The organism is Klebsiella sp. GB_Kp056 (assembly GCF_040064755.1).
In the GTDB taxonomy this organism is placed as follows: domain Bacteria; phylum Pseudomonadota; class Gammaproteobacteria; order Enterobacterales; family Enterobacteriaceae; genus Klebsiella; species Klebsiella quasipneumoniae.
Genome location: NZ_JBEAJA010000060.1, coordinates 1 through 57,671, shown reverse-complemented (window position 1 = coordinate 57,671; position 57,671 = coordinate 1). Strand labels below are relative to the sequence as shown.

Annotated in this window: 48 protein-coding genes; 33 read left to right on the top strand and 15 right to left on the bottom strand. The window is 57.3% G+C overall.

Features of this window, described 5'->3' with window-relative positions; translation table 11 throughout:
• Positions 1–32 precede the first annotated feature (32 nt).
• The 23 genes from leuO to mutT all read left to right on the top strand — a co-directional run bounded on the left by leuO (position 33) and on the right by mutT (position 27,349).
• Entirely contained in the window at positions 33–1,001 is a 969-nt protein-coding gene (gene leuO / locus ABLV52_RS20935; RefSeq protein WP_072140386.1) for a transcriptional regulator LeuO, read from the top strand.
• Between the two features lie 394 nt (positions 1,002–1,395).
• Positions 1,396–3,120 (top strand): acetolactate synthase 3 large subunit, encoded by a 1,725-nt coding sequence (ilvI, locus tag ABLV52_RS20930; protein ID WP_002888534.1) that lies wholly within the window; start codon positions 1,396–1,398, stop codon positions 3,118–3,120.
• A 2-nt stretch (positions 3,121–3,122) separates the two neighbouring features.
• Positions 3,123–3,614: an acetolactate synthase small subunit gene (ilvN, locus tag ABLV52_RS20925; RefSeq protein WP_002888536.1), complete on the top strand. Its 492-nt coding sequence runs from the start codon at positions 3,123–3,125 to the stop codon at positions 3,612–3,614.
• A gap of 180 nt (positions 3,615–3,794) precedes the next feature.
• Entirely contained in the window at positions 3,795–4,799 is a 1,005-nt protein-coding gene (gene cra, locus ABLV52_RS20920) for a catabolite repressor/activator (protein ID WP_004145952.1), read from the top strand.
• A 640-nt stretch (positions 4,800–5,439) separates the two neighbouring features.
• Entirely contained in the window at positions 5,440–5,898 is a 459-nt protein-coding gene (gene mraZ / locus ABLV52_RS20915) for a division/cell wall cluster transcriptional repressor MraZ (RefSeq protein ID WP_004204327.1), read from the top strand.
• A gap of 2 nt (positions 5,899–5,900) precedes the next feature.
• Complete coding sequence (rsmH, locus tag ABLV52_RS20910; RefSeq protein WP_004204328.1) at positions 5,901–6,842, top strand: 16S rRNA (cytosine(1402)-N(4))-methyltransferase RsmH; 942 nt, start codon at positions 5,901–5,903, stop codon at positions 6,840–6,842.
• Positions 6,839–7,204, top strand: a complete 366-nt coding sequence (gene ftsL, locus ABLV52_RS20905) for a cell division protein FtsL (protein WP_002888550.1) — start codon at positions 6,839–6,841, stop codon at positions 7,202–7,204. The genes rsmH and ftsL overlap by 4 nt, the downstream gene beginning before the upstream one ends.
• A 15-nt stretch (positions 7,205–7,219) precedes the next feature.
• Entirely contained in the window at positions 7,220–8,986 is a 1,767-nt protein-coding gene (locus ABLV52_RS20900; protein WP_023291977.1) for a peptidoglycan glycosyltransferase FtsI, read from the top strand.
• Positions 8,973–10,460 carry a UDP-N-acetylmuramoyl-L-alanyl-D-glutamate--2,6-diaminopimelate ligase gene (murE, locus tag ABLV52_RS20895; RefSeq protein ID WP_023291978.1) on the top strand — a complete coding sequence of 496 codons (1,488 nt, stop codon included), beginning with the start codon at positions 8,973–8,975 and terminating at the stop codon, positions 10,458–10,460. Before ABLV52_RS20900 ends, murE begins: the two co-directional genes overlap by 14 nt.
• Positions 10,457–11,815, top strand: a complete 1,359-nt coding sequence (murF, locus tag ABLV52_RS20890) for a UDP-N-acetylmuramoyl-tripeptide--D-alanyl-D-alanine ligase (protein ID WP_348890894.1) — start codon at positions 10,457–10,459, stop codon at positions 11,813–11,815. Before murE ends, murF begins: the two co-directional genes overlap by 4 nt.
• Positions 11,809–12,891 (top strand): phospho-N-acetylmuramoyl-pentapeptide-transferase, encoded by a 1,083-nt coding sequence (gene mraY / locus ABLV52_RS20885; protein ID WP_004204335.1) that lies wholly within the window; start codon positions 11,809–11,811, stop codon positions 12,889–12,891. The genes murF and mraY overlap by 7 nt, the downstream gene beginning before the upstream one ends.
• Before the next feature lie 2 nt (positions 12,892–12,893).
• Positions 12,894–14,210 (top strand): UDP-N-acetylmuramoyl-L-alanine--D-glutamate ligase, encoded by a 1,317-nt coding sequence (gene murD, locus ABLV52_RS20880; RefSeq protein WP_023291980.1) that lies wholly within the window; start codon positions 12,894–12,896, stop codon positions 14,208–14,210.
• A complete protein-coding gene (gene ftsW / locus ABLV52_RS20875) occupies positions 14,210–15,484 on the top strand; it encodes a cell division protein FtsW (protein ID WP_004204337.1) in 1,275 nt (424 codons plus the stop codon). Before murD ends, ftsW begins: the two co-directional genes overlap by 1 nt.
• Entirely contained in the window at positions 15,481–16,551 is a 1,071-nt protein-coding gene (gene murG / locus ABLV52_RS20870; RefSeq protein ID WP_032429099.1) for an undecaprenyldiphospho-muramoylpentapeptide beta-N-acetylglucosaminyltransferase, read from the top strand. Before ftsW ends, murG begins: the two co-directional genes overlap by 4 nt.
• A 47-nt stretch (positions 16,552–16,598) precedes the next feature.
• Complete coding sequence (murC, locus tag ABLV52_RS20865; protein WP_023291982.1) at positions 16,599–18,074, top strand: UDP-N-acetylmuramate--L-alanine ligase; 1,476 nt, start codon at positions 16,599–16,601, stop codon at positions 18,072–18,074.
• Entirely contained in the window at positions 18,067–18,987 is a 921-nt protein-coding gene (locus ABLV52_RS20860; protein WP_085551405.1) for a D-alanine--D-alanine ligase, read from the top strand. The genes murC and ABLV52_RS20860 overlap by 8 nt, the downstream gene beginning before the upstream one ends.
• A 1-nt stretch (position 18,988) precedes the next feature.
• Positions 18,989–19,819, top strand: coding sequence for a cell division protein FtsQ (gene ftsQ, locus ABLV52_RS20855; protein ID WP_004204342.1), 831 nt, complete (start codon positions 18,989–18,991; stop codon positions 19,817–19,819).
• Positions 19,816–21,078: a cell division protein FtsA gene (ftsA, locus tag ABLV52_RS20850; protein WP_004204343.1), complete on the top strand. Its 1,263-nt coding sequence runs from the start codon at positions 19,816–19,818 to the stop codon at positions 21,076–21,078. Before ftsQ ends, ftsA begins: the two co-directional genes overlap by 4 nt.
• Positions 21,079–21,140: 62 nt before the next feature.
• Entirely contained in the window at positions 21,141–22,292 is a 1,152-nt protein-coding gene (gene ftsZ, locus ABLV52_RS20845; RefSeq protein WP_002888628.1) for a cell division protein FtsZ, read from the top strand.
• A gap of 100 nt (positions 22,293–22,392) precedes the next feature.
• Positions 22,393–23,310, top strand: coding sequence for a UDP-3-O-acyl-N-acetylglucosamine deacetylase (gene lpxC, locus ABLV52_RS20840; protein WP_002888632.1), 918 nt, complete (start codon positions 22,393–22,395; stop codon positions 23,308–23,310).
• Positions 23,311–23,633: 323 nt separating this feature from the next.
• Positions 23,634–24,131 (top strand): secA translation cis-regulator SecM, encoded by a 498-nt coding sequence (gene secM / locus ABLV52_RS20835; RefSeq protein ID WP_196531386.1) that lies wholly within the window; start codon positions 23,634–23,636, stop codon positions 24,129–24,131.
• A 62-nt stretch (positions 24,132–24,193) separates the two neighbouring features.
• On the top strand, positions 24,194–26,899 hold the full coding sequence (gene secA, locus ABLV52_RS20830) for a preprotein translocase subunit SecA (RefSeq protein ID WP_023291985.1): 2,706 nt from the start codon (positions 24,194–24,196) through the stop codon (positions 26,897–26,899).
• 57 nt (positions 26,900–26,956) lie between these two features.
• Positions 26,957–27,349 carry an 8-oxo-dGTP diphosphatase MutT gene (gene mutT / locus ABLV52_RS20825; protein ID WP_004204347.1) on the top strand — a complete coding sequence of 131 codons (393 nt, stop codon included), beginning with the start codon at positions 26,957–26,959 and terminating at the stop codon, positions 27,347–27,349.
• 52 nt (positions 27,350–27,401) lie between these two features.
• Here mutT and yacG read toward each other — a convergent pair whose 3' ends face one another.
• Genes yacG through coaE form a run of 3 tightly spaced genes read right to left on the bottom strand, consistent with a single transcriptional unit; the run spans position 27,402 to position 28,969 of the window.
• The gene (gene yacG / locus ABLV52_RS20820; RefSeq protein ID WP_004204348.1) at positions 27,402–27,596 is read right to left on the bottom strand and encodes a DNA gyrase inhibitor YacG; all 195 of its coding nucleotides are present in this window, start codon (positions 27,594–27,596) and stop codon (positions 27,402–27,404) included.
• Between the two features lie 9 nt (positions 27,597–27,605).
• A complete protein-coding gene (gene zapD, locus ABLV52_RS20815) occupies positions 27,606–28,349 on the bottom strand; it encodes a cell division protein ZapD (protein WP_017901182.1) in 744 nt (247 codons plus the stop codon).
• The gene (gene coaE / locus ABLV52_RS20810) at positions 28,349–28,969 is read right to left on the bottom strand and encodes a dephospho-CoA kinase (RefSeq protein ID WP_348890893.1); all 621 of its coding nucleotides are present in this window, start codon (positions 28,967–28,969) and stop codon (positions 28,349–28,351) included. Before coaE ends, zapD begins: the two co-directional genes overlap by 1 nt.
• A gap of 344 nt (positions 28,970–29,313) precedes the next feature.
• Between coaE and ABLV52_RS20805 the strand changes: the two genes are divergently transcribed.
• Positions 29,314–30,357: a GMP reductase gene (locus ABLV52_RS20805; protein ID WP_023291988.1), complete on the top strand. Its 1,044-nt coding sequence runs from the start codon at positions 29,314–29,316 to the stop codon at positions 30,355–30,357.
• Positions 30,358–30,393: 36 nt separating this feature from the next.
• On the opposite strand, the gene hofC is transcribed toward ABLV52_RS20805, so the two are convergent.
• The 4 genes from hofC to nadC all read right to left on the bottom strand — a co-directional run bounded on the left by hofC (position 30,394) and on the right by nadC (position 34,491).
• Positions 30,394–31,599 carry a protein transport protein HofC gene (hofC, locus tag ABLV52_RS20800; protein ID WP_032453844.1) on the bottom strand — a complete coding sequence of 402 codons (1,206 nt, stop codon included), beginning with the start codon at positions 31,597–31,599 and terminating at the stop codon, positions 30,394–30,396.
• The gene (gene gspE, locus ABLV52_RS20795) at positions 31,589–32,974 is read right to left on the bottom strand and encodes a type II secretion system protein GspE (protein ID WP_348890892.1); all 1,386 of its coding nucleotides are present in this window, start codon (positions 32,972–32,974) and stop codon (positions 31,589–31,591) included. The genes hofC and gspE overlap by 11 nt, the downstream gene beginning before the upstream one ends.
• A 10-nt stretch (positions 32,975–32,984) precedes the next feature.
• Positions 32,985–33,416 carry a prepilin peptidase-dependent pilin gene (gene ppdD / locus ABLV52_RS20790; RefSeq protein ID WP_004204358.1) on the bottom strand — a complete coding sequence of 144 codons (432 nt, stop codon included), beginning with the start codon at positions 33,414–33,416 and terminating at the stop codon, positions 32,985–32,987.
• A gap of 181 nt (positions 33,417–33,597) precedes the next feature.
• On the bottom strand, positions 33,598–34,491 hold the full coding sequence (nadC, locus tag ABLV52_RS20785; RefSeq protein ID WP_065804809.1) for a carboxylating nicotinate-nucleotide diphosphorylase: 894 nt from the start codon (positions 34,489–34,491) through the stop codon (positions 33,598–33,600).
• 133 nt (positions 34,492–34,624) lie between these two features.
• On the opposite strand from nadC, the gene ampD reads away from it, so the two are divergent.
• Positions 34,625–35,188: a 1,6-anhydro-N-acetylmuramyl-L-alanine amidase AmpD gene (gene ampD, locus ABLV52_RS20780; protein ID WP_023291992.1), complete on the top strand. Its 564-nt coding sequence runs from the start codon at positions 34,625–34,627 to the stop codon at positions 35,186–35,188.
• On the top strand, positions 35,185–36,039 hold the full coding sequence (gene ampE / locus ABLV52_RS20775) for a beta-lactamase regulator AmpE (RefSeq protein ID WP_023291993.1): 855 nt from the start codon (positions 35,185–35,187) through the stop codon (positions 36,037–36,039). The genes ampD and ampE overlap by 4 nt, the downstream gene beginning before the upstream one ends.
• A gap of 220 nt (positions 36,040–36,259) precedes the next feature.
• Here the strand turns inward: ampE and ABLV52_RS20770 are convergent, their stop codons facing one another.
• The 3 genes from ABLV52_RS20770 to aroP form a co-directional block, all read right to left on the bottom strand.
• Complete coding sequence (locus ABLV52_RS20770) at positions 36,260–37,210, bottom strand: family 43 glycosylhydrolase (RefSeq protein ID WP_105491205.1); 951 nt, start codon at positions 37,208–37,210, stop codon at positions 36,260–36,262.
• Positions 37,210–38,616 (bottom strand): MFS transporter, encoded by a 1,407-nt coding sequence (locus tag ABLV52_RS20765; protein ID WP_017901173.1) that lies wholly within the window; start codon positions 38,614–38,616, stop codon positions 37,210–37,212. The genes ABLV52_RS20770 and ABLV52_RS20765 overlap by 1 nt, the downstream gene beginning before the upstream one ends.
• A 183-nt stretch (positions 38,617–38,799) precedes the next feature.
• Positions 38,800–40,170, bottom strand: coding sequence for an aromatic amino acid transporter AroP (gene aroP / locus ABLV52_RS20760; protein WP_023291995.1), 1,371 nt, complete (start codon positions 40,168–40,170; stop codon positions 38,800–38,802).
• 644 nt (positions 40,171–40,814) lie between these two features.
• Here aroP and pdhR point away from each other — a divergent pair.
• From pdhR to ABLV52_RS20735, 5 genes are all read left to right on the top strand, one after another.
• Positions 40,815–41,594, top strand: coding sequence for a pyruvate dehydrogenase complex transcriptional repressor PdhR (gene pdhR, locus ABLV52_RS20755; RefSeq protein ID WP_002888699.1), 780 nt, complete (start codon positions 40,815–40,817; stop codon positions 41,592–41,594).
• A 137-nt stretch (positions 41,595–41,731) separates the two neighbouring features.
• Positions 41,732–44,395, top strand: a complete 2,664-nt coding sequence (gene aceE / locus ABLV52_RS20750; RefSeq protein WP_023291996.1) for a pyruvate dehydrogenase (acetyl-transferring), homodimeric type — start codon at positions 41,732–41,734, stop codon at positions 44,393–44,395.
• Positions 44,396–44,409: 14 nt separating this feature from the next.
• On the top strand, positions 44,410–46,308 hold the full coding sequence (gene aceF, locus ABLV52_RS20745; protein ID WP_032453848.1) for a pyruvate dehydrogenase complex dihydrolipoyllysine-residue acetyltransferase: 1,899 nt from the start codon (positions 44,410–44,412) through the stop codon (positions 46,306–46,308).
• 206 nt (positions 46,309–46,514) lie between these two features.
• Positions 46,515–47,939, top strand: coding sequence for a dihydrolipoyl dehydrogenase (lpdA, locus tag ABLV52_RS20740; RefSeq protein WP_002888731.1), 1,425 nt, complete (start codon positions 46,515–46,517; stop codon positions 47,937–47,939).
• Positions 47,940–48,103: 164 nt separating this feature from the next.
• Complete coding sequence (locus tag ABLV52_RS20735) at positions 48,104–48,388, top strand: hypothetical protein (protein WP_023291998.1); 285 nt, start codon at positions 48,104–48,106, stop codon at positions 48,386–48,388.
• 44 nt (positions 48,389–48,432) lie between these two features.
• Here the strand turns inward: ABLV52_RS20735 and ABLV52_RS20730 are convergent, their stop codons facing one another.
• On the bottom strand, positions 48,433–49,239 hold the full coding sequence (locus ABLV52_RS20730) for a DUF2950 family protein (RefSeq protein WP_050533880.1): 807 nt from the start codon (positions 49,237–49,239) through the stop codon (positions 48,433–48,435).
• A gap of 11 nt (positions 49,240–49,250) precedes the next feature.
• Positions 49,251–50,885, bottom strand: a complete 1,635-nt coding sequence (locus tag ABLV52_RS20725; protein ID WP_348890891.1) for a DUF3300 domain-containing protein — start codon at positions 50,883–50,885, stop codon at positions 49,251–49,253.
• A 431-nt stretch (positions 50,886–51,316) separates the two neighbouring features.
• Between ABLV52_RS20725 and acnB the strand changes: the two genes are divergently transcribed.
• Together acnB and yacL are read left to right on the top strand one after the other, a co-directional pair.
• The gene (acnB, locus tag ABLV52_RS20720; protein ID WP_121936398.1) at positions 51,317–53,914 is read left to right on the top strand and encodes a bifunctional aconitate hydratase 2/2-methylisocitrate dehydratase; all 2,598 of its coding nucleotides are present in this window, start codon (positions 51,317–51,319) and stop codon (positions 53,912–53,914) included.
• 187 nt (positions 53,915–54,101) lie between these two features.
• Entirely contained in the window at positions 54,102–54,464 is a 363-nt protein-coding gene (yacL, locus tag ABLV52_RS20715) for a protein YacL (protein WP_004204373.1), read from the top strand.
• A gap of 154 nt (positions 54,465–54,618) precedes the next feature.
• Here yacL and speD read toward each other — a convergent pair whose 3' ends face one another.
• The 3 genes from speD to ABLV52_RS20700 form a co-directional block, all read right to left on the bottom strand.
• Positions 54,619–55,413, bottom strand: a complete 795-nt coding sequence (gene speD / locus ABLV52_RS20710) for an adenosylmethionine decarboxylase (RefSeq protein WP_004204375.1) — start codon at positions 55,411–55,413, stop codon at positions 54,619–54,621.
• A 24-nt stretch (positions 55,414–55,437) separates the two neighbouring features.
• Positions 55,438–56,298 (bottom strand): polyamine aminopropyltransferase, encoded by an 861-nt coding sequence (speE, locus tag ABLV52_RS20705; protein WP_004204376.1) that lies wholly within the window; start codon positions 56,296–56,298, stop codon positions 55,438–55,440.
• A 147-nt stretch (positions 56,299–56,445) separates the two neighbouring features.
• Entirely contained in the window at positions 56,446–57,636 is a 1,191-nt protein-coding gene (locus ABLV52_RS20700) for an FKBP-type peptidyl-prolyl cis-trans isomerase N-terminal domain-containing protein (protein WP_348890903.1), read from the bottom strand.
• Between the last annotated feature and the right edge of the window lie 35 nt (positions 57,637–57,671).

Here is a 57,671-nt window from a genome sequence, read left to right as displayed (position 1 = left end):
TAATTATAGCGGTTTAGTAAAGGGAATTCATCGTGACGGCGGAACTAGATATGTTAATTGAAAGTCCAGAATATAAATCAGCCCCCGGACAGGAAGTCGTAAAACCTCAACTACGGATGGTTGATCTCAATCTGCTTACCGTTTTTGATGCGGTTATGCAGGAACAGAATATTACCCGTGCCGCCCATACGCTCGGCATGTCTCAACCGGCGGTGAGCAACGCGGTTTCACGTCTGAAAGTGATGTTTAATGATGAGCTGTTTGTGCGCTATGGCCGCGGTATTCAGCCGACGGCGCGGGCCTATCAGCTGTTTGGCTCAGTGCGTCAGGCGCTGCAGCTGGTACAAAACGAATTGCCAGGCTCCGGTTTTGAACCCTTGAGCAGTGAGCGTGTTTTCAATCTGTGCGTCTGTAGCCCGCTGGATAACATCCTGACGTCGGTGATTTTTAATAAAGTCGCCGAAATCGCGCCCAATATTCATTTAGTCTTTAAATCAGCGCTTAATCAAAATACGGAACATCAGTTACGTTATCAGGAAACGGAATTTGTGATCGGTTATGAAGAGTTTCGTCGTCCTGAGTTTGCCTGTGTACCGCTATTCAAAGATGAAATGGTTCTGGTGGCTAGCCGCAACCATCCGCGTATCTCCGGACCGGTGATGGAGGCTGATATTTATCGCGAGGAGCATGCCGCGGTGGCTCTCGATCGGTATGCCTCATTCAGTCTGCCGTGGTATGACACCGCCGATAAACAAGCGCGCATCGCATATCAAGGTAATGCGATGGTCAGCGTATTAAACGTGGTGTCGCAAACGCAGATGGTGGCCATTGCGCCGCGCTGGCTGGCAAATGAGTTTGCCGATAAGTTAGCGCTGCAAATATTACCTCTGCCGCTGAAGGTGAATAGCCGGACCTGCTATCTCTCCTGGCACGAAGCGGCGGGTCGCGATAAAGGTCATCAGTGGATGGAAGAGCTGCTGGTGGATATTTGTCAGCGCTGAGCCGATGGCAATAAGCATGAAAGGGGCTTCGGCTCCTTTTTTTATATGATTTAATTACAATAATGCAGAATTTTATGCTGTTTACCCTTTCGGTTGCTCTCCGCCCGTTAACAAAAAATGGATCAATTCCTGCTATCGCGCCTTTTCTCCGAGTATTTACTATTCTCTTTTCTTATATCTGAAGCATTCCACCATATTTTCCTCTCTCCGCTTGTTTTTCTTCTTATTCTACTTAGAAAGCATCTCCGGTGGCGAATTGCCTGCCTGCTGGCGAGCAGTTATGGTAGTGGCATGCAGTCCATTCACCTCAGTGCGGAGGGGTACTCCTTCGCATCGTGCGAGCGCGCGGAAATTGAGTTCCGCTGTCGTAAAACAATAAGCCTGGAGGCAAACCATGGAGATGTTGTCAGGAGCCGAGATGGTCGTCCAATCGCTTGTCGATCAGGGCGTCAAGCAAGTATTCGGCTATCCCGGAGGCGCAGTCCTCGATATCTATGATGCGTTACATACCCTTGGCGGTATCGATCATGTGCTGGTTCGCCACGAGCAGGCGGCGGTGCATATGGCGGATGGCCTGGCGCGAGCGACCGGGGAGGTCGGTGTGGTGCTGGTGACCTCAGGGCCTGGGGCGACGAACGCCATCACCGGTATCGCGACGGCCTATATGGACTCTATCCCGCTGGTGATCCTCTCCGGGCAAGTGGCGACATCGCTTATCGGCTACGATGCCTTCCAGGAGTGCGACATGGTGGGGATTTCCCGCCCGGTGGTGAAGCACAGTTTCCTGGTGAAGCAGACCGAAGATATTCCCGGCGTGCTGAAGAAAGCCTTCTGGCTGGCGGCCAGCGGTCGCCCCGGGCCGGTGGTGGTCGATCTGCCGAAGGATATACTCAATCCGGCGAAGAAACTGCCGTACGTCTGGCCAGACGCGGTCAGCATGCGCTCGTATAACCCGACGACCAGCGGTCATAAAGGCCAGATCAAACGCGCCCTGCAGACCCTGGTGGCGGCGAGCAAGCCGGTCGTCTACGTCGGCGGCGGGGCGATCAATGCGCATTGCGAACCTCAGCTGCGCGAGCTGGTGGAAAAGCTGAAGCTGCCGGTGGCCTCCTCCCTGATGGGGCTGGGCGCTTTCCCGGCGACGCACTCGCAGGCGCTGGGGATGCTGGGCATGCACGGCACTTATGAAGCCAACATGACCATGCACCATTCAGACGTGATTTTTGCCGTCGGCGTTCGCTTTGACGATCGGACCACCAATAACCTGGCCAAATACTGTCCGAACGCGACTGTGCTGCATATCGATATCGATCCGACCTCAATCTCGAAAACCGTGCCGGCAGATGTGCCGATCGTCGGCGATGCCCGGCTGGTGCTGGAGCAGATGCTGGAGCTGCTGGAGCAGGAAGAGGCGCAGCAGCCGCTGGACGATATTCGCGACTGGTGGCAGCAGATTGAGCAGTGGCGCGCCCGCCATTGCCTGCGCTACGACGACCAGAGCGACAAGATCAAACCGCAGGCGGTGATAGAAACGATCTGGCGCCTGACTCAGGGCGATGCCTATGTCACTTCCGATGTGGGTCAGCACCAGATGTTCGCCGCCCTCTATTACCCCTTCGACAAGCCGCGGCGCTGGATTAACTCCGGTGGCCTCGGCACCATGGGCTTTGGCCTACCGGCTGCGCTGGGGGTCAAAATGGCTCTGCCGGACGAAATGGTCGTCTGCGTGACCGGTGACGGCAGTATCCAGATGAACATTCAGGAACTCTCTACTGCGCTGCAGTATGAGCTGCCGGTCCTGGTGCTTAACCTTAACAACCGCTATCTGGGGATGGTGAAGCAGTGGCAGGATATGCTCTATTCCGGGCGCCACTCGCAGTCCTATATGGAGTCGCTGCCGGACTTCGTTCGTCTGGCGGAAGCCTATGGCCACGTTGGGATCCGCATCAGCGAGCCGCAGGAGCTGGAGACGAAGCTTGCAGAAGCCCTGGAGCAGGTGCGACAGCGCCGGCTGGTGTTTGTCGATGTCACCGTCGACGGCAGTGAGCATGTGTACCCCATGCAGATCCGCGGCGGCGGCATGGATGAAATGTGGTTGAGCAAAACGGAGAGGACCTGATTATGCGCCGGATATTATCGGTATTACTGGAAAACGAATCGGGCGCATTGTCCCGCGTTATCGGCCTCTTTTCCCAGCGCGGCTATAATATAGAAAGCCTGACTGTCGCCCCGACGGACGATCCGACCCTCTCCAGGATGACCATCCAGACCGTGGGCGATGAAAAAGCGATCGAGCAGATTGAAAAGCAGCTGCACAAACTGGTGGATGTCCTGCGGGTCAGCGAGCTGGGGCAGGGGGCTCATGTCGAACGCGAAATCATGCTGGTGAAGGTCCAGGCCAGCGGTTACGGCCGTGAAGAAGTGAAGCGCAACACCGAAATCTTTCGTGGACAGATTATCGACGTGACGCCTTCTATCTATACCGTTCAACTCGCCGGCACCAGCGATAAGCTCGACGCTTTCCTGGCCTCCCTGCGCGATGTCGCTCGGATCGTGGAAGTGGCTCGCTCCGGCGTGGTCGGCCTGTCTCGCGGTGATAAAATCATGCGCTGAGGATCGGGAACTGATGCAAAAATAGCCCGGCAGCGACTGTCGGGCTTTTTTTTTGCGAAATCAGTAGGAACTGTAAGCGAAAGCGGTTGCTGCGCTAACTATTCTGCGCTTAGATGTTATAAAAAGGGTTCCATACCTGAATAATGGTTATGTTTGGCACTTCTTACCCAAGGGGCAATTGTGAAACTGGATGAAATCGCCCGGCTGGCCGGTGTTTCAAGAACCACCGCGAGCTATGTGATTAATGGCAAAGCGAAGCAGTACCGCGTAAGCGACAAAACGGTCGAAAAAGTGATGGCTGTCGTGCGAGAGCACAACTATCACCCGAATGCGGTCGCTGCTGGCCTGCGTGCAGGACGCACACGCTCTATCGGTCTGGTGATCCCGGATCTGGAGAACACCAGCTATACCCGCATTGCAAATTATCTGGAGCGGCAGGCGCGCCAGCGCGGCTATCAGTTGCTGATTGCCTGCTCGGAGGATCAGCCCGATAACGAAATGCGCTGTATCGAGCATCTGCTACAGCGCCAGGTGGACGCCATCATTGTTTCCACCTCGCTGCCGCCGGAGCACCCTTTTTATCAGCGCTGGGCTAACGATCCGTTTCCGATTGTCGCCCTCGACCGCGCCCTTGACCGCGAGCACTTCACCAGCGTCGTCGGCGCTGACCAGGATGATGCCGAGATGCTCGCCGCCGAGTTGCGGACTTTTCCCGGCGAAACGGTGCTTTATCTGGGCGCGCTGCCGGAACTGTCGGTGAGCTTCCTGCGCGAGCAAGGCTTCCGTAAAGCCTGGCAGGACGATCCGCGTGAGGTGCATTATCTCTATGCCAACAGCTACGAGCGAGAAGCGGCGGCCCAGCTGTTTGAGAAATGGCTTGAAACCCATCCGATGCCGCAGGCGCTGTTCACCACCTCTTTCCCGTTGCTGCAGGGCGTCATGGATGTGACGCTGCGCCGTGAGGGTAAACTGCCTTCCGAGCTGGCGATCGCCACCTTCGGCGATAATGAGCTGCTCGATTTCCTGCAGTGTCCGGTACTGGCCGTGGCCCAGCGCCATCGCGATGTCGCTGAGCGGGTGCTCGAGATCGTCCTCGCCAGCCTCGATGAACCGCGCAAGCCGAAGCCGGGCCTCAGCCGTATTCGTCGTAATCTTTATCGCCGCGGCAGCCTGAATCGCCGTTAAGGGCGCAATATCGTCAGCACCCAGGATTAATCCTGGCAGGCCTGCCAGAGAGCAGGCCGCTGGCGATAAATCAGGCAACTGACGTCCAGAATGCAAAACTGAATATATTTCAGACAAATCCCTAAACTTCTTTACGCGTTATTTTGTTTTATTCGCTGGCAATCGTTTTGCGACTCAAAACGGGACACAAAAAATGATTGTGCCGGCTTTAATTGTATTATTTTGTTACATTCACCAGGTTAATTGCTGAATTAACACCCATTTTGTTAGCCCCAACCTTTCTCTCCTGCCTTATCCCGCGCCTGGTCAGCCCTTCAGCCAGCAACAGGTACTGTTAACGGCCGGCATAATGGCCTAAAATGCCGCTCGCGTCGCAAACTGACACTTTATATTTTCCCGCCGAAGATATTTTGATGTTTATAACTGTTACGAGTTTGTTGGTTATTTTCTTACACGTATTCATAACGTTAATTTGCCTCGCCTGTTGATGATTTTTTCATCAGGGCTAATGTCGGCTGTAAATAATGGGTTTTTGAGCTCCGTTGGCATTCGTGCTGGCTTGACAAGCTTTTCCTCCGCTCCGTAAACTCCTTGTGGTGGGAATTTGTGGGATAAAGTGGCGAAAAGGGGTGAGGCTGGCATGTTCCGTGGAGCAACGTTAGTCAATCTCGACAGCAAAGGCCGCCTGGCCGTGCCAACGCGCTATCGCGATGGGCTGATCGAGGACGCTGCCGGTCAATTGGTATGCACCATTGACATTCATCACCCGTGCCTGCTGCTTTATCCATTGCCTGAATGGGAAGTCATCGAGCAGAAATTGTCGCGTTTATCGAGCATGAATCCCGTTGAGCGGCGCGTACAGCGTTTGCTTCTGGGTCATGCCAGCGAATGTCAGATGGATAATGCCGGTCGCTTGCTGATAGCGCCGGTGTTACGGCAGCATGCCGGGCTGACAAAAGAAGTGATGCTGGTCGGGCAGTTTAATAAATTTGAACTGTGGGACGAAACGACCTGGTATCAACGGGTCAAGGAAGATATCGACGCTGAGCAGTCCGCGACCGGTGAACTGTCGGAGCGCCTGCAGGATTTGTCTTTATAAAAATGATGGAAAATTTTAAACACACTACGGTACTTCTGGATGAAGCCGTCAACGGCCTCAATATTCGTCCAGACGGTATCTATATTGATGGTACCTTTGGTCGCGGCGGTCACTCGCGCCTGATCCTCTCCCAACTGGGAGCGGAAGGACGCTTGCTGGCAATCGATCGCGATCCTCAGGCGATTGCCGTCGCGCAAACCATCGATGATCCCCGCTTTTCCATCGTACATGGTCCATTTTCACAGCTTGCTGAGTACGTCGGCGAGCGCAATCTTACCGGTAAGATCGACGGCATTCTGCTCGATCTTGGCGTCTCTTCCCCGCAGCTTGACGATGCGGAACGCGGCTTTTCCTTTATGCGCGACGGGCCGCTGGATATGCGCATGGATCCGACGCGCGGTCAGTCCGCGGCCGAATGGCTGCAGACCGCTGAAGAAGCGGATATCGCATGGGTGATTAAAACCTTTGGCGAAGAGCGTTTCGGTAAACGGATCGCCCGCGCGATCGTCGAACGTAATCGCATTGCACCGATGACCCGCACCAAAGAGCTGGCGGAGGTCATCGCCGCGGCGATGCCGGTAAAAGATAAGCACAAACATCCCGCGACCCGTACCTTCCAGGCGGTGCGCATTTGGGTAAACAGTGAACTGGAGGAGATAGAGCAGGCGCTAAAAAGCTCGCTCAGCGTGCTGGCCCCGGGCGGGCGGCTGTCGATCATTAGTTTTCATTCGCTGGAAGATCGCATTGTAAAGCGCTTTATGCGTGAGCAAAGCCGCGGTCCGCAGGTTCCGGCGGGAATACCGATGACCGAATCGCAGCTCAAAAAACTGGGCGGCCGTGAGTTACGAGCACTAGGCAAGTTGATGCCGGGCGAAGAAGAGGTGGCAGAGAATCCACGTGCCCGTAGTTCAGTGCTGCGTATCGCAGAGAGGACGAACGCATGATCGGCAGAGTGACAGAGGCCTTAAGCAAAGTTAAAGGGTCGATTGGAAGCAACGAGCGCCATGCTTTGCCTGGCGTGATCGGGGACGACCTTCTGCGGTTTGGGAAACTGCCACTCTGCCTGTTCATTTGCATCATTATTACGGCGATTACCGTGGTCACCACCGCGCACCACACGCGCCTGTTGACCGCGCAGCGTGAACAACTGGTTCTGGAACGCGACGCCCTGGACATTGAGTGGCGCAACCTGATCCTCGAAGAGAACGCGCTCGGCGATCACAGTCGTGTTGAACGGATCGCGACCGAGAAGTTGCAGATGCAACACGTCGATCCATCACAAGAAAATATCGTTGTACAGAAATAAGGATTATTGCGACGGATGAAAGCAGCGCCAAAAACGCCAAAAGCAAAACGTCAGGAAGAACAGGCCAACTTTATCAGTTGGCGTTTTGCGTTGCTGTGCGGCTGCATTCTGCTGGCGCTGACTTTCCTGCTGGGGCGCGTTGCCTGGCTACAGGTGGTCAGCCCGGATATGCTGGTGCGTCAGGGCGATATGCGTTCCCTGCGCGTACAGGAAGTGTCCACCGCGCGCGGGATGATTACCGACCGCTCCGGACGTCCACTGGCGGTCAGCGTGCCGGTGAAAGCTATCTGGGCCGATCCGAAAGAACTCCATGATGCCGGCGGGGTAACCCTGGATACGCGCTGGAAGGCGCTGGCGGATGCCCTCAATATGCCGCTGGATCAGCTGGCGACGCGCATCAATACCAATCCGCGGATGCGTTTCATCTATCTGGCGCGTCAGGTTAACCCTGACATGGCCGACTACATCAAAAAACTGAAGCTGCCGGGCATTCATCTGCGTGAAGAATCCCGTCGTTACTACCCTTCCGGGGAAGTGACCGCTCACCTCATCGGTTTTACCAACGTCGACAGCCAGGGGATTGAAGGGGTCGAAAAAAGCTTTGATAAATGGCTCACCGGCCAGCCGGGCGAGCGTATCGTGCGTAAAGACCGCTATGGCCGGGTAATTGAAGACATCTCTTCCACCGACAGCCAGGCGGCGCACAACCTGGCGCTGAGTATCGACGAGCGTCTGCAGGCGCTGGTCTATCGTGAGCTGAACAACGCCGTGGCCTTTAACAAAGCCGAGTCCGGCAGCGCGGTGTTAGTGGACGTGAACACCGGCGAAGTGCTGGCGATGGCCAACAGCCCGTCCTACAACCCAAACAACTTCGCCGGCACGGCGAAAGACACCATGCGTAACCGTGCCATCACCGACGTCTTCGAACCCGGTTCGACGGTGAAGCCGATGGTGGTGATGACGGCGCTGCAGCGCGGTATCGTCAACGAAAATACCGTGCTCAATACCGTGCCTTATCGAATTAACGGCCACGAAATTAAAGACGTGGCGCGCTACAGCGAATTGACCCTGACCGGGGTGCTACAGAAGTCGAGTAACGTCGGTGTTTCTAAGCTGGCGTTAGCGATGCCGTCCTCAGCGTTAGTAGATACTTACTCACGTTTTGGGCTTGGAAAGGCGACCAATTTGGGGTTGGTCGGAGAACGCAGTGGCTTATATCCTCAAAAACAACGGTGGTCTGACATAGAGAGGGCCACCTTTTCTTTCGGCTACGGGCTAATGGTAACCCCGTTACAGTTAGCGCGAGTCTACGCAACGATTGGCAGCTACGGCATCTATCGCCCGCTGTCGATTACCAAAGTTGATCCACCGGTTCCGGGCGAGCGTGTCTTCCCGGAATCACTCGTTCGTACCGTCGTTCATATGATGGAAAGCGTGGCGCTGCCCGGCGGCGGCGGCGTGAAAGCGGCGATCAAAGGCTATCGCATCGCGATTAAAACCGGTACGGCGAAAAAAGTGGGGCCGGATGGCCGCTATATCAACAAATATATTGCTTACACCGCAGGCGTTGCGCCCGCCAGCCATCCGCGCTTTGCGCTGGTGGTGGTGATCAACGACCCGCAGGCAGGTAAATACTACGGTGGCGCCGTTTCCGCGCCGGTGTTCGGTGCCATCATGGGCGGCGTATTGCGCACCATGAACATCGAGCCGGATGCGCTGGCAACGGGCGAAAAAAGTGAATTTGTAATTAATCAAGGCGAGGGAACAGGTGGCAGATCGTAATTTGCGCGACCTTCTCGCTCCATGGGTGCCAAACGCACCGGAGCGCATTCTGCGAGAGATGACGCTGGACAGCCGGGTGGCGGCTTCCGGCGATCTCTTTATCGCGGTACAGGGTCATCAGGCGGACGGGCGTCGTTATATCCCGCAGGCGATAGCGCAAGGTGTGGCTGCCATTATTGCTGAAGCGCAGGGCGAAGCGAAAGACGGTGAGATCCGTGAAATGCACGGCGTGCCGGTTATCTACCTGAGCCAGCTTAACGAACGTTTATCGGCGCTGGCCGGGCGTTTTTATCATCAGCCGTCGCAGCAGCTGCGTCTGGTGGGCGTGACCGGTACCAACGGCAAAACCACCACCACCCAGCTTCTGGCGCAATGGGCGAAACTGCTCGGCGAAACCAGCGCGGTGATGGGGACCGTCGGCAACGGGCTGCTGGATAAAGTGGTGCCGAGCGAAAACACCACCGGCTCTGCGGTCGATGTTCAGCACGTGCTTTCCGGCCTGGTCGAGCAGGGGGCAACCTTCGGCGCGATGGAAGTCTCTTCCCACGGGCTGGTGCAGCACCGCGTGGCGGCCGTGCAGTTTGCCGCCTCGGTATTTACCAACCTGAGCCGCGACCACCTCGACTACCATGGCGATATGGCGCACTACGAAGCGGCGAAATGGCTGCTGTACTCCACCCACCATTGCGGCCAGGCCATCGTCAACGCTGACGATGAAGTCGGTCGTCGCTGGCTGGCGAAGCTACCGGACGCGGTGGCGGTGTCGATGGAAGATCATATCAATCCGAACTGCCACGGCCGCTGGCTGAAGGCCACCGCGGTCAACTATCACGACAGCGGCGCCACCATCCAGTTTGACTCCAGCTGGGGCAACGGTGAAATCGAAAGTCGCCTGATGGGCGCCTTTAACGTCAGCAACCTGCTGCTGGCGCTGGCCACGCTGCTGGCGCTGGGCTATCCGCTGGCCGATCTGCTGAAAACGGCGGCTCGTTTACAGCCGGTATGCGGCCGTATGGAAGTGTTCAGCGCGCCCGGTAAACCGGCCGTGGTGGTGGATTATGCCCATACGCCTGACGCGCTGGAAAAAGCGCTGCAGGCCGCGCGCCTGCACTGCAGCGGCAAGCTGTGGTGCGTCTTCGGCTGCGGCGGAGACCGCGACAAAGGCAAGCGTCCGCTGATGGGGGCGATTGCTGAAGAGTTCGCCGATATCGTGGTCGTCACTGACGACAACCCGCGTACCGAAGAGCCGCGGGCGATTATCAACGATATTCTGGCCGGCATGCTCGATGCAGGTCATGCAAAAGTGATGGAAGGCCGTGCGGAAGCGGTGACCAACGCCGTGATGCAGGCGCAGGAGAACGACGTGGTGCTGGTGGCGGGTAAAGGCCATGAAGATTACCAGATCGTCGGCAACCGTCGTCTGGATTATTCCGACCGCGTCACCGTCGCGCGTCTGCTGGGAGCGGTAGCATGATTCGCTTTACGTTAAGCCAGCTCGCCGCGATCGCTCATGGCGAACGGCAGGGTAGCGATATCGCTATCGACGAGGTGACCACCGACACCCGTAAAATCACGGCGGGCTGCCTGTTTGTGGCGCTGAAAGGCGAGCGTTTCGACGCCCATGATTTTGCCGAACAGGCGAAAGCGGCAGGCGCCGGCGCGCTGCTGGTGAGCCGTCCGCTACCCTGCGATCTCCCGCAGGTGATCGTGAAAGATACCCGGCAGGCTTTCGGCGAGTTGGCCGCCTGGGTACGTCAGCAGGTGCCGACCCGCGTCGTCGCCCTGACCGGCTCGTCCGGTAAAACCTCGGTCAAAGAGATGACCGCGGCGATCCTCAGCCAGTGCGGCAACACGCTGTATACCGCCGGCAACCTGAACAACGATATCGGCGTGCCGATGACCCTGCTGCGTCTGACCAAAGAACATCAGTACGCGGTGATTGAGCTTGGCGCCAACCACCAGGGCGAAATCGCGTGGACCGTCAGCCTGACGCGTCCGGAAGCGGCGCTGGTCAACAACCTTGCCGCCGCGCACCTTGAAGGTTTCGGCTCGCTGGCGGGCGTGGCGAAGGCGAAGGGCGAAATCTATACCGGTCTGCCGGAAAACGGCATCGCCATTCTCAATGCCGACAACAACGACTGGCTGAACTGGCAGGCGGTGATTGGCGATCGCAAAGTGTGGCGCTTCTCGCCGAACGCGGCCAACAGCGATTTCACCGCGACTAACGTGCAGATCACCAGCCACGGCACCGAATTTACGCTGCAGACCCCAACCGGCAACGTTGACGTACTGCTGCCGCTGCCGGGATGCCACAACATCGCTAACGCGCTGGCGGCGACCTCGCTGGCGATGGCGGTAGGCGCCGATCTGGCGGCGGTGAAAGCCGGTCTGGCGCAGCTGAAGGCCGTTCCGGGACGTCTGTTCCCGATCCGCCTGACCGAGAGCCAGCTGCTGCTGGATGACTCCTATAACGCTAACGTCGGTTCGATGACCGCGGCGGTGCAGGTGCTGTCAGAGATGCCCGGCTTCCGGACGATGGTGGTCGGCGATATGGCGGAGCTTGGCGCGGAAAGCGCGGCTTGCCATCGTGAAGTCGGCGAAGCGGCGAAAGCGGCAGGGCTGGATTGCGTTCTCAGCGTCGGCGCCTTGAGCGCGGATATCAGCCGCGCCAGCGGCGTGGGCGAACATTTTAACGATAAAGCCGCCGTGGTGGCTCGCCTGCGCGAGCTGCTGGCGGAGCATAAGATAATGACCATTTTAGTGAAGGGTTCACGTAGTGCCGCCATGGAAGAGGTAGTACGCGCATTACAGGAGACTGGGACATGTTAGTATGGCTGGCCGAACATTTGGTCAAATATTATTCCGGCTTTAACGTCTTTTCGTATCTGACGTTTCGCGCCATCGTCAGCCTGCTGACCGCGCTGTTCATCTCTCTGTGGATGGGCCCGCGCATGATCGCCCGTCTGCAAAAACTCTCCTTCGGCCAGGTGGTTCGTAACGACGGTCCGGAGTCTCATTTCAGTAAGCGCGGTACCCCGACCATGGGGGGGATCATGATCCTCACCGCGATCACCGTGTCGGTGCTGCTGTGGGCTTACCCGTCCAACCCGTACGTCTGGTGCGTACTGACGGTATTAATCGGCTACGGGATTATCGGCTTCGTTGATGACTACCGTAAAGTCGTGCGCAAAGACACCAAAGGCCTGATCGCCCGCTGGAAGTATTTCTGGATGTCGGTGATTGCCCTTGGGGTAGCCTTTGCCCTGTATCTGGCGGGGAAAGACACGCCGGCGACCGAGCTGGTGGTGCCGTTCTTTAAAGACGTTATGCCGCAGCTGGGGCTGTTCTATATCCTGCTGGCCTACTTCGTGATTGTCGGCACCGGCAATGCGGTTAACCTGACCGACGGTCTCGACGGCCTGGCGATCATGCCCACCGTCTTCGTCGCGGCGGGTTTTGCGCTGGTGGCGTGGGCGACCGGTAACATGAATTTCGCCAACTACCTGCACATCCCCTATCTGCGCCACGCCGGCGAACTGGTGATCGTCTGTACGGCGATCGTCGGCGCGGGGCTGGGCTTTCTGTGGTTTAACACCTATCCGGCGCAGGTCTTTATGGGCGACGTCGGTTCGCTGGCGCTCGGCGGCGCGCTGGGCATTATCGCCGTGCTGCTGCGTCAGGAATTCCTGCTGGTGATTATGGGCGGCGTTTTCGTGGTGGAGACCCTGTCGGTGATCCTGCAGGTCGGCTCCTTTAAGCTGCGCGGTCAGCGTATCTTCCGCATGGCGCCGATCCACCACCACTATGAACTGAAAGGCTGGCCGGAGCCGCGCGTTATCGTGCGCTTCTGGATTATTTCGCTGATGCTGGTGCTGATTGGCCTGGCGACGCTGAAGGTACGTTAATCATGGCAGATTATCAGGGTAAAAAAGTCGTCATTATTGGGCTGGGCATGACCGGCCTGTCATGCGTGGACTTTTTCATGGCGCGCGGCGTAACCCCGCGCGTGATGGACACCCGCGTCGCGCCTCCCGGGCTGGATAAATTGCCTGAATCGGTCGAATGCCATGTCGGCGGCCTCAATGATACCTGGCTGCTGGCGGCGGATCTGATTGTCGCCAGTCCCGGCATCGCGCTGGCTCATCCTTCGTTGAGCGCAGCGGCGGACGCTGGCGTAGAGATCGTTGGCGATATCGAACTGTTCTGCCGCGAAGCGCAGGCGCCGATCATCGCCATTACCGGCTCGAACGGCAAAAGCACCGTCACCACCCTGGTGGGCGAGATGGCGAAAGCGGCCGGGGTTAACGTCGGCGTGGGCGGCAATATCGGCCTGCCGGCGCTGATGCTGCTGGATACCGATCGTGAGCTGTATGTCCTGGAGCTCTCCAGCTTCCAGCTGGAAACCACCTCCAGCCTGCAGGCGGTGGCGGCAACCATCCTCAACGTGACTGAGGACCATATGGACCGCTACCCGCTGGGGCTGCAGCAGTATCGCGCGGCGAAGCTGCGGATTTACGAGAATGCGAAGACCTGCGTGGTCAACGCGGACGATGCGCTCACCATGCCGGTACGCGGCGCGGACGATCGCTGCATCAGCTTTGGCGTCGATGTCGGTGACTACCACCTTAACCGTCAGCAGGGCGAGACCTGGCTGCGTGTTAAAGGTGAGAAAGTCCTCAATGTGAAAGAGATGTCTATCACGGGTCAGCATAACTACAGCAACGCCCTGGCTGCGCTGGCGCTGGCCGATGCCGCGGGCCTGCCGCGTGCCAGCAGCCTGAAGGCGCTGACCACCTTTACCGGCCTGGCGCATCGCTTCCAGCTGGTGCTGGATCACAACGGCGTGCGCTGGATTAACGACTCGAAGGCAACCAACGTCGGCAGTACCGAGGCGGCGCTGAACGGCCTGCAGCTTGATGGCACGCTGTATCTGCTGCTGGGCGGCGACGGCAAGTCCGCTGATTTCACCCCGCTGAAGCGCTACCTTGGCGGCGATCGTATCCGCCTGTACTGCTTTGGTCGCGATGGCGCCGAGCTCGCCGAGCTGCGTCCTGAGGTGGCGGTACAAACTGAAACCATGGAACAGGCGATGCGTCAGATTGCGCCCCTGGTGAAAGCGGGCGACATGGTTCTCCTGTCGCCGGCCTGCGCCAGCCTGGATCAGTTTAAGAACTTTGAACAACGGGGCGAGATGTTTGCCCGCCTGGCGAAGGAGTTAGGTTGATGCGTTTCTCTCTCCCACGCCTGAGAATGCCGCAACTGAGCTTGCCTCGGTTGAGACTGCCGCGACTGCCGGGGATGTTTATCTTCGCCTGGCTGTTCGCCGCGCTGAAAGGCTGGGTGATGGGCTCGCGCCCAAAAGATAACGACAGTCTGGTGATGTATGACCGGATGCTGCTGTGGCTGACCTTCGGCCTGGCGGCGATCGGCTTTATTATGGTGACCTCGGCGTCAATGCCGGTGGGGCAGCGTCTGGCGAACGATCCTTTCCTCTTCGCCAAGCGTGACGGCCTGTACATTGTGCTGGCCTTTGTCCTCGCGCTGGTGACGCTGCGACTGCCGATGGATTTCTGGCAGCGCCACAGTACCGCGATGCTGATCGCCTCGATCGTCATGCTGCTGATCGTGCTGGTGGTGGGTAGCTCGGTAAACGGTGCATCGCGCTGGATCGCCCTCGGTCCGCTGCGCATTCAGCCGGCGGAGTTCACCAAGCTGTCGCTGTTCTGCTACATCGCCAACTATCTGGTGCGTAAAGCTGACGAAGTGCGCAACAACCTGCGCGGCTTCTTAAAACCGATGGGCGTGATTTTCGTGCTGGCGATCCTGCTGCTGGCGCAGCCTGACCTCGGTACGGTGGTGGTGCTGTTCGTCACCACGCTGGCGATGCTGTTCCTCGCCGGCGCCAAGCTGTGGCAGTTCATCGCCATTATCGGCATGGGCATCTCGGCGGTGGTCCTGTTGATCCTCGCCGAACCGTACCGTATTCGCCGCGTGACCTCCTTCTGGAACCCGTGGGAAGACCCGTTCGGCAGCGGCTACCAGCTGACCCAGTCGCTGATGGCCTTTGGCCGCGGCGAGATGTGGGGGCAGGGACTCGGAAACTCGGTGCAAAAACTGGAGTATTTGCCGGAAGCGCACACTGACTTTATCTTCGCCATCATCGGCGAAGAACTCGGTTATATCGGTGTGGTACTGGCGCTTTTAATGGTATTCTTCGTCGCTTTCCGCGCCATGTCGATTGGCCGAAAAGCGCTGGAGATCGATCATCGCTTCTCCGGCTTCCTCGCCTGTGCGATTGGTATCTGGTTTAGCTTCCAGGCGTTAGTTAACGTCGGGGCGGCGGCGGGGATGCTGCCGACGAAAGGTCTGACGCTGCCGCTGATCAGTTATGGTGGTTCCAGTCTGCTGATTATGTCGACGGCCATCATGTTGTTGTTGCGAATTGATTATGAAACGCGTCTGGAAAAAGCCCAGGCGTTTACACGGGGTGTTCGATGAGCGGTCAGGAAAAGCGGTTGATGGTGATGGCGGGCGGTACCGGCGGGCATGTGTTCCCGGGACTGGCGGTCGCGCACCATCTAATGGACCAGGGCTGGCAGGTTCGCTGGCTGGGTACCGCCGATCGTATGGAAGCGGATTTAGTGCCGAAAAACGGCATCGAGATTGATTTTATCCGTATCTCCGGCCTGCGTGGCAAAGGGATTAAAGCACAGCTGCTGGCGCCGGTGCGGATCTTCAACGCCTGGCGTCAGGCGCGGGCGATCATGAAGCGTTTCCAGCCGGACGTGGTGCTGGGCATGGGCGGCTATGTGTCCGGGCCTGGCGGTCTGGCGGCGTGGTCGCTGGGGATCCCGGTGGTCCTCCACGAGCAAAACGGCATTGCCGGCCTGACCAACAAGTGGCTGGCGAAGATTGCGAAGAAAGTGATGCAGGCGTTTCCCGGCGCCTTTCCGCATGCGGACGTGGTCGGGAATCCGGTGCGCACCGATGTGCTGGCGCTGCCGCTGCCGGGGCAGCGTCTGGTGGGCCGTCAGGGGCCGATTCGCGTACTGGTGGTCGGTGGCTCTCAGGGCGCGCGCGTCCTGAACCAGACCATGCCGCAGGTGGCGGCGAAGCTCGGCGATACGGTGACCATCTGGCATCAGAGCGGTAAAGGCGGCCAGCAAACCGTGCAGCAGGCCTATGCCGCCGCGGGGCAGCCGCAGCATAAAGTGACGGAATTTATTGATGATATGGCCGCGGCGTATGCCTGGGCAGATGTCGTGGTTTGCCGTTCCGGCGCGCTGACGGTTAGCGAAATCGCGGCCGCGGGCTTACCGGCGCTGTTTGTACCGTTCCAGCACAAAGATCGTCAGCAGTACTGGAATGCGCTGCCGCTGGAGAAAGCCGGCGCGGCGAAAATTCTCGAACAGCCGGCGTTCACGGTAGAGGCGGTAGCCTCTACTCTGGCGAGCTGGGATCGGGAAACCTTGCTGGATATGGCGGAACGAGCGCGTGGCGCTTCGATTCCGGACGCTACCGAGCGGGTAGCAGAAGAGGTCAGCGCCGTAGCTTTGGCGCGCTAATTGCGGTGATTTTCACCGCCCGAATACAGAAGTTGATGGCGTAAAGAATGAATACACAAGATTTGGCAAAACTGCGTTCCATAGTGCCCGAGATGCGTCGCGTCCGGCACATTCACTTTGTCGGCATCGGCGGTGCCGGTATGGGCGGTATTGCCGAAGTGTTGGCTAATGAAGGTTACCAGATCAGCGGCTCCGACCTGGCGCCGAATCCGGTGACCCAGCAGCTGTCGCAGCTTGGCGCCACCATTTATTTCAACCATCGCCCGGAAAACGTGCGCGATGCCAGCGTTGTGGTCGTTTCCAGCGCGATTTCTGCGGATAACCCGGAAATCGTCGCCGCGCACGAAGCGCGTATCCCGGTGATCCGTCGTGCGGAAATGCTGGCGGAGCTGATGCGCTTCCGTCACGGGATCGCGATTGCCGGAACTCACGGCAAAACCACTACCACCGCGATGGTGTCCAGTATTTACGCCGAAGCCGGGCTGGATCCGACCTTCGTCAACGGCGGGCTGGTGAAAGCGGCGGGCGTGCATGCCCGTCTCGGCCATAGCCGTTACCTGATTGCGGAAGCGGATGAGAGCGATGCGTCGTTCCTGCATCTGCAGCCGATGGTCGCGATTGTGACCAACATCGAAGCCGACCATATGGATACCTACCATGGCGACTTCGAAAATCTGAAGCAGACCTTTATTAATTTCCTGCACAACCTGCCGTTCTACGGACGCGCGGTAATGTGCGTGGACGATCCGGTTATTCGTGAACTGCTGCCGCGCGTTGGCCGGCAGATCACCACCTACGGTTTCAGCGACGACGCCGACGTTCGCGTAGAAGACTACCGTCAGGTTGGGGCGCAGGGGCATTTCCGCCTGGTGCGTCAGGATAAAGAACTGCTGCAGGTGACGCTCAATGCCCCGGGACGCCATAACGCGCTGAACGCGGCGGCGGCGGTCGCCGTGGCGACGGAAGAGGGGATTGACGATCAGGCGATCCTGCGCGCGCTGGAAAGCTTCCAGGGTACCGGCCGTCGCTTCGACTTTCTTGGCGAATATCCGCTGACGGAAGTCAACGGCAAAGCGGGCAGTGCGATGCTGATCGATGACTACGGTCACCACCCGACGGAAGTCGACGCCACTATCAAAGCGGCGCGTGCCGGCTGGCCGGATAAAAATCTGGTGATGGTATTCCAGCCGCACCGTTATACCCGTACTCGCGATCTGTACGATGATTTCGCCAACGTGCTGACCCAGGTCGATGCGCTGCTGATGCTCGATGTCTACCCGGCAGGCGAAGCGCCGATCCCGGGCGCCGACAGCCGCTCGCTGTGCCGTACGATCCGCGGTCGCGGTAAAGTCGACCCGATTCTGGTATCCGACCCGGCGCAGGCCGCGGCGATGCTGGCGTCGGTGCTGACCGGCAACGATTTAGTGCTGGTGCAAGGTGCCGGAAACATTGGAAAAATCGCCCGTCACCTGGCTGAAATCAAACTGATCCCGCAAAAAACGGAGGAGGAGCGCCATGGCTGATAAAATCGCGGTGCTTTTCGGTGGAACCTCCGCTGAACGTGAAGTGTCGCTGAATTCAGGCGCCGCGGTGCTGGCCGGGCTGCGTGAAGCCGGGGTGGATGCCCATCCGGTTGACCCGCGCGATGTCGATATTACCCAGTTGAAAAAGCTGGGCTTTAAGAAAGCGTTTATTGCACTCCACGGCCGCGGCGGGGAAGATGGCACGCTGCAGGGGCTGTTGGATCTGATCCAGCTGCCTTATACCGGCAGCGGCGTGATGGCTTCGGCGATTTCAATGGATAAACTGCGCAGCAAATGGCTGTGGCAGGGGGCCGGATTACCGGTCGCGCCGTGGGTGGCGCTGACCCGCGCCCAGTTTAGCGCCGGATTATCTGCTGATGTCGAACAGCAGATTGCGGCGCTGGGTCTGCCGCTCATCATCAAGCCCAGCCGCGAAGGCTCCAGCGTCGGGATGTCGAAAGTCAGCGAAAGCTGTGATTTAGCGAGTGCACTCGCGCTGGCTTTTCAGCATGATGATGAAGTTTTGGTCGAAAAATGGCTCAGTGGGCCGGAATTTACCGTCGCCATCGTCGGTGAAGAAATTTTACCGTCAATACGTATCCAGGCGGCTGGAACCTTCTATGATTATGAGGCGAAGTATCTCTCTGATGAGACGCAATATTTCTGCCCAGGATTGGAAGATCCAGCGCGTGAGTCAGCCATTCAGAGCCTGGTGCTTAAAGCCTGGAATGTTCTGGGTTGCAAAGGCTGGGGCCGTATTGACGTGATGCTGGACAGCGATGGCCAGTTTTATCTGCTGGAAGCGAATACTTCCCCGGGCATGACCAGCCATAGCCTTGTACCGATGGCGGCGCGTCAGGCAGGAATGAGCTTCTCCCAGCTTGTTGTACGAATTCTGGACCTGGCGGGGTGATATGTCGCAGGCTGCGCTGAATACGCGGAACCATGAAGAGGACGTTTCTTCTTCGCGTCGGAGTAATGGAACGCGGCTGGCAGGGATCGTTTTCCTGCTGGCGGTGCTGTTTACCGTGCTGGTCAGCGGGTGGATGGTTCTTGGCTGGATGGAAGACGCGCAGCGTTTACCGCTGTCGAAGATGGTGGTGACCGGCGAGCGTCACTATACGCGCAATGATGACATCCGCCAGGCGATCCTGGCGCTGGGTTCGCCGGGCACCTTTATGACTCAGGATGTGAACATCATTCAGAGTCAGATTGAACGTCTGCCATGGATTAAGCAGGCGAGCGTCCGAAAGCAGTGGCCCGATGAATTGAAGATTCATCTGGTTGAATATGTGCCGATTGCACGCTGGAATGATCAACATATGGTGGATGCAGAAGGAAATGCCTTCAGCGTGCCGGCGGATCGCACCAGCAAACAGAATTTACCGATGTTATATGGCCCGGAAGGCAGCGAGAACGAAGTGCTGCAAGGGTACCGTGACATGGGGCAGGTGCTGGCAAAGGATAAATTCACGTTGAAAGTGGCGGCAATGACCGCCCGTCGTTCCTGGCAGTTGACGCTTAATAATGACATTAAGCTCAACCTTGGCCGTGGCGACACCATGAAACGGCTTCAGCGCTTTATGGAACTCTACCCGGTTCTTCAGCAGCAGGCGCAGACCGACGGCAAACGGATTAGCTACGTTGATTTGCGTTATGACTCGGGTGCGGCAGTGGGTTGGGTACCTGCTCCCGCAGAGGAAACTAATCAACAACAGAATCAGGCACAGGCAGAACAACAATGATCAAGGCGACGGACAGAAAACTGGTAGTTGGACTGGAGATTGGCACCGCCAAGGTGGCCGCTTTAGTAGGGGAAGTTCTGCCCGACGGCATGATTAATATCATCGGCGTGGGCAGTTGCCCATCGCGTGGTATGGATAAAGGCGGTGTGAACGACCTCGAGTCGGTGGTGAAATGCGTACAGCGCGCCATCGACCAGGCCGAACTGATGGCGGATTGCCAGATTTCATCAGTTTATTTGGCTCTTTCGGGTAAACATATAAGCTGTCAGAATGAAATCGGGATGGTACCGATTTCTGAAGAAGAAGTGACGCTGGACGACGTCGAGAACGTGGTCCATACCGCGAAGTCGGTTCGCGTACGCGATGAGCATCGCGTCCTGCACGTGATTCCGCAGGAATATGCCATTGACTACCAGGAAGGGATAAAAAACCCGGTAGGGCTGTCCGGCGTGCGTATGCAGGCGAAGGTACATCTGATTACCTGCCATAACGATATGGCGAAAAACATTGTTAAAGCGGTGGAACGTTGTGGTCTGAAAGTTGACCAACTTATTTTCGCCGGTTTAGCGGCCAGTTATTCCGTATTAACAGAAGACGAACGTGAGCTGGGCGTCTGCGTGGTGGATATTGGCGGTGGTACAATGGATATCGCCGTCTATACCGGCGGCGCGCTGCGTCACACCAAAGTGATCCCGTACGCGGGCAACGTGGTGACCAGCGATATCGCCTATGCCTTCGGTACGCCGCCGAGCGACGCCGAAGCCATTAAGGTTCGTCACGGTTGCGCGTTGGGTTCCATCGTCGGTAAAGACGAAAACGTCGAAGTACCGAGCGTAGGCGGACGGCCGCCGCGTAGCCTGCAGCGTCAGACGCTGGCTGAGGTGATTGAACCGCGCTATACCGAACTGCTTAATCTGGTTAATGAAGAGATCCTGCAGCTGCAGGAACAGCTCCGCCAGCAGGGGGTTAAACACCATCTGGCGGCGGGGATTGTGTTAACCGGCGGCGCGGCGCAAATTGAAGGTCTGGCGGCCTGTGCGCAGCGTGTGTTCCATACTCAGGTGCGCATTGGCGCGCCGCTGAACATCACCGGTTTAACGGACTATGCCCAGGAGCCGTATTATTCGACGGCGGTGGGGCTGCTGCACTACGGAAAAGAGTCACATCTGAGTGGTGAAGCGGAAGTCGAAAAACGCGTGACGGCGTCGGTGGGCTCGTGGATTAAGCGACTCAACAGCTGGCTGCGAAAAGAGTTTTAATTTTTTAAGAGAACGCAGACAATTAGCGTTCTCAGGCGACAGGCACAAAACGGAGAGAAACTATGTTTGAACCTATGGAACTGACCAACGACGCGGTGATTAAAGTCATCGGCGTCGGTGGCGGCGGCGGTAATGCCGTTGAACACATGGTGCGCGAGCGCATTGAGGGTGTTGAATTCTTCGCGGTGAACACCGATGCGCAGGCGCTGCGTAAAACGGCTGTTGGCCAGACTATCCAGATCGGTAGCGGTATTACTAAAGGTCTGGGCGCTGGCGCGAACCCGGAAGTCGGCCGTAATGCGGCGGATGAAGACCGTGAAGCGCTGCGCGCGGCCCTTGATGGCGCAGACATGGTGTTCATCGCGGCAGGCATGGGCGGCGGTACCGGTACCGGCGCGGCGCCTGTTGTTGCCGAAGTGGCTAAGGATCTGGGGATCCTCACCGTGGCGGTGGTCACTAAGCCGTTTAATTTTGAAGGCAAGAAGCGCATGGCGTTTGCTGAGCAGGGGATCACCGAGCTGTCCAAGCACGTTGACTCACTGATCACCATCCCGAACGACAAGCTGCTGAAAGTACTTGGCCGCGGCATTTCTCTGCTTGACGCGTTCGGCGCGGCAAACGACGTCCTCAAAGGCGCGGTGCAGGGTATCGCCGAACTGATCACCCGTCCGGGCCTGATGAACGTCGACTTCGCGGACGTCCGTACCGTGATGTCAGAAATGGGCTACGCGATGATGGGCTCCGGCGTGGCGAGCGGTGAAGACCGTGCCGAAGAAGCGGCTGAAATGGCTATCTCTTCTCCGCTGCTGGAAGATATCGACCTGTCCGGCGCGCGCGGCGTGCTGGTTAACATCACCGCGGGCTTCGACCTGCGTCTGGATGAGTTCGAAACCGTGGGTAACACCATCCGCGCATTTGCTTCGGATAACGCCACCGTGGTTATCGGTACCTCTCTGGACCCGGATATGAACGACGAACTGCGCGTCACCGTAGTGGCGACCGGTATCGGCATGGACAAGCGTCCGGAAATTACCCTGGTGACCAACAAACAGGTTCAGCAGCCGGTGATGGATCGCTACCAGCAGCACGGTATGTCCCCGCTGACGCAAGAGCAGAAGCCGGCGGCAAAAGTGGTGAACGACAATACGCCGCAAACCGCGAAAGAGCCGGATTATCTGGATATCCCAGCCTTCCTGCGTAAGCAAGCCGATTAAGAATCGACTGGAAGTTGGGCATCTGCGCTCTTTGTGCTAAACTGGCCTCCCGATAGTGGTGTACACTTCGGTTGGATAGGTAAATTGGCGAGATTATACGATGATCAAACAAAGGACTCTTAAACGTATCGTTCAGGCGACTGGTGTCGGTTTGCATACCGGCAAGAAAGTCACACTGACGTTACGCCCTGCGCCGGCAAATACCGGGGTCATCTATCGTCGCACCGACTTGAATCCACCGGTAGATTTTCCGGCTGATGCCAAATCTGTGCGTGATACCATGCTCTGTACTTGCCTGGTTAATGAGCATGACGTGCGGATTTCTACGGTTGAACACCTGAACGCCGCATTGGCTGGCCTGGGTATCGACAACATTATTGTTGAAGTCGATGCACCGGAAATCCCGATTATGGACGGCAGTGCGGCTCCGTTCGTTTATTTGTTGCTGGACGCCGGCATCGATGAACTGAACTGCGCCAAGAAATTTGTACGTATCAAAGAGACGGTTCGCGTCGAAGATGGCGACAAATGGGCTGAATTCAAACCGTACAATGGTTTTTCGCTGGACTTCACCATCGATTTTAACCATCCGGCGATTGATGCCAGCACCCAGCGCTATACGCTGAACTTCTCGGCCGATGCGTTCATGCGTCAGATTAGTCGTGCGCGTACGTTCGGTTTCATGCGCGATATCGAATATCTGCAGTCCCGCGGCCTGTGCCTGGGCGGCAGCTTCGATTGTGCCATCGTTGTTGACGATTATCGCGTACTGAACGAAGACGGTCTGCGCTTTGAAGACGAATTTGTTCGCCACAAAATGCTGGATGCGATCGGTGACCTGTTTATGTGTGGTCACAACATTATCGGCGCATTCACGGCGTACAAATCGGGTCACGCGTTGAATAACAAACTGCTGCAGGCTGTTCTGGCAAAACAGGAAGCCTGGGAGTATGTGACCTTCGAAGACGACGCAAAACTGCCAATGGCGTTCCGCGCACCGTCGATGGTTTTGGCGTAAGCCTGACCATTCAGTAAATTCGACTGGTAACCTGGTACTCTCTCCGACCAGGGAACCAGTCGTTTTTCTTTTATAGCCTCTTCCCGTTATTTTTCGCTGCGATTTCTGGGTAATAATTAGCGCGCGTTCGCTGCTTTATTAAGCGTTTTCCCCGGGCAACAGCCTTCATTCATGCTGCCTCAGCGCGCTATTAATGTTAGTATTTGAGCGCAAAATTATTTCTCCGGGTTGCTTTACCCCGTGGACATCATGCTGTCCTGCGAAAAACGTTAATAAAGAGACAGCCTGAACGACAACGGGTATACCAAAGAAAGGTAATGAACGTGAGTGGATTGCTGACGCGCTGGCGACAGTTTGGCAGACGGTATTTTTGGCCGCATCTCCTGTTGGGGATGGTCGCGGCCAGCCTCGGCCTGCCTGCGCTAAGCAACGGCCATGAGACCGCGACGCCCGCGAAGGCGACCGCCAGCAACCATAATCCGAGCAAAGTTAATTTCTCCCAGCTGGCGCTGCTGGAGACGAATCGCCGGCCAAACTTTACCGTCGACTACTGGCATCAGCACGCCATTCGCACCGTTATTCGTCATCTCTCTTTCGCCATGGCGCCGCAGGCCTTGCCGGTGGCGGAAGAAGCGTCCCCGCTGCAGGCGCAGCATCTGGCGCTGCTCGACACGCTCAGCGCGCTGCTGACGCAGGACAGTACGCCGCCGGTGGTGTTCCGCCAGGCAGCGTATATCCCTTCCTCATATTCTGCCTTCCGCGTCAGCGCCTGGATAAGCCAGGTGGCGGGGATCCGCGCAGGGCCTCAACGTCTCAGCTGAAAATAACCACGGACTATCCTATTTTTTGTGACTCCGCACCGCGGGGCGTTTGAGATTTTATTATGCTTATTAAAATGTTAACCAAGGTTTTCGGCAGCCGTAACGACCGTACGCTGCGTCGTATGCGCAAAGTCGTCAATATCATCAACGGTATGGAACCGGCGATGGAAAAACTCTCTGATGACGAGCTGAAAGCGAAAACCGCTGAATTCCGCGCGCGCCTGGAAAAAGGCGAAGTACTGGAAAACCTGATCCCTGAAGCTTTCGCCGTCGTTCGCGAAGCCAGTAAGCGCGTGTTCGGCATGCGTCACTTCGACGTCCAGCTGCTGGGCGGTATGGTGCTTAACGATCGCTGCATCGCCGAGATGCGTACCGGTGAAGGTAAAACCCTGACCGCGACCCTGCCGGCCTACCTCAACGCGCTGACCGGCAAAGGCGTTCACGTGGTGACCGTCAACGATTATCTGGCCCAGCGTGACGCCGAAAATAACCGCCCGCTGTTCGAATTCCTCGGCATGACCGTTGGCATCAACATGTCCGGCCTGCCGGCGCCGGCGAAGCGTGAAGCCTACGCTGCCGATATCACCTATGGCACCAACAACGAATACGGCTTCGATTACCTGCGCGACAACATGGCCTTCAGCCCGGAAGAGCGCGTTCAGCGTAAACTGCACTATGCGCTGGTGGATGAGGTGGACTCCATCTTGATCGATGAGGCGCGTACCCCGCTGATCATTTCCGGCCCGGCGGAAGACAGCTCTGAAATGTACCGCAAGGTCAACAAGATCATTCCACACCTGATCCGTCAGGAAAAAGAGGATTCGGACACCTTCACCGGCGAAGGCCACTTCTCGGTGGATGAAAAAGCGCGTCAGGTTAACCTGACCGAACGCGGTCTGGTGCTGATTGAAGAGCTGCTGGTACAGGAAGGCATTATGGATGAAGGTGAGTCCCTGTACTCCCCGACCAACATTATGCTGATGCACCACGTTACCGCCGCGCTGCGCGCCCATGCGCTGTTCACCCGCGACGTTGACTACATCGTTAAAGATGGTGAAGTTATCATCGTTGATGAGCACACTGGCCGTACGATGCAGGGCCGCCGCTGGTCCGATGGCCTGCACCAGGCCGTTGAGGCCAAAGAGGGCGTGGAGATCCAGAACGAGAACCAGACCCTGGCCTCTATCACCTTCCAGAACTATTTCCGTCTGTATGAGAAACTGGCGGGGATGACCGGTACCGCCGATACTGAAGCCTTTGAATTCAGCTCCATCTATAAGCTGGATACCGTGGTCGTCCCGACCAACCGTCCGATGATCCGTAAAGACATGGCGGATCTGGTCTATATGACCGAAGCGGAAAAAATTCAGGCGATTATCGAAGATATTAAAACCCGTACCGCAGCCGGTCAGCCGGTGTTGGTGGGGACAATCTCGATCGAGAAATCGGAAGTGGTTTCCCGTGAGCTAACCAAAGCCGGCATTAAGCACAACGTTCTGAACGCCAAGTTCCACGCCAGCGAAGCGGACATCGTCGCCCAGGCAGGCTATCCTTCCGCGGTGACCATCGCTACCAACATGGCGGGCCGTGGTACCGATATTATGCTCGGCGGTAGCTGGCAGGCGGAAGTCGCGGCGCTGGAAAACCCAACGCCTGAGCAGATTGAACAAATCAAAGCCGACTGGCAGGTGCGCCACGATGCGGTACTGGCCGCAGGCGGCCTGCACATCATCGGTACCGAGCGTCATGAATCACGCCGTATCGATAACCAGCTGCGCGGCCGTGCCGGTCGTCAGGGGGATGCCGGTTCTTCCCGCTTCTACCTGTCGATGGAAGATGCCCTGATGCGTATCTTCGCCTCCGATCGCGTATCCGGCATGATGCGTAAACTGGGGATGAAACCCGGCGAAGCCATTGAGCACCCGTGGGTCACCAAGGCTATCGCCAACGCACAGCGTAAAGTCGAGAGCCGTAACTTCGATATTCGTAAGCAGCTGCTGGAATATGATGATGTGGCCAACGACCAGCGCCGGGCAATTTACACCCAGCGTAACGAACTGCTGGACGTGTCTGATGTCAGCGAAACCATCAACAGCATCCGCGAAGACGTGTTTAAGGCGACTATCGATGCCCATATTCCGCCGCAGTCGCTGGAGGAAATGTGGGATATCGAAGGCCTGCAGGAGCGTCTGAAAAACGACTTCGACCTCGACCTGCCAATCAAAGAGTGGCTGGATAAAGAGCCGGAGCTGCATGAAGAGACCCTGCGCGAACGTATTCTGCAGAGCGCGGTAGAAACCTACCAGCGTAAAGAAGAAGTGGTCGGCGCTGAAATGATGCGCCACTTCGAGAAAGGCGTGATGCTGCAGACCCTGGATTCGCTGTGGAAAGAACACCTGGCGGCGATGGACTACCTGCGCCAGGGTATCCACCTGCGCGGCTATGCGCAGAAAGATCCGAAGCAGGAGTACAAGCGCGAATCGTTCTCTATGTTTGCCGCGATGCTGGAGTCACTGAAGTATGAAGTGATCAGCACCCTGAGCAAAGTGCAGGTGCGGATGCCGGAAGAAGTCGAGGCGATGGAGCAGCAGCGTCGTGAAGAGGCCGAGCGCCTGGCGCAGATGCAGCAGCTCAGCCATCAGAGCGATGATGAAGCCGCTGCACAGGATCTGGCGGCGCAAACCGGCGAACGTAAAGTGGGGCGTAACGATCCCTGCCCCTGCGGTTCCGGTAAAAAATACAAACAGTGCCATGGCCGTCTGAGCTAAGGGCTGATAAAAAAACAAAGGCGCAGAGTTCTGCGCCTTTTTTATGGAGCTGATTCAATGAAAAAACTGCAAATCGCCGTAGGGATAATTCGCAATCCAGAAGGCGACATCTTTATTACCCAGCGCGCCGCCGATGCCCATATGGCGAATAAACTGGAGTTCCCGGGCGGGAAGATTGAATCTGCTGAAACGCCAGAGCAGGCATTGATCCGCGAGCTACAGGAAGAGGTGGGGATTACGGTCACCACGTTTTCACTATTTGATAAGCTGGAGTATCAGTTCCCCGATCGCCACATTACGCTGTGGTTTTTCCTCGTGGAAAGCTGGGAAGGCGAGCCCTGGGGCAAAGAGGGGCAGCCGGGACAGTGGATGGCGCGGCAGGCGCTGGATCCGGCGGCGTTTCCCCCGGCGAATGAACCGGTTATCCGCAAACTTATCGCCCAGGGCTGAGCCCCGGGTCGGGAGACTAACCCAACAGGTGTTGGGTTAGCGTGCCGTCAAATCAGGGCTGCTGTTCGCTCCAGTCATCGCTATCGGAGAGATCGCCCGCGCTGGGGATGCGCTTCTCCTCTGCTGCCCATTCTCCCAAATCGATCAGCTGGCAGCGCTTGCTGCAGAACGGACGATAGGGGCTTTGTTCGCCCCAAACCACATTTTTGCCGCAGGTCGGACAATTGACGATAGTCTCTTCTGACATGTTATCTCCTTAACAGCAGGCCAGTTCAAAATCAAAGCGCTCCGGCACGATCCCATACTCACTGTCCAGCGGCAGGAAGCGGATGGCGAAACGGCTCTTATGGCCGGAGATCTGCGGATAAAGCTGGTGGGCCAGATCGAGACGCAGGCGCAGCAGATCGGCATCTTCGCCATTATCCTGATAAAAGCCATTGAGGCTGGTCTGTTTGCGAAACTGCCCGGAGTTACGGATCAGATCGAGGATCAGGCTCAGGGACTGGACCAAAGGATCGAGGCTGGCAAGCCAGCTGGCCACCTGCTCGTCACGATGCGCCTGCGGCATATGGAGCCAGATATGCAGGGTCGGTAAATCGAAGCTGCAGCAGCCTCCAGGGATACTCAGACGCTGACGCACTAGCGCAATCAGGCGATCTTCACGCAGAAACTGACCAATGCGCGGCGCGGCCATCAGGGTGCTGGAAGACTGCTTGAGCTGCTGGCGCAGCGCGTTAATGCGCTCCTGATCGACTCCCGGCACTTCTGCCCAGGACTGGAGCTTACGCTGCTGGCGCTCCAGCTCTTTGACCAGATCGGTACGCACCTCGCCGCGCTCCAGGACATCCAGCAGATCGCCGGCGTTACGGAAAAAATGGAGCGCATCGGCATGGCTGGCAATCATCGGATGGAAAGCCATCTGCTGGATCAGAAATTCGATGCGCAGCCAGGTGCGCATTTTCTCATTAAGAGGATGTTCAAACAGAACGGGGGTATGCATTACGAGTTTTCCTGTGAGGCGGCCTGCGATGCCAGCGTTAAATACTTTTCGTGCAGGCGGGCAACATCCGATGCCACTGCATCCGGCGTGCCAGTGTTTTCAATAACATCGTCCGCGACGGTCAGGCGCTGCTCGCGCGTGGCCTGGGCGGCAAGAATATGTTCAGCATGTTCGCGGCTGACCTTATCGCGCAGCATGGTGCGTTCGATTTGCGTCTCTTTTGGCACATCGACGACCAGGACGCGATCGGCCTGGCTGGACAGGCGGTTTTCGACCAGCAAAGGTACGACCCAGAGGAGATAAGGGGAGATGGCGGCCTGCATCTGGCGGCGCGTTTCCTGCTGAATTAGCGGATGCAACAGCGCGTTGAGCCAGGCTTTTTCCTCCACCTGAGCGAAAATTTTTTCCCGCAGCAGACGGCGGTTTAGCGTGCCGTCGGGAGCGATCATCTGTGGCCCGAAGTGGCCGGCAATGGCCTGGAGCGCCGGGGTGCCGGGTTCGACCACCTGGCGGGCGATAACATCGGCATCGATAACGTTAATCCCGAGCTGCGCGAAGGCGTCGGCAACCGTACTTTTACCGCTGCCAATCCCGCCTGTTAACGCGACTGTGTACCCCATATCTTCTGACCCTGAAACGGATTGCTCGTATTTTTTGGTATTCAGACAGCGAGGACGGGCAGTATGCCGGAGAGGCGACAGCGATCTTGTCGTGATGGCCCCGTGCCAACCGGGAGCGCCGTCCGCTATTCTGTTTATTTTAATCAAGCAAATCAAATGGTTAAAAATAATACGCTGGCGGGTGGAGACATAAGCGTTTTTTTCTCCATTCACCAGGTAAATTTATACGATTGTAGCGTAAAAAAAGTGAAAATCGCAGTCTTGCGCGGGCCTGATTCGTGCGTATGATAACGTCACTGGAGTTGTGCTCTTACATTAATGCCATTAACCCCAGGAATTCGCACATGCGTATTGAAGAAGATCTGAAGCTTGGTTTCAAAGACGTTCTTATCCGCCCGAAACGCTCTACCCTCAAAAGCCGTTCTGATGTTGAGCTGGAACGTGAATTCACCTTTAAACATTCAGGCCTGACCTGGTCCGGCGTGCCGATTATTGCGGCAAACATGGATACCGTCGGCACCTTCAGCATGGCGAAAGCGCTGGCCACTTTTGGCATTCTTACCGCAGTACACAAGCACTACACCGCAGAAGAATGGCAGGCGTTTGTCCAGAGCGTATCCGCAGACGTTCTCAAGCATGTGATGGTTTCCACCGGTACTTCCGACGCGGATTTCGATAAAACGCAACAGATCCTCTCTGAGAACCCACAGTTGAATTTTGTGTGCATTGACGTCGCCAATGGCTACTCTGAACACTTCGTACAGTTTGTGGCGAAGGCGCGCGAAGCCTGGCCGCAAAAAACCATTATCGCCGGGAACGTGGTCACCGGTGAAATGTGCGAAGAGCTGATCCTCTCCGGCGCCGATATCGTCAAAGTTGGCATTGGCCCGGGGTCCGTTTGCACCACCCGTGTCAAAACCGGGGTCGGCTACCCGCAGCTCTCCGCCGTGATCGAGTGTGCTGATGCCGCACACGGCCTTGGCGGCCAGATCATCAGCGATGGCGGTTGCACCATGCCGGGCGATGTGGCGAAAGCCTTCGGCGGCGGCGCTGATTTCGTGATGCTCGGCGGTATGCTGGCGGGCCACGAAGAGAGCGGCGGTACTGTGGTTGAAGAGAACGGTGAAAAATTCATGCTGTTTTACGGCATGAGCTCCGAGTCGGCGATGACCCGCCATGTGGGCGGTGTCGCGAAATACCGCGCGGCGGAAGGGAAAACCGTGAAGCTGCCGCTGCGTGGCCCGGTGGACAATACCGCGCGCGACATTCTCGGCGGCCTGCGTTCAGCCTGCACCTACGTTGGCGCCTCGCGACTGAAAGAGCTGACCAAACGCACCACCTTTATCCGCGTTCAGGAACAAGAGAACCGGGTATTCAACAGCCTGTAACCGGCTGCGCTGGCGCCTGCGCGGTGCCAGCGTTTCTCATCCTCCCGCTCCGCCAATGGCATCGCCCAGGTGAAAAACGGGCAAATACATCGCCACCACCAGGATCCCAACCAGCGAGCCGGTTATTACCAGCATCAGGGGTTCCAGATGCGCAGCCAGACTGTCGGCTCGCTGATGGGTCTGCTCACGATGATGATGCGCCAGGTTTTCCAGCATCTGATCCAGCGCCCCCGCGCTTTCCCCCGTGCGGATGAGCTGCAGACACAGCGGTGTAAAACCGCCGCAGCGGCTTAACGCCTGCCAGATCGGATCCCCCTGAACGATCAGCGCGCGGGCCTGCGCCAGGCGCTGGCGCCACAGCGGGCACGACAGGGTCTCTTCAACGCTTTGCAGCCCCTGCAGAAAGCTGATACCGGCGCTTTGGGTTAACGCCAGAACGGTGAATATCAGGCTCAGCTGTTGGCCGCCGATCAGGGGGCCGACGAGAGGGAGCGCGTTAAGCAGCTGCTGGCGACGCAGCAGCCAGTCGGCGCGCTGCCGGACCAGCTGGTTGAGCAGCAGCGGGCTCAGCAGAAAGGCCAACAGCAACGGCCAGCCGCGGCTCAGCATGTCGCCTGCCGCAATAACCATTCGCGTCAACAACGGCAGCGGCGTATTGAACGTCTGGTAGATGGCGGTGAATTCGGGAAGGACAAAATAGAGCATTCCAAGCACCACCAGCAGCGCCAGAGTGAGCACGATTAGCGGGTAGCGCAGCGCCTTTTTGACCTTGCCGGCAAGCCGCTGCTGCTCCTGCTGCTGGTTGGCCAGCTGCTGGCAGCAAATATCGAGCTTGCCCGTCAGTTCGCCGGTGCTAATCATCGCCAGATACAGTGGCGGAAAAGCCTGCGGCCACTGCGCCAGTGCGGCAGAGAAGGCTACGCCCTGGGCCAGTTCGCGGCCCAGCGCCTCAAGCAGCGCCTGCCACTGCGCATGCGGTTGCTGCTGCGCCAACAGCGATAACCCTTCCGCCAGCGGTAGCCCGGCCTGCAGCAGGGTTGCCAACTGGCGGATGGTTTCGCTGCTGTAGCGCGGGTGCCACAGGCTTTGCTTCACCGAACAGCGGCGTATAGCCAGCGGCATGATGCGCTGCTGCTGGAGGTGATGCAGCACCTCCGGACGACTGGCTTGCCATAGCATCCCCTGACAAGGAGCGCCTTGTGCATCGACGCCTCGCCAGCGCCAGAGACGCTTAGTCGCCATGGGGGATCCCCAGCACCCGCACCACCTCTTCGAGGCTCGTCAACCCCTGTTCGATAGCCTGACATCCGCTTTCAAAAAGCGTCATCATGCCCGCGGCTCGCGCCAGAGATTCGATCTCAAGGGCGTTGAGTCCCTGGACTATCCCCTGACGTAGCCCCGGGGTGACAGGCAAGACCTCAAACAGCGCCAGACGGCCATGATACCCGTGATAACAGTTTTCGCAGCCTGCTGCCTGCCAGCGCGGCAGCGGGCGGGGCCACAGACTGTGCGGCAGGTCGGCGGCGCTGCCGGCATTGCGCCGGCAGTGGGGGCACAGCTTGCGGACCAGACGCTGGGCGATAACCAGCGAGAGCGCAGAAGAGATCATCCAGCGGGCGATGCCCATTTGCTGCAGGCGAGTGAGGGTTTCGCTGGTGGAATTGGTGTGCAGGGTAGAGAGCACCAGATGGCCCGTTTGAGCGGCTTTCAGCGCGATTTCAGCGGTTTCGGCATCGCGGATTTCACCCACCATCACAATATCCGGGTCCTGGCGTAACAGGGCGCGCAGCACGCTGTGAAAGGTCAGCCCGGCGCGCGGATTGTTTTGCGTCTGGTTCATCCCGGCGATAGGGATCTCCAGAGGATCCTCGACGCTACAGATGTTCACTTGCTCCCGGTTTCGGGCCTGCAGGGCGCTGTAGAGGGTCACCGTTTTCCCGCTTCCGGTTGGGCCAGTGACCAACAGCAGCCCCTGTGGCTGATTCAGGGCCTGGCGAAAGGCCGCCAGCTGAGAGGATGAGAGGCCGAGAGCCTCCAGATCCAGCGCCTGGTCAACCTGATGCAGAAGGCGCAGGACAATTTTCTCGCCATAGCGGCAGGGCAGGGTGGCGATGCGAAAGGAGAGCGGCCGTCCGGCGAGGTTCAGCGCGAACTGACCATCCTGCGGCAAACGATGCTCAGCGATATCGAGATTGGCCATCACCTTGAGTCGTGCGATAACCGGCGCGGCCAGATCGGGCGCCAGCAGCGGCAGAGCGTGTAGCACGCCATCGACACGCAGGCGGATCCTTAAGTGCGCTTCCGTGGGCTCGATATGAATATCGGACGCCCGCTGACGCAGGGCCTGCTCGAGGATCTGGTTGACCCGCTCGGCGATGTTTTCCGGCCCTGCATTTTGCGCCAGCAGCGCCTGCTTTTCCTGGACTTGCAGGCGCTTATCCATCTGCTCCTGGCTCCAGCATTCAATATCGATCCGTTTTTGCGTCGCGAAACGCAGTGCCTCCATTAGCTCCGTCGGTGGGGTATCGACCACCGCAATGGATATCGTCTGCTCATCGCTGTGCAGCAGCAGGGCGTGATGGCGACGACAGAGAGGGATCAGCTGTTCTGTTTTCATGTTGTCGCCCTCACTTCACCCGGAAGACGTCTTCGCAGGCCTGCTGAAGTGCGCTGTTGTCGGTGATAGTGCAGACCCGCTGCCAACCGGTGACGCCTTCGGCGTTATCCCAGGTCGGGGTCAGGGTGACGCCCAGTCCGTTGAGACTTTCCTGGCCGGTGAGGGTAACGACGCCTTTGGCCACGCTCATGGCGGAGAGGTAGCGCGTGGTTGTTGGCGAGGGGATGCCATTGCTGCCGCCGTCGCATGTCGTCAGGCCGCCATGATCGAGCGCGCAAAGTTCGATTGCCGTCCGGTAGGGGACAAAGGTCTGCAGCAGGTCGGTGAGGGCGGCTTTACGCAGGTAGTTCTGGTAGGCCGGGATGCCGATGGCGCTGAGAATGGCGATGATGCCGATGACCACCATCAGTTCAATCAGGGTAAAACCTCGTTGTTTATCCATAAGTCGCTCCTTGTTGTGACAGGAGCACTGTGACGGGATTCTGGGGGGCAGGCGAGGAGACGAAAACGATCCGGGAAACCGGGTTCCAGGGTTTTTACCGGTATTGCATGGCGAGCAAGAGCGACTGCGAGTCGGGTCGCAAATTCAGGCCTTCACGCCCGGAAGCGTGAAGGCCAAATCCTCAGCGGAAACGCATCGACAGGTCGAGCGCCTGCACATGTTTGGTCAGGGCCCCGACGGAGATATAGTCGACCCCGGTCTCGGCAAATTCGCGGATAGTGTCAAAGGTGACGTTGCCGGAGACCTCCAGCGCCGCCTGGCCAGCGGTGATTTTCACCGCCTCGCGCATCAGGTCGGTGGTGAAGTTATCGAGCATAATGATATCGGCCCCGGCTTTTAACGCCTGCTCCAGCTCATCCAGCGTTTCCACTTCCACTTCCACCGGCACATCAGGATGCAGCCAGAACGCCTTCTCCACCGCCTGACGGATCGAGCCGGAGGCGATGATGTGGTTTTCTTTAATCAGGAAAGCGTCGAACAGCCCCAGACGGTGGTTGGCGCCGCCGCCGCAGAGAACCGCGTATTTCAGCGCGGTACGCAGCCCTGGCAGCGTTTTACGCGTATCCAGGAGTTGGGTTTTGGTGCCGGCCAGCAGGTCGACATAGCGGCGGACGACGCTGGCGACGCCGGAGAGGGTTTGCACAAAGTTCAGCGCCGTACGTTCGCCAGTGAGCAGAATGCGCGATGGGCCTTCCAGCTCGAACAGGGGTTGATCGGCTTTGACCGCGTCGCCATCGGCGACGTGCCAGGTGATAGTCACGTCGTCACCGGCGAGCTGAATGAAGACCTCTTCCACCCAGCGTTTACCACAGAAGACGCCATCTTCGCGGGTAATGACCACCGCATGGGAGCGTGCATCCTGCGGCAATAATTGTGCGCTAATATCGTTGCCGGCGTCGACTTCGCCGCCCAAATCTTCCCGCAGGGAGTGTGCGACAGCATCGGTAATATCGAGATTAATTCGTTCCAGCAGCACGTCACGGCGGCGGTCGGGGTTGTAACGACGAGGCGACATGATAAAGCTCCAGATAGATAAGATTCAGAAGTGGGAAACATGCTAACCTGAACGACGTTTCAGTACCATACACACTTCATCCTTTGGGCCGGCGTGTGGCCCGGAAGCATGAGTTCGCGAAAGGAGATCCCGCATGCAGTTGAACGAGGGATGGCTGGTCGGCGCGCGTCGGGTTCCCTCGCCGCACCATGACTGCCGTCCGGATGAAGAAGCCCCTTCCTTACTGGTGGTGCATAACATTAGCCTGCCACCAGGTGAATTTGGTGGTCCATGGATTGACGCGCTGTTCACCGGCACCCTGGATCCGCACGCGCATCCTTTCTTTGCCGAGATCGCTCATCTGCGCGTTTCGGCGCATTGTCTGATTCGCCGTGATGGTGAAATCGTGCAGTATGTGCCTTTCGATAAGCGTGCATGGCATGCGGGGGTCTCCTGCTATCAGGGGCGCGAACGCTGCAATGACTTTTCCATCGGCATAGAGCTGGAAGGCACGGATACCCTGGCGTATACCGATGCGCAGTACCAGCAGCTGGCGGCGGTGACGGATCTGCTTATCACGATTTATCCTGCCATCGCCACAAACATCACGGGCCATAGCGATATCGCGCCCGTGCGCAAGACAGACCCGGGACCGGCCTTTGACTGGAAAAAATTTCGTGCGCTGCTCAGCGCGCCGTCAGAAAAGGAGACCTCATGACGCTGTTTACTACGCTGCTGGTGCTTATCGCTGAACGCCTGTTTAAACTGGGCGAACACTGGCAGCTTGATCATCGGCTGGAGGTGGTGTTTCGCCGGATAAAACATTTCTCGTTGCCGGGAACGCTGCTGATGACCCTGGTCGCCGTCGCGGTGGTCTACCTCGTTCAGCGCTTGCTGCAGGGGCAGCTGTTCAACGTACCGCTGCTGGTGTTCTGGATCTTGCTGGGTCTGCTGTGCATCGGCGCCGGCAAGGTTCGGCTGCACTATCATGCCTATCTGAAAGCGGCGTCGCGCAATGACAGTCGCGCCTGCGATGCGATGGCCAGCGAGCTGACGTTGATCCATGGCGTCCCGCCGGGCTGTGATGAGCGCGAGTACCTTAGCGAACTGCAAAATGCGCTGTTATGGATTAACTATCGTTACTACCTGGCGCCACTCTTTTGGTTTGTGGTGGGTGGGGCGTGGGGGCCGCTGACGCTTATCGCTTATTGCGTTCTGCGTGCCTGGCAGACGTGGCTGGCGCGCTACCAGACGCCGCATCACCGTTTGCAGTCTGGAATCGATGGTATCCTGCATATTGTCGACTGGCTGCCGGTGCGTCTGGTGGGGGTTGTCTATGCCCTGGTGGGGCATGGAGAGAAAGCGCTTCCGGCGTGGTTTGCATCGTTAGGCGACCGCCATTCGTCGCAGTATCAGGTATTGACCCGCCTGGCGCAGTATTCCCTGGCCCGTGAACCGCACGTGGATAAAGTGGCGACCCCAAAGGCCGCGGTGTCGATGGCCAAGAAAACCTCGCTGGTGGTGGTGGTGATCATGGCGCTGCTGACGATTTACGGCACCCTGGTGTAACGGCCTGCGCCCGTACTTTATCTGTCAGGATACCCCACCTGCGGGGCTTTGATTGCCGGATGGCGCTGCGCTTATCCGGCCTGGGGCTCACACCACGCAGGCCGGCAAGCAATAGCGCCGCCGGGCGCTATATCTGACGCCGGGCTTGTCATGTTGCCGGGGGGCGGCTTCGCCTGACCCGGCCTGGAGAACCCGCGCCTGCGGGCAGCATACCGAACCGCTACAGCGTATCCGCCGGCGGGACGCCGAAGTCGGGCATGCCGTCCTCTCTCCAGGAGACAAGTTTTAGCCGCGTATGACGATTGGGATCATACAGCGGGTCGCCTTCAATCTCGGTGTAATTCCGCGCGTGATATACCAGCACATCTTCCCCCGCCGGCGTTTGGGTAAAACTGTTATGGCCCGGGCCATACTGGCGGTTTTCATAGCTGGTCCGGAACACTGGCTGCGGGGCTTTATGCCAGTTTTCCGGCTGCAGCGGATCGGCCTCCCGGTCGATCCAGAGCAATCCCATGCAGTAGTTTTCATCGGTGGCGCTGGCGGAATAGCTGATGAAAAGCTTATCGCCATGCACCAGCACCGCGGGTCCTTCATTGACCTTAAATCCCCGGCACTCCCAGTCGAACTCCGGCTTGCTCAGCATGACCGGCTCGCCTTTTAGCGTCCACGGGTTGGCCATTTCAGCGAGATATAGGTTTGAGTTGCCCTCGATATGCGGAGATTTTTGCGCCCACAGGTACCAGCGTTTGCCCTGATGGATAAAGGTGGTGGCATCGAGGGCGAAGGTATCGAAAGGCGTCACCACCTGGCCTTTTTCCTGCCAGCGGCCGGTCAGCGGATCGCTGTCGGCGCACTCGATAACGAACATGCGATGCTGGAACATGCCCAGCGCATCCAGATCGTGGGTATGGGTGGCGGCAAAATAGATATACCACTTACCGTCTATCTCATGTAGCTCCGGCGCCCAAATCAGCTGGCTCATCGGCCCGCTTTGCGGTGCGCGCCACACCACTACCGGCTCAGCATCGCGCAACCCCTCCAGGGTTGCCGCGCGCCGGATCTCCAGCCGGTCGTATTCCGGCACTGAGGCAATAAAGTAGTAATGATTCAGGTGGCGCAGAATAAAGGGATCTGCGCGTTGCTCAATAAAGGGGTTTGGCCAGTTGTTCATCAGGCTTTCCTTACGTGTTCACTGGTTTTCAGTTCCTGGTATTCATTCAGCTCGCTGTAGTTGCTGCGGCGCTTCTCTAAATCGCTCTGAATCTGGCGCATCAGGGTGCGGTCAACTTTAAGCAGGCGCACCACGCCGGCGGTGATCAGGTAGCCGACGCCGGGGATGACCGAGAACAGCAGCACGATGCCGTTGAGGGCCGAGGCGCTTTGCGCTTTGGCGCCGGCGTCGTAGCCGTACCATGACAGCAGGAATCCGACCATCGCCCCGGCGACCGCCAGGCCGACTTTAAGGAAAAAAAGATTGCCGGAGAAGCTAATACCGGTGATGCGCTTGCCGGTTTTCCACTCGCCGTAGTCGTCAACATCGGACATCAGCGACCAGTGCAGCGGGGAGGGGATCTGATGCAGGATATTGAGCAGGAAGTAGAGCACCATAATCAGCGTGGTGGCGTGCGGATTAAAGAAATAGAAGGCGCAGGAGAAGATCGCCAGCACGATGTTGGTCCAGAAGAAGACCTGCAGTTTGCACCAGCGGTCGGTGAGGACTTTTGCCAGCATGCTGCCAATCATCATCCCGACCACGCCGAGGCTGATAAACAGCGTGGCAAAATGGGTGCTTTGCCCCATCACCCAGGTGACGTAGTACATGGTGGCGGCCATGCGGATAAAGCCCGGACAGACGTTGCATAGCGTGAGCAGCAGGATGCGTACCCACTGGTCATTTTTCCATACGTCTTTGAGATCTTTTTTCAGTTCATCATTGGTCTGCACCGCCGGGTGGATGCGTTCGCGCACGGTGGCGAAGCAGAACAGGAACATACACATGCCGATAAAGGCCAGCACGGTCATCGCCATCTGATAGCCTTTTGCTTTATCGGCGCCGCCGAACCAGTCGGCCATGGGCAACAGCGTCAATGACAGCAGCAGCGTGGCGATACCCACCATCACGAAACGATAGGACTGGCAGGCAACACGTTCTTTCGGGTCGGCGGTCATCACCGTTCCCAGCGAGCAGTAGGGTATATTAATCGCGGTATAGGTAATCGACAGCAGAAAGTAGGTGACAAACGCATAGATGACTTTGCTGTTATAGGTCCACTCAGGAGTAGTGAACATCAGCACGCTGAACAGGGCGTAGGGGAAGGCAATCCACAGCAGCCATGGACGAAAGCGGCCATATTTACTGCGGGTGCGGTCGGCGAGGGCGCCCATGATCGGGTCGGTCACGGCATCGATGACGCGCACCGACAGCAGCAGTACGCCCACCAGCGCCGGCGCCAGGCCGAAGATATCGGTATAAAAATAGTTAACAAATAGCATGATGGCGCCAAAGATGATATTGCATCCGGCATCCCCCATCCCATAACCAATCTTTTCTTTTATTGAAAGTCTATTGTCTGCCATGTGCGGTCTCTCCGTTGCAGTATGGAGAGAATTATTGGCTGCTATCGAGAGAATTACGTTGCAGGAACGCGTTGACGATATGGATAAATAAGCTATGGAAGGGAAAGTGTGAAGCAGATAACAATGCTCTGCGCCCGTTATTAAGGGAGGGCGCAGAGCAAAGAGAATTATTGATGAGATGTATTATTGTGCTTTTACGGTGGCGGCGGCTTTCTGTTTAAACAGATAACCCACGCCCAGCACTGCGATCCATACCGGGATCAGCCAAACGGAAATCGCCATCCCCGGGGTCATCAGCATAATGATCAGCACCGCGGCCATAAACAGCAGGCACACCCAGTTACCCAGCGGGTAGAAGAGGGCGGGGAAGCGGGTGGTGACGCCCTGCTGCTGTTTGGCGCGACGGAATTTGATATGCGCGAGGCTGATCATCGCCCAGTTGATCACCAGGGCGGAGACCACCAGCGCCATCAGCAGGCCAAATGCGGATTCCGGCGCCAGGTAGTTGATCAGCACACACAGGGCGGTGACCACGGCGGAGACGAGAATGGTATTGACCGGCACGCCGCGTTTGTCGACGCTGAGCAGCGCTTTCGGCGCGTTCCCCTGCTGGGCAAGGCCGAACAGCATACGGCTGTTGCAGTAGACGCAGCTGTTATACACCGACAGGGCCGCCGTCAGCACCACCACGTTGAGGGCGTTTGCCACCAGCGTATCGCCAAGCTCATGGAAAATCAGGACGAACGGGCTGGTGTCCGCGGTCACGCGCGTCCACGGCAGCAGCGAGAGCAGGACCGCCAGCGAACCAACATAGAAGATCAGAATACGGTAGATAACCTGGTTGGTGGCTTTCGGAATGCTTTGCTCCGGGTTATCCGCTTCCGCCGCGGTGATACCCACCAGCTCGAGACCGCCGAAGGAGAACATAATGATCGCCATCATCATCACCAGCCCGGTAAAGCCGTGCGGCAGGAACCCGCCTTGATCCCACAGGTTACGTACCGTCGCCTGCGGGCCGCCGTTGCCGCTGAACAGCAGCCAGCCGCCGAACAAAATCATCGCCACGACGGCGACCACTTTGATAATGGCAAACCAGAACTCCATTTCACCGAACACTTTCACGTTGGTCAGGTTAATGGCGTTGATGGCGATGAAGAAAACCGCCGCTGAGGCCCAGGTCGGGATTTCCGGCCACCAGAACTGGATATATTTGCCGACGGCGGTCAGTTCCGCCATGGCTACCAGGACATACAGCACCCAGTAGTTCCAGCCGGAGGCGAAGCCGGCAAAGCCGCCCCAGTATTTATAAGCAAAGTGGCTAAACGAACCGGCTACCGGCTCTTCCACCACCATTTCGCCCAGCTGACGCATGATCAGAAAGGCGATAAAACCGGCAATCGCGTAACCAAGAATGATACCCGGGCCGGCGGACTGAATGACGGACGCGCTCCCCAGAAACAGGCCGGTGCCGATAGCCCCGCCCAGCGCGATGAGCTGGATATGGCGGTTTTTGAGGCCGCGCTTCAGCCGATCGCCGTGCTGTTGACCTTCCATATGAAACCTCGTATGTGGTTATTTTTTGTGTACGTCATCCGTCAGGTTGCTGCTTCACTGCTGTCCCTGCCAGAAAGCATAGCCAGCGAAAATTTGGGCGAAGTGGCCCACTTTTTACCTGAGTGATGGCGCGCACATATTGTTGTGTTTGTGTATTTTTCGACTTCCGTTTCTGTATTGTTTTGTTTACGGAAGGCGATGCAGTAATTCAGAAAAAGGCCTTTCGTCTCAGGGAGAATAGTGGTAAGCGCGTTTGAATGCACCTGCTTTATGAAGGGATGATGACCATGTGTTTAAAAAGACATCAATAGACACATTCAGTATTATTCCGACGCATTGTTCTCATTTGGTTATTTATTCGCATTTACTGCCTTTATATTCACTTATCTGGTCGTTGAATCGGTTCAGATAGCGTAATTTTTCGTTTCCATTAAGTTAATGCTACCTCTTTATGAGTAAACGTAACATTTGTGCAAGGTTACATTTCTGAAATGTTATTTCTGTAAGGTTGTTAAAATGTCCGTGGTTTACTGATTTCAATCAAAACCTGTATGGACAGAAGGTGAATACTTTGTTACTTTAGCGCTACGAACTTTAAATTGGTAAGACCAATTGACTCCGGGCTAATGGCAGAGACAGGGAATATGGCCTACAGCAAAATCCGCCAACCAAAATTATCCGATGTGATAGAGCAGCAGCTGGAGTTTCTGATCCTTGAGGGGACCTTGCGCCCCGGTGAAAAACTCCCGCCTGAACGCGAACTGGCCAAACAGTTCGACGTTTCCCGCCCCTCGCTGCGTGAGGCGATTCAACGCCTCGAAGCCAAGGGCCTGTTGCTTCGTCGTCAGGGAGGTGGAACGTTTGTACAGAGCCGCCTGTGGCAGAGCTTCAGCGATCCGCTGGTCGAGCTGCTGTCCGATCACCCTGAATCCCAATTCGATCTGCTTGAGACCCGTCACGCGCTGGAAGGCATTGCGGCTTATTACGCGGCGCTGCGCAGCAATGATGAAGATCGCGACCGTATCCGCGAGCTGCATCAGGCTATTGAGCGGGCTCAGCAGTCGGGCGATCTGGACGCCGAGTCCGGCGCCGTCGTCCAGTACCAAATCGCCGTCACCGAGGCGGCACACAATGTGGTTTTGCTCCATCTGCTAAGGTGTATGGAGCCGATGCTGGCGCAAAACGTGCGTCAGAACTTTGAATTGCTGTATGCCCGCCGGGAAATGCTCCCGTTGGTCAGCAACCATCGCACTCGCATTTTCGAGGCGATAATGGCCGGGGAGCCGGAGCAGGCGCGTGAGGCGTCGCACCGTCACCTGGCGTTCATTGAGGAAATTTTGCTGGACCGTAGCCGTGAGCAGAGTCGTAGAGAACGCTCGCTGCGTCGTTTACAGCAACGAAAGGACGAGAACTCCGGTTCTTAAGCGCCATTTTTAGAGCGCGGCAACTAAACGCAGAACCTGTCTTATTGAATTTTTGGTTGTTCAAAGGTGAAGAACGAAGAGTTCAATGGGACAGGTTCCAGATTAATCAACGATTAGATAGATAAGGAATACCCCCCATGTCAGAACGTTTACCAAATGACGTGGATCCGATCGAAACTCGCGACTGGCTACAGGCGATCGAATCGGTCATCCGTGAAGAAGGTGTTGAGCGCGCTCAGTATCTTATTGACCAACTCCTTTCTGAAGCCCGCAAAGGCGGGGTGAAAGTGGCTGCTGGCGCATCGACCGGCGGTTACGTAAACACTATTGCCGTTGAAGATGAACCGGAATATCCGGGTAATCTGGATCTGGAACGTCGTATCCGTTCTGCGATCCGCTGGAACGCCATCATGACCGTTCTGCGCGCATCGAAAAAAGATCTCGAACTGGGCGGCCACATGGCTTCTTTCCAGTCTTCCGCAACCTTCTACGAAGTGTGCTTCAACCACTTCTTCCGCGCACGCAATGAGCAGGATGGCGGCGACCTGGTGTACTTCCAGGGTCACATCTCTCCGGGCGTTTATGCGCGTGCTTTCCTGGAAGGTCGTCTGACTGAAGAGCAGATGAACAACTTCCGTCAGGAAGTTCACGGTAAAGGTCTGTCCTCTTATCCGCACCCGAAACTGATGCCGGAATTCTGGCAGTTCCCGACCGTTTCTATGGGCCTGGGCCCAATCGGGGCGATTTATCAGGCTAAATTCCTGAAATATCTGGAACACCGTGGTCTGAAAGACACCTCCAAACAAACCGTTTACGCGTTCCTGGGCGACGGTGAGATGGACGAGCCGGAATCTAAAGGCGCGATCACCATCGCGACCCGTGAGAAGCTGGACAACCTGGTCTTCGTTATCAACTGTAACCTGCAGCGTCTTGATGGTCCGGTCACCGGTAACGGCAAAATCATTAACGAACTGGAAGGCATCTTCGCGGGCGCTGGCTGGAACGTTATCAAGGTTATCTGGGGCGGTCGTTGGGATGAGCTGCTGCGTAAAGACACCAGCGGTAAGCTGATTCAGCTGATGGAAGAAACCGTTGACGGTGACTACCAGACCTTCAAATCCAAAGACGGCGCTTATGTGCGCGAGCACTTCTTCGGTAAATATCCGGAGACCGCCGCGCTGGTTGCCGACTGGACTGACGAGCAGATTTGGGCTCTGAACCGTGGCGGCCACGATCCGAAGAAAGTTTACGCTGCACTGAAGAAAGCGCAGGAAACCAAAGGCAAAGCGACCGTCATCCTCGCCCATACCATCAAAGGTTACGGCATGGGTGATACTGCTGAAGGTAAGAACATCGCTCACCAGGTTAAGAAAATGAACATGGACGGCGTTCGCTACGTCCGCGATCGTTTCAACGTGCCGGTTGCCGATGCCGATCTGGAAAAACTGCCGTACGTAACCTTCCCGGAAGGTTCCGAAGAGCACACCTATCTGCACGCTCAGCGTCAGAAACTGCACGGCTATCTGCCGAGCCGTCAGCCGAACTTCACTGAGAAGCTGGAGCTGCCGACGCTGGAAGATTTCCGCCCGCTGCTGGAAGAGCAGAATAAAGAGATCTCTACCACTATCGCGTTCGTTCGTGCCCTGAACGTGATGCTGAAGAACAAATCCATCAAAGACCGCCTCGTGCCGATCATCGCCGACGAAGCGCGTACTTTCGGTATGGAAGGTCTGTTCCGTCAGATCGGTATCTACAGCCCGAACGGTCAGCAGTACACCCCGCAGGACCGTGAGCAGGTTGCTTACTACAAAGAAGACGAAAAAGGCCAGATCCTGCAGGAAGGGATCAACGAGCTAGGCGCAGGCGCATCCTGGCTGGCTGCGGCGACCTCTTACAGCACCAACAACCTGCCGATGATCCCGTTCTACATCTACTACTCGATGTTCGGGTTCCAGCGTATCGGCGACCTGTGCTGGCAGGCAGGCGACCAGCAGGCTCGCGGCTTCCTGATCGGTGGTACTTCCGGTCGTACGACGCTGAACGGCGAAGGTCTGCAGCACGAAGATGGCCACAGCCATATTCAGTCTCTGACTATCCCGAACTGTATCTCTTACGATCCGTCCTACGCCTACGAAGTGGCGGTCATCATGCATGACGGCCTGGAGCGTATGTACGGTGAGAAACAAGAGAACGTTTACTACTACATCACGACCCTGAACGAAAACTACCACATGCCGGCGATGCCGGAAGGCGCCGAGGAAGGTATCCGTAAAGGTATCTACAAACTCGAAACCATCGAAGGTAGCAAAGGTAAAGTTCAGCTGCTGGGCTCCGGTTCTATCCTGCGTCACGTCCGTGAAGCAGCGCAGATCCTGGCGAAAGACTACGGCGTGGGCTCTGACGTGTACAGCGTCACCTCCTTCACCGAGCTGGCGCGTGATGGCCAGGATTGCGAACGCTGGAACATGCTGCACCCGCTGGAAACCCCGCGCGTGCCGTACATCGCTCAGGTGATGAACGACGCTCCGGCTGTGGCATCCACTGACTATATGAAACTGTTCGCCGAGCAGGTTCGTACTTACGTACCGGCTGACGATTACCGCGTACTGGGTACCGATGGCTTCGGTCGTTCCGACAGCCGTGAAAACCTGCGTCACCACTTCGAAGTTGATGCTTCCTATGTGGTCGTTGCAGCGCTGGGCGAACTGGCTAAACGTGGTGAAATCGATAAGAAAGTGGTCGCTGACGCTATCGCGAAATTCGACATCGATGCAGAAAAAGTTAACCCGCGTCTGGCGTAAGAGGTAAAAGAATAATGGCTATCGAAATCAAAGTACCGGACATCGGGGCTGATGAAGTTGAAATCACCGAGATCCTGGTCAAACCTGGCGACAAAGTAGAAGCTGAACAGTCGCTGATCACCGTAGAAGGCGATAAAGCCTCTATGGAAGTCCCGTCTCCGCAGGCTGGCGTCGTGAAAGAGATTAAAGTCTCCGTCGGCGACAAAACCGAGACTGGCAAACTGATTATGATTTTCGATTCCGCCGAGGGTGCAGCAGCCGCTGCACCTGCGCAGGAAGAGAAGAAAGAAGCCGCTCCGGCCGCTGCTGCGCCAGCCGCCGCCGCGGCAGCGAAAGAAGTTCACGTCCCGGATATCGGCGGCGATGAAGTTGAAGTCACCGAGATCATGGTTAAAGTGGGCGACACCATCGCCGCTGAGCAATCCCTGATCACCGTAGAAGGCGATAAGGCCTCTATGGAAGTACCGGCGCCGTTCGCGGGTACCGTGAAAGAGATCAAAATCAACACCGGCGATAAAGTGTCCACCGGCTCCCTGATCATGATCTTCGAAGTCGCGGGCGCTGCGCCTGCGGCCGCTCCGGCACAGGCTGCCGCTCCGGCTGCCGCGGCACCGGCTGCTGCTGCCGGCGCGAAAGACGTTAACGTCCCGGACATCGGCGGCGACGAAGTTGAAGTCACTGAAGTAATGGTGAAAGTCGGCGATAAAGTGGCTGCAGAGCAGTCCCTGATCACCGTCGAAGGCGACAAAGCGTCTATGGAAGTGCCGGCGCCGTTCGCGGGCACCGTCAAAGAGATCAAAATCAGCACCGGCGATAAAGTCAAAACCGGCTCCCTGATCATGGTCTTCGAAGTGGAAGGCGCTGCGCCTGCCGCCGCTCCGGCTCAGGCTGCTGCACCGGCACCGGCTGCTGCACCGGCTCAGGCCGCTAAGCCTGCCGCGGCGCCGGCTGCGAAAGCAGAAGGCAAAACCGAATTCGCTGAAAACGATGCTTACGTTCACGCGACTCCGCTGATTCGCCGCCTGGCCCGCGAGTTCGGCGTTAACCTGGCGAAAGTGAAAGGCACCGGCCGTAAAGGTCGTATCCTGCGCGAAGACGTTCAGGCCTACGTGAAAGAAGCCGTTAAACGCGCTGAATCCGCACCGGCGGCTGCCGCTGGCGGCGGTATCCCGGGCATGCTGCCATGGCCGAAGGTTGACTTCAGCAAGTTCGGCGAAATCGAAGAAGTGGAGCTGGGCCGTATCCAGAAAATCTCTGGTGCTAACCTGAGCCGTAACTGGGTCATGATCCCGCACGTTACCCACTTCGATAAAACCGATATCACCGATCTGGAAGCGTTCCGTAAGCAGCAGAACGCCGAAGCTGAGAAGCGTAAACTGGACGTGAAATTCACCCCGGTTGTCTTCATCATGAAAGCTGTGGCCGCTGCGCTTGAGCAGATGCCGCGCTTCAACAGCTCGCTCTCCGAAGATGGTCAGCGCCTGACGCTGAAGAAATACATCAACATCGGTGTGGCGGTTGATACCCCGAACGGTCTGGTGGTTCCGGTCTTTAAAGACGTGAACAAGAAGAGCATCACCGAGCTGTCTCGTGAGCTGACCACCATCTCGAAGAAAGCGCGCGATGGCAAACTGACGGCGGGCGAAATGCAGGGCGGTTGCTTCACCATCTCCAGCATCGGCGGCCTGGGTACGACCCACTTCGCGCCGATTGTTAACGCGCCGGAAGTGGCCATCCTCGGCGTGTCTAAGTCCGCGATGGAGCCGGTATGGAATGGTAAAGAGTTCGTGCCGCGTCTGATGCTGCCGATCTCTCTGTCCTTCGACCACCGCGTGATCGACGGTGCTGATGGTGCCCGCTTCATTACCATCATCAACAACACCCTGAGCGACATTCGCCGCCTGGTGATGTAATCGAAAAAGCCGGCCTGACGGCCGGCTTTTTTCTGATAACCTCAGGCTGTTTGGGATTATCAGCAACAAAGGACAAAATCGTTTGCCGTTTGTTGTTTAAAAATTGTTAACAATTTTGTAAAATACACGCGGATAGAACGTCCCGGTGGACTTGGGCGTAAGAATAATAGCGTCAGACCCGCCGGATATAAATTACAGAGGTCATGATGAGTACTGAAATCAAAACTCAGGTCGTGGTACTTGGGGCAGGTCCTGCAGGCTACTCTGCAGCTTTCCGTTGCGCTGATTTAGGTCTGGAAACCGTCATCGTAGAACGTTACAGCACCCTCGGTGGGGTGTGCCTGAACGTGGGTTGTATCCCTTCTAAAGCGCTGCTGCACGTGGCAAAAGTTATCGAAGAAGCGAAAGCGCTGGCCGAACACGGCATCGTTTTCGGCGAACCGAAAACTGATATTGACAAGATCCGCACCTGGAAAGAAAAAGTCATCACTCAGCTGACCGGTGGTCTGGCTGGCATGGCCAAAGGGCGTAAAGTGAAGGTGGTTAACGGTCTGGGTAAATTCACCGGCGCTAACACCCTGGAAGTGGAAGGCGAAAACGGCAAAACCGTGATCAACTTCGACAACGCCATCATCGCGGCGGGTTCCCGTCCGATTCAACTGCCATTTATCCCGCATGAAGATCCGCGCGTATGGGACTCCACCGACGCCCTGGAGCTGAAATCCGTACCGAAACGCATGCTGGTCATGGGCGGCGGTATCATCGGTCTGGAAATGGGTACCGTATACCATGCGCTGGGTTCAGAGATTGACGTGGTTGAAATGTTCGACCAGGTTATCCCGGCGGCCGATAAAGACGTGGTGAAAGTCTTCACTAAACGCATCAGCAAGAAATTCAACCTGATGCTGGAAACCAAAGTGACTGCCGTTGAAGCGAAAGAAGACGGTATTTACGTTTCCATGGAAGGCAAAAAAGCGCCAGCGGAAGCACAGCGTTACGACGCCGTACTGGTGGCTATCGGCCGCGTACCGAACGGTAAAAACCTCGACGCAGGCAAAGCGGGCGTGGAAGTGGACGATCGTGGCTTCATCCGCGTTGACAAACAAATGCGCACCAACGTGCCGCACATCTTTGCTATCGGCGATATCGTCGGTCAGCCGATGCTGGCGCACAAAGGCGTACATGAAGGTCACGTTGCCGCAGAAGTTATCTCCGGCCTGAAACACTACTTCGATCCGAAAGTGATCCCGTCCATCGCCTACACCGAGCCAGAAGTGGCATGGGTCGGCCTGACGGAGAAAGAAGCGAAAGAGAAAGGCATCAGCTACGAAACCGCCACCTTCCCGTGGGCGGCTTCCGGCCGCGCTATCGCTTCCGACTGCGCAGACGGTATGACCAAACTGATCTTCGACAAAGAGACCCACCGTGTTATCGGCGGCGCGATTGTCGGCACCAACGGCGGCGAGCTGCTGGGTGAGATCGGCCTGGCTATCGAAATGGGCTGCGACGCTGAAGACATCGCGCTGACTATCCACGCTCACCCGACTCTGCACGAGTCTGTTGGCCTGGCGGCAGAAGTCTTCGAAGGCAGCATCACCGACCTGCCGAACGCCAAAGCGAAGAAAAAGTAACTTTTTCTTTCAGGCAAAAAGCATAAGCGGCTCCCGGAGCCGCTTTTTTTATGCCTGATGTTTAGAACTGTGTCGCTATTCATAAACCGCTACACCTCATACATATTTTGTAAATAGTCACTCAGTAAACTTATAGGTAGTTAATGATATCGATGAGGTGTGTGATGAAACGCTTTTTAACCACTGCGCTGGTCGCAGCAACGTGCTTATCCGGTGTAGCCTGCGCGGCTGACGCCACGATTCCGTGGGCGGATAACAGCGGCGGCACGGAAACGACCCATATCGCGGCGATGGGCCAGGATCTGAATGCCCAGCATCAGCAGGTGACGAAGACCAGTGAAGGGGTATGGGCGGCGAATTCCGGCAGCATCAGCGCTGACGAAGCGGCATTGTCCAGTACGAAACCAGCCTTTGCCGGCGATCCGTCTCTGATGCCCCACCAGGGCTAAGTGAATGAAAACGCCCGGTTGCGTATACGTAACCGGGCGTTTTTTTATGGCTTGACCACCTGCCAACCGGCGTCAGCGTCGGGGGCAAAGCGCGTTATCGCCTGGGCCTTTGCCGCGCTCTCTTCACCGAGATTGGCCTGATAAACCGTATCGTGCTGATCGATCATAAAGCTCATCACGCCAGTTTCCCCCCACGCCACCGGCCATGCCAGCAAGGCGACGCTCTGCTCATCTCTACCGGTGATAATGCGGAAGCGGTAGCCATGGTAGCCGCTGCCGGGTACCGTCGGGCTAAAGGCGGGCCCAAGCGGACTTGGCGCTTCGCCCGGCGAGGTGGGCCAGTACAGACCATCTTTTTTGCCTTCGCTACTGATGATTTTCTGCGCCCAGTGGTGGTTCAGTTGATAGTAATCCTGCTGGGCGTCAACGTAGGCGTGCATGGCGGCTATTGCCGACAGTTCATTACGGCCAATAGCGCGGGTAAGGATCTCCTCTTCGCCAGCGGCCATATCAAAGCGCCAGCCCTGGGATGATTTGACGATGGGGACGGGCAGGCGCCATGCTTCGCTACCAACGTCGAGCCAGGCGTTATCACCCTGCTGCACAATCACATGTTTCACCTGCCAGTCGCGCTGGAAGCGGTCGACGGCCGTGGGGTCGATCCCGTCGGGGGGTAAAAAATGCTGCCAGTTATCGCCAAGCACCTCGCTCAGCGCCGCGTCATTTTGCTGGCCGATCGCCTCGGCCAGCGCGCTCGCGGCCTGCTCGGGGGTGGCATATTGCTGCTGGGCGAAGGCGGCAAGTGGTGACAGCATTAACGTGAACAGGGCAATAGGTAATGGGTTTCTCATTCTGCTCATCCTCAGCGGCGGCGTAGTTCATGGTGTTCAGAAAGACGCTCTCTGGCGCCGTCGCGCTGCTCGCGGTTTACGCCGGAAAACTGACGACTCTGTCGTCCCCGTTCCTGCTGCGCTTGCCAGGAGGGGGCGCGGCTTTCGTTGCCGCTAAGGGCGCTGGCGCGCAGATGATTGACCGTCTGCTGACGCTGGGCGGGCGTGGCGGAATGGAGCTGCTGCCGGCGCTGTTGCTGCTGCGGTGTAGCATTCTGCTCGTGGTTCTTAATGGTTTCCCTACGCTGCTGTTGCTGCGGCGTCGGGTTTTTCAACTGCGCTTTCGCCGCGTCTCGACGCTGCTGGGTTGATGTCGGCGCGCTGTCGTAACCGCGGTAGTTGCTGCGCTGGGTGGCTTGTTTCAACTGCGCCGAGGCCGCCTGACGCTGGGCATCGCGCGAGGGGGTGTTTGCCGCCAGGTTGCCTGCCGTGGCGGTCGACGCGCTGCGCTGCTGAAGCTGGGTCATTGCCGCCTGGCGCTGCGCCTCACGATCGACCGGCGCATGCTGGGTCGCGCTCAGTCCGCCGGATACGTTGGTCTGATGAAAGCGCTGGGCGACGGTATTATCGGGGTATGGCACGTGACCGCGATAGGCGGGATTGTGCTGCCAGTTTACGTGGTCGCCCGGCAGGTTTTGTCCGGTAATGCGGTTAAAATTATTCACATTGATATTGATGTTATCGCCATTATGCGAGTAATCCCCGCGGTGGTAGTCATCATCGTGATGGTGGTAGTCATCATCATCATCCCAGTCGATGCTGCTGAACAGCGCCCAGGTGGTCGCCACGCCCAGGCTGTAACCGAAGCCTTTGACGAAGCTATCGGTAAACTGCTCCCCGGGAGGGGGCGGCAGATAGACCGGAGGATAGGTGCTGTTCGGCCAGGTACCATAGACGGTGGAGGGGTTGTAGTTGGGAACATAGACCACCTGCGGGTCGGTCGGTTCTATTTTTATGACCTGCGTCGGCGCAGGCGCCGCCGCGGTAGTGCTTGACGTTGATACGGTGCTGCTTTTCGAAGTGGTGGCCGGCACAGGCGCCGCTGCGGCGACAATCACTTTTTGCTGCGGCGTGGATTTCAGGGTCCCGGTCTCCTGGGCGATGGCACGCAGGCGCTGCACCGCGTCCATCACATCATGCGGCTGGGCCAAAAACGCATTACCCAGATTTTCCACCCAGGGCGGATTCTCGCCCATCATCGCCAGCAGGGCAGGGAAAGCGACAAGCGATTTGACGCTGGGATCCCATGGCTGGCTGGCAACTGCCTGAACGGCGGGATCCCCTTTCATGGTGGGGTTATCCTGGGACCACTGCACCGCCTGCATGACGTTGTCCGGGTAGGTGGAAGCCATCAGCACCTGCGACAGCAGACTGTCCGGGTAGAGCGCGATGGGGGCAACCCACTGGTCAATCTGCGCCTGGGTGTAGGTGGCGGCCACCGGCTCCGCGGCGGCGGGTGCGGCTGGCGTTGGCGCTGGCGCAGGCTGCGCCGTCGGCTGAGTGACCGTCTCTGGAGTACGGCTTTGCACATAGAGTGTTCCCGCCGCCGCGAGTAAGCCAGCGCTACAGAGCAGGGCGATAATATGGGGTTTGAACGGCAGTGACATAGAAGCTCCTGACCCAAAAAGTAACCCATCTCGCTAAAGTATCGGCGAAAACGGCGCGTTTGCTGAGTATAAGTAAGCGGTATGGCTTTTTATTGATGATTGTTGGGATCGGCCCATGGCGTTGTACGCGGAAAGGAATTTTTGTCGCGGGATTTGAACAGAAAGCCTGCAATATCCTGCCCTTAACGATTCAGCTAAATTTTAATGTTGCTTTTTTGTAAACAGATTAACACCTTTCAAAAATCCTGCTATGCTGCCGACGCGGTATCGGGCATTTACCCTACAAACTGCTGTCTCACAGGAGCGTGAAGAAAATCGCCCAGCCACTAAATCCTTCAAGATGCGTCAAGGCGGCAAACTGCCAATACCGAAGCAGATTGATTGAAGAGGTGTAGGCCGCATTATGACAATGAGAAGCGAGGAGAACCGTCGTGCTAGAAGAATACCGTAAGCACGTAGCTGAGCGTGCCGCCATGGGGATTGTTGCCAAACCCTTAGATGCAACCCAAATGGCCGCGCTGGTAGAACTGCTGAAAAACCCGCCTGCGGGCGAAGAAGAATTCCTGTTAGACCTGCTGATTAACCGTGTACCGCCGGGCGTCGACGAAGCCGCCTATGTTAAAGCTGGATTCCTTGCCGCGATCGCCAAAGGCGAAACGACCTCCCCCCTGGTTACCCCTGAAAAAGCCGTTGAACTGCTGGGCACCATGCAGGGCGGTTATAATATCCACCCGCTGATCGATGCCCTGGACGACGCGAAACTGGCGCCGATTGCCGCGAAAGCGCTGTCCCATACTCTGCTGATGTTCGATAACTTCTACGACGTGGAAGAGAAAGCGAAAGCGGGTAACGAGCACGCTAAACAGGTTATGCAATCCTGGGCCGACGCTGAGTGGTTCCTGAACCGCCCGCAGCTGGCAGAGAAAATCACCGTTACCGTTTTCAAGGTCACTGGCGAAACGAACACCGATGACCTGTCTCCGGCGCCGGATGCCTGGTCGCGTCCGGATATCCCGCTGCACGCCCTGGCGATGCTGAAAAACGCCCGCGAAGGCATTGAACCGGATCAGCCGGGCGTGGTTGGCCCGATCAAACAGATCGAAGCCCTGCAGCAGAAAGGCTACCCGCTGGCCTACGTCGGCGATGTGGTCGGGACCGGCTCTTCACGTAAATCGGCCACCAACTCGGTGCTGTGGTTTATGGGCGACGATATCCCGAACGTGCCGAACAAGCGCGGCGGCGGCCTGTGCCTGGGCGGCAAAATCGCGCCAATCTTCTTCAACACCATGGAAGATGCGGGCGCGCTGCCTATCGAAGTGGATGTGTCAAACCTGAACATGGGCGACGTCATCGACGTTTACCCGTTCAAAGGCGAAGTGCGTAATCACGAGACCAACGAACTGCTGGCCAGCTTCGAGCTGAAAACCGATGTGCTGATCGACGAAGTCCGTGCCGGCGGCCGTATCCCGCTGATCATCGGTCGCGGCCTGACCACCAAAGCACGTGAAGCGCTGGGTCTGCCGCACAGCGAAGTCTTCCGTCAGGCGAAAGACGTGGCGGAAAGCACCCGCGGCTTCTCTCTGGCGCAGAAAATGGTTGGCCGCGCCTGCGGCGTTGCCGGTATCCGCCCGGGCGCCTACTGCGAGCCGAAAATGACCTCCGTCGGTTCTCAGGACACCACCGGTCCAATGACCCGTGATGAACTGAAAGACCTGGCGTGCCTGGGCTTCTCCGCTGACCTGGTGATGCAGTCCTTCTGCCACACTGCGGCCTATCCGAAGCCGGTTGACGTCACCACGCATCATACTCTGCCGGACTTCATTATGAACCGCGGCGGCGTCTCGCTGCGTCCGGGCGATGGCGTGATCCACTCCTGGCTGAACCGCATGCTGCTGCCGGATACCGTGGGCACCGGCGGCGACTCCCACACCCGTTTCCCCATCGGTATCTCCTTCCCGGCGGGCTCTGGTCTGGTGGCCTTCGCCGCCGCGACCGGCGTGATGCCGCTGGATATGCCGGAATCGGTGCTGGTGCGTTTCAAAGGTAAAATGCAGCCGGGCATTACGCTGCGCGACCTGGTCCACGCGATCCCGCTGTACGCCATCAAGCAGGGCCTGCTGACCGTTGAGAAGAAAGGTAAGAAAAACATCTTCTCTGGCCGCATCCTTGAGATTGAAGGTCTGCCGGATCTGAAAGTGGAGCAGGCGTTCGAGCTGACCGATGCCTCCGCTGAACGTTCTGCTGCAGGTTGCACCATCAAGCTGAACAAAGAGCCGATCGTTGAGTATCTGAACTCCAACATCGTCCTGCTGAAGTGGATGATCGCCGAAGGCTACGGCGACCGCCGTACCTTGGAGCGTCGTATCCAGGGCATGGAGAAATGGCTGGCGGATCCGCAGCTGCTGGAAGCCGATGCTGACGCGGAATACGCGGCAGTGATCGACATCGATCTGGCGGATATCAAAGAGCCGATTCTGTGCGCGCCGAACGATCCGGACGATGCCCGCCTGCTGTCTGACGTACAGGGCGAGAAAATCGACGAAGTGTTCATCGGCTCCTGCATGACCAACATCGGCCACTTCCGTGCCGCCGGTAAGCTGCTGGACAGCCACAAAGGCCAGTTGCCGACTCGCCTGTGGGTGGCGCCGCCAACCCGTATGGACGCCGCGCAGCTGACCGAAGAAGGTTACTACAGCGTATTTGGTAAGAGCGGGGCGCGTATCGAAATCCCTGGCTGTTCCCTGTGTATGGGTAACCAGGCGCGCGTCGCCGACGGTGCGACGGTGGTTTCCACCTCTACCCGTAACTTCCCGAACCGTTTAGGTACCGGCGCTAACGTCTATCTGGCCTCTGCCGAGCTGGCAGCGGTGGCTTCTCTGCTTGGTAAACTGCCGACGCCGGAAGAGTACCAGACCTTCGTGGCGCAGGTGGATAAGACAGCGGAAGATACCTATCGCTATCTGAACTTCAACCAGCTGGATCAGTACACTGAAAAAGCTGACGGCGTGATCTTCCAGACCGCGGTGTAAAACCAGTCGGTCAGCCTGGCTGACCGTTTGGCTACAAACTCCCCAATGCCCGGTGAACATTGCATCACCGGGCATTTTTATTTCCAAACCTCCTGCCTGTTACGCTTTTTTTCTTTCGGTCTGCTGCGATAATTACTCCATGGGTACAGTGCAGCGGTGACGCATTGCCCTTGCAGAGGAAAAGACGATGGACTACGAATTTCTGCGCGATATTACCGGAGTGGTAAAGGTGCGAATGTCGATGGATCACGAGGCGATTGGCCACTGGTTCAACGAGGAGGTGAAAGACAATCTTGCTCTGCTTGACGAAGTGGAGCAGGCTGCGCGCACCGTGAAAGGCAGTGAACGTTCCTGGCAGCGTGCCGGACATGAATATACGCTGTGGCTGGATGGCGAAGAGGTGATGATCCGCGCCAATCAGCTGGAATTTTCCGGCGACGAAATCGAGGAGGGGATGAGCTACTACGACGAAGAAAGCCTCTCTCTGTGCGGTGTTGAGGATTTCCTGCAGGTGGTTGCCGCCTATCGTGAGTTTATGCAGCAGCGTTGATGACTCGTTGTGCGCCGGGCTGCGGAAAACCGTAGCCCGGCTAAGCGTCGCGTGCGCAGGGCACATCTCCGGTCGCGACGAGTACCTTTCCCCGCTTCCAGCCGGCGCAGAACCCAGGCCCGGCAAGCAAAAGCGCCGCCGGGCATTTGAGGCATTACACGGCAGGAATATTGCGGCCGTAGTAAATCTCGCGCATCTCTTTCCACAGCAGGTCGGTAATGACCTTGCGCTCTTCAGCGGTCAACTCTTCCGGTCGGGTATGGAACATGTAATGCTTAAGGTCGAACTCCTTAAGCAACATTTTTGTATGGAAGATATTTTCCTGATAAACGTTGACGTCGACCATGTCATACAGCGACTTCATATCGTCAGACATAAAGTTCTGAATTGAGTTGATTTCATGATCGATAAAATGCTTCATCCCATTGATGTCGCGGGTAAAGCCGCGCACGCGGTAGTCAATGGTCACAATGTCCGATTCCAGCTGGTGGATCAGATAGTTCAGCGCTTTGAGCGGTGAAATAACCCCGCAGGTAGAGACTTCGATATCGGCGCGGAAGGTGCACAGGCCGCCTTCCGGGTGGCTCTCCGGATAGGTATGCACGCAGATATGGCTTTTATCGAGATGGGCGACCACGGTTTCAGGCAGCGGGCCGGGGTGTTCGGTCTGGTCGATAAGCCGCGGGTCGACGGGCTCTTCGCTTACCAGAATGGTCACGCTGGCGCCCTGGGGTTCATAATCCTGGCGGGCGATATTCAGGATATTAGCGCCAATAATAGAGCAGGTTTCGCTCAGGATCTCTGTCAGGCGATTGGCATTATAAAGTTCGTCGATATAGGCGATGTAGCCGTCGCGCTCTTCTGCCGTTTTGGCGTAACAGATATCGTAGATACAAAAACTCAGGCTTTTGGTCAGGTTGTTAAAGCCGTGCAGCTTCAATTTTTTCAATTTAGTTCACCCCCTTATTTCGCTTCACGGTGCGGACAGAGCATCATGCAGATATTGTGGTAAGGCGAAGGCCGCCGTATGGATTGCCGGATTGTAGTAACGGCAGGTCAGGTTGGCTTTGTGAAAGCGCGCCTGAATGATTTCGCTGGAAAGATGGCGCAGCGCCTCGTTGTCGCTCGCCCAGGCAAAGGTCATTATCCCGCCGTAATAGGTCGGAATCGCCGCCTGGTAGAAGCTGACGTCGCGAAAATAGTGGCTCAGTTTGCGATGGCTACCGACCGCTTCATCCTGCTGCAGGAAGCAGACGCCGTTCTGCGCAACGAAAATCCCTCCCGGATTCAGGCAGCGTTTGCAGCCTTCATAAAAAGCCGAGGTGAAGAGGCTTTCCCCCGGGCCAATAGGGTCGGTACAGTCCGAAATGATCACATCAAACGTTTGCGTCGTCTGGTTAACAAAATTGACGCCATCATCAATTACCAGCGTAAAGCGCGGATCGTCATAGGCGCCGGCGCTATGGTTGGGCAGGTACTGGCGGCAGAATGAGACCACCCCGGCGTCGATTTCCACCATGGTGATGCTTTCGATGCTGCGATGACGAGAGACTTCGCGCAGCATCGCGCCATCGCCGCCGCCGATGATCAGGACATGCTTGGCGTTGCCGTGAGCCAGCAGCGGCACGTGGGTCATCATTTCGTGATAGATAAACTCATCGCGTTCGGTGGTTTGCACGACGCCATCCAGCGCCATCACCCGGCCAAAGGCGCGGTTGTCAAAGATGATCAGATCCTGATGATCGGTTTTTTCGTGGTACAGCACGTTATCAACGCTAAAGTACTGACCAAAATGGTCATGCAGCGTTTCATGCCACAGTGGATTATCGGCCACGGTGAGGCTCCTCCTTCGTTAACATCTGTTACACCCGTAAAACGAGTGCAACATCATAGACAACTATAGATGAGGATGCACGGCGGTTATTGCAGCAATGCGGCAGGAATAACAGCACCGCCCGGAGAGGGCGGTGGGGAGACAGGGCTATTTTACCGGCGCGGGTTGGCTATCCACTATCCGCACGGAATAGACCATGGTGGCGCCTGGGGGGATCTTCGGTGGCAACCCTTTACTGCCATAGGCTTTGTCGGGCGGGACGACCAGCGTCACGGAGCCGTGGTTCTGCAGGCGCTTCAGCGGCCCGCGAAATACCGGGGGATAGGCATCCAGTTTCTGGGTAAGCGCCTGATCTTTCGTCTCCATATCATTGATCACCGTTCCGTCCGTCAGCATCTCTTTGATCACCACGGTCACCAGATCGTTGCCGCTAATTTTTCCTTTACCTGGGTAATCGATACGGCTGTAGACGCCCTCTTTGAAGACCACACCTTTTTTGCGCGCAAACGCCTGCTGGTATTTCTGACCGGCGCTGATGTTTTTCTGCTCGATTTTATTCAGGTTCTGGAAAACCTGCTGTGAAATGTCAAACAGCGCTTTGTTACGCGCCTGTTCGCCGAGGCGAAGCTGGCCGCTGAAAGCATCTTCGATGCCCTGCAGCACCAGGCCAGCGTCGACGTTAACTCCCTGAGTGCGACGAGTCGTGAGGACGTTAAGCGCCTCTGTACCCATCGAGGCGCCGATGGCGTAAGCCTGCTGTTCACCTGGCGCGCTGAGTTTGGCGGCGGTTTTGCCGGTGGTATTTCTCGGCGGGACCGTCAGCTGCGTCCGCAGCAGCTGGATTTCATCCTCTTTCATCCGCAGCTGGGCGTTATCTTTGTCCGCCTGCAGGCGATAGGCCGCCACTATGGCCGCCATCTCGGGGGGCTCATCTTTTGCCGCCACGGCGGCATCGGCGCGGCTCGATGGCGCTTTCTCCGCCGCGGCGAGCCGGTTAGCCAGCGACTGCTTATCGGCGTTAAGGGCTTTGATCTGGTCGAGGGCGGTCTGCTTCTCTTTTTCCGCCGCCGCCAGCCGGTTGACCAACGGCTGTTTGTCGGCGTTAAGGGCTTTGACCTGGTCGAGAGCGGTCTGCTTCTCTTTTTCCGCCGCTGCCAGCCGGTTGACCAGCGGCTGTTTATCAGCGTTAAGGGTTTTGACCTGGTCGAGAGCGGTCTGCTTCTCTTTTTCCGCCGCCGCCAGCCGGTTAGCCAGCGACTGCTTATCGGCGTTAAGGGCTTTGACCTGGTCGAGAGCGGTCTGCTTCTCTTTTTCCGCTGCCGCCAGCCGGTTGACCAACGGCTGTTTGTCGGCGTTAAGGGCTTTGACCTGGT

Bases quoted from the DNA above. Each gene is read 5' to 3' on its own strand.
- ilvI (WP_002888534.1), top strand. From the start codon at position 1,396: ATGGAGATGTTGTCAGGAGCCGAGATGGTCGTCCAATCGCTTGTCGAT.
- ilvN (WP_002888536.1), top strand. From the start codon at position 3,123: ATGCGCCGGATATTATCGGTATTACTGGAAAACGAATCGGGCGCATTG.
- mraZ (WP_004204327.1), top strand. From the start codon at position 5,440: ATGTTCCGTGGAGCAACGTTAGTCAATCTCGACAGCAAAGGCCGCCTG.
- rsmH (WP_004204328.1), top strand. From the start codon at position 5,901: ATGATGGAAAATTTTAAACACACTACGGTACTTCTGGATGAAGCCGTC.
- ftsL (WP_002888550.1), top strand. From the start codon at position 6,839: ATGATCGGCAGAGTGACAGAGGCCTTAAGCAAAGTTAAAGGGTCGATT.
- ABLV52_RS20900 (WP_023291977.1), top strand. From the start codon at position 7,220: ATGAAAGCAGCGCCAAAAACGCCAAAAGCAAAACGTCAGGAAGAACAG.
- murF (WP_348890894.1), top strand. From the start codon at position 10,457: ATGATTCGCTTTACGTTAAGCCAGCTCGCCGCGATCGCTCATGGCGAA.
- mraY (WP_004204335.1), top strand. From the start codon at position 11,809: ATGTTAGTATGGCTGGCCGAACATTTGGTCAAATATTATTCCGGCTTT.
- murD (WP_023291980.1), top strand. From the start codon at position 12,894: ATGGCAGATTATCAGGGTAAAAAAGTCGTCATTATTGGGCTGGGCATG.
- ftsW (WP_004204337.1), top strand. From the start codon at position 14,210: ATGCGTTTCTCTCTCCCACGCCTGAGAATGCCGCAACTGAGCTTGCCT.
- murG (WP_032429099.1), top strand. From the start codon at position 15,481: ATGAGCGGTCAGGAAAAGCGGTTGATGGTGATGGCGGGCGGTACCGGC.
- murC (WP_023291982.1), top strand. From the start codon at position 16,599: ATGAATACACAAGATTTGGCAAAACTGCGTTCCATAGTGCCCGAGATG.
- ABLV52_RS20860 (WP_085551405.1), top strand. From the start codon at position 18,067: ATGGCTGATAAAATCGCGGTGCTTTTCGGTGGAACCTCCGCTGAACGT.
- ftsQ (WP_004204342.1), top strand. From the start codon at position 18,989: ATGTCGCAGGCTGCGCTGAATACGCGGAACCATGAAGAGGACGTTTCT.
- ftsA (WP_004204343.1), top strand. From the start codon at position 19,816: ATGATCAAGGCGACGGACAGAAAACTGGTAGTTGGACTGGAGATTGGC.
- ftsZ (WP_002888628.1), top strand. From the start codon at position 21,141: ATGTTTGAACCTATGGAACTGACCAACGACGCGGTGATTAAAGTCATC.
- lpxC (WP_002888632.1), top strand. From the start codon at position 22,393: ATGATCAAACAAAGGACTCTTAAACGTATCGTTCAGGCGACTGGTGTC.
- secA (WP_023291985.1), top strand. From the start codon at position 24,194: ATGCTTATTAAAATGTTAACCAAGGTTTTCGGCAGCCGTAACGACCGT.
- mutT (WP_004204347.1), top strand. From the start codon at position 26,957: ATGAAAAAACTGCAAATCGCCGTAGGGATAATTCGCAATCCAGAAGGC.
- yacG (WP_004204348.1), bottom strand. From the start codon at position 27,596: ATGTCAGAAGAGACTATCGTCAATTGTCCGACCTGCGGCAAAAATGTG.
- zapD (WP_017901182.1), bottom strand. From the start codon at position 28,349: ATGCATACCCCCGTTCTGTTTGAACATCCTCTTAATGAGAAAATGCGC.
- coaE (WP_348890893.1), bottom strand. From the start codon at position 28,969: ATGGGGTACACAGTCGCGTTAACAGGCGGGATTGGCAGCGGTAAAAGT.
- ABLV52_RS20805 (WP_023291988.1), top strand. From the start codon at position 29,314: ATGCGTATTGAAGAAGATCTGAAGCTTGGTTTCAAAGACGTTCTTATC.
- hofC (WP_032453844.1), bottom strand. From the start codon at position 31,599: ATGGCGACTAAGCGTCTCTGGCGCTGGCGAGGCGTCGATGCACAAGGC.
- gspE (WP_348890892.1), bottom strand. From the start codon at position 32,974: ATGAAAACAGAACAGCTGATCCCTCTCTGTCGTCGCCATCACGCCCTG.
- ppdD (WP_004204358.1), bottom strand. From the start codon at position 33,416: ATGGATAAACAACGAGGTTTTACCCTGATTGAACTGATGGTGGTCATC.
- nadC (WP_065804809.1), bottom strand. From the start codon at position 34,491: ATGTCGCCTCGTCGTTACAACCCCGACCGCCGCCGTGACGTGCTGCTG.
- ampD (WP_023291992.1), top strand. From the start codon at position 34,625: ATGCAGTTGAACGAGGGATGGCTGGTCGGCGCGCGTCGGGTTCCCTCG.
- ampE (WP_023291993.1), top strand. From the start codon at position 35,185: ATGACGCTGTTTACTACGCTGCTGGTGCTTATCGCTGAACGCCTGTTT.
- ABLV52_RS20770 (WP_105491205.1), bottom strand. From the start codon at position 37,210: ATGAACAACTGGCCAAACCCCTTTATTGAGCAACGCGCAGATCCCTTT.
- ABLV52_RS20765 (WP_017901173.1), bottom strand. From the start codon at position 38,616: ATGGCAGACAATAGACTTTCAATAAAAGAAAAGATTGGTTATGGGATG.
- aroP (WP_023291995.1), bottom strand. From the start codon at position 40,170: ATGGAAGGTCAACAGCACGGCGATCGGCTGAAGCGCGGCCTCAAAAAC.
- pdhR (WP_002888699.1), top strand. From the start codon at position 40,815: ATGGCCTACAGCAAAATCCGCCAACCAAAATTATCCGATGTGATAGAG.
- aceE (WP_023291996.1), top strand. From the start codon at position 41,732: ATGTCAGAACGTTTACCAAATGACGTGGATCCGATCGAAACTCGCGAC.
- aceF (WP_032453848.1), top strand. From the start codon at position 44,410: ATGGCTATCGAAATCAAAGTACCGGACATCGGGGCTGATGAAGTTGAA.
- lpdA (WP_002888731.1), top strand. From the start codon at position 46,515: ATGAGTACTGAAATCAAAACTCAGGTCGTGGTACTTGGGGCAGGTCCT.
- ABLV52_RS20735 (WP_023291998.1), top strand. From the start codon at position 48,104: ATGAAACGCTTTTTAACCACTGCGCTGGTCGCAGCAACGTGCTTATCC.
- ABLV52_RS20730 (WP_050533880.1), bottom strand. From the start codon at position 49,239: ATGAGAAACCCATTACCTATTGCCCTGTTCACGTTAATGCTGTCACCA.
- ABLV52_RS20725 (WP_348890891.1), bottom strand. From the start codon at position 50,885: ATGTCACTGCCGTTCAAACCCCATATTATCGCCCTGCTCTGTAGCGCT.
- yacL (WP_004204373.1), top strand. From the start codon at position 54,102: ATGGACTACGAATTTCTGCGCGATATTACCGGAGTGGTAAAGGTGCGA.